The sequence below is a fragment of the Rhodoferax sp. genome, from assembly GCF_028714215.1.
Classification (GTDB): domain Bacteria; phylum Pseudomonadota; class Gammaproteobacteria; order Burkholderiales; family Burkholderiaceae_C; genus Rhodoferax.
Genome location: NZ_JAQTMS010000006.1, coordinates 1 through 57,671, shown reverse-complemented (window position 1 = coordinate 57,671; position 57,671 = coordinate 1). Strand labels below are relative to the sequence as shown.

The 57,671-nt window shown below is 59.7% G+C and carries 48 protein-coding genes and 1 pseudogene (1 of these 49 running past the window's edge); 31 read left to right on the top strand and 18 right to left on the bottom strand.

Going from position 1 to position 57,671, the window contains the following annotated elements; genetic code table 11:
• The 11 genes from epsI to PHS32_RS04305 all read left to right on the top strand — a co-directional run.
• A protein-coding gene (gene epsI, locus PHS32_RS04355; RefSeq protein ID WP_301077618.1) for an exosortase-associated protein EpsI, B-type crosses the window boundary here: on the top strand, positions 1–42 show its end. Its footprint begins 651 nt before the window's first position; only the last 42 of its 693 coding nucleotides appear in the window; its start codon lies beyond the left edge, outside the window; its stop codon occupies positions 40–42.
• A gap of 67 nt (positions 43–109) precedes the next feature.
• Positions 110–1,426: a flippase gene (locus tag PHS32_RS04350; protein ID WP_301077617.1), complete on the top strand. Its 1,317-nt coding sequence runs from the start codon at positions 110–112 to the stop codon at positions 1,424–1,426.
• Positions 1,413–2,084, top strand: coding sequence for a CatB-related O-acetyltransferase (locus PHS32_RS04345; protein WP_301077616.1), 672 nt, complete (start codon positions 1,413–1,415; stop codon positions 2,082–2,084). Before PHS32_RS04350 ends, PHS32_RS04345 begins: the two co-directional genes overlap by 14 nt.
• A gap of 16 nt (positions 2,085–2,100) precedes the next feature.
• Positions 2,101–2,991 (top strand): glycosyltransferase family 2 protein, encoded by an 891-nt coding sequence (locus tag PHS32_RS04340; RefSeq protein ID WP_301077615.1) that lies wholly within the window; start codon positions 2,101–2,103, stop codon positions 2,989–2,991.
• Positions 2,988–4,184 carry a glycosyltransferase family 4 protein gene (locus PHS32_RS04335; RefSeq protein ID WP_301077614.1) on the top strand — a complete coding sequence of 399 codons (1,197 nt, stop codon included), beginning with the start codon at positions 2,988–2,990 and terminating at the stop codon, positions 4,182–4,184. Before PHS32_RS04340 ends, PHS32_RS04335 begins: the two co-directional genes overlap by 4 nt.
• Before the next feature lie 101 nt (positions 4,185–4,285).
• Positions 4,286–5,464, top strand: coding sequence for an O-antigen ligase family protein (locus tag PHS32_RS04330; RefSeq protein WP_301077613.1), 1,179 nt, complete (start codon positions 4,286–4,288; stop codon positions 5,462–5,464).
• Positions 5,454–6,509 carry a cellulase family glycosylhydrolase gene (locus tag PHS32_RS04325; protein ID WP_301077612.1) on the top strand — a complete coding sequence of 352 codons (1,056 nt, stop codon included), beginning with the start codon at positions 5,454–5,456 and terminating at the stop codon, positions 6,507–6,509. Before PHS32_RS04330 ends, PHS32_RS04325 begins: the two co-directional genes overlap by 11 nt.
• A 109-nt stretch (positions 6,510–6,618) precedes the next feature.
• Positions 6,619–7,716 carry an acyltransferase gene (locus PHS32_RS04320; RefSeq protein WP_301077610.1) on the top strand — a complete coding sequence of 366 codons (1,098 nt, stop codon included), beginning with the start codon at positions 6,619–6,621 and terminating at the stop codon, positions 7,714–7,716.
• A 65-nt stretch (positions 7,717–7,781) separates the two neighbouring features.
• On the top strand, positions 7,782–8,168 hold the full coding sequence (gene tagD / locus PHS32_RS04315; protein WP_301077608.1) for a glycerol-3-phosphate cytidylyltransferase: 387 nt from the start codon (positions 7,782–7,784) through the stop codon (positions 8,166–8,168).
• Positions 8,165–8,956, top strand: a complete 792-nt coding sequence (locus PHS32_RS04310; RefSeq protein WP_301077607.1) for a CDP-alcohol phosphatidyltransferase family protein — start codon at positions 8,165–8,167, stop codon at positions 8,954–8,956. The genes tagD and PHS32_RS04310 overlap by 4 nt, the downstream gene beginning before the upstream one ends.
• Before the next feature lie 61 nt (positions 8,957–9,017).
• Positions 9,018–10,127, top strand: coding sequence for a DUF1972 domain-containing protein (locus tag PHS32_RS04305; RefSeq protein ID WP_301077606.1), 1,110 nt, complete (start codon positions 9,018–9,020; stop codon positions 10,125–10,127).
• A 9-nt stretch (positions 10,128–10,136) separates the two neighbouring features.
• Here PHS32_RS04305 and PHS32_RS04300 read toward each other — a convergent pair whose 3' ends face one another.
• The 3 genes from PHS32_RS04300 to PHS32_RS04290 all read right to left on the bottom strand — a co-directional run bounded on the left by PHS32_RS04300 (position 10,137) and on the right by PHS32_RS04290 (position 14,128).
• The gene (locus PHS32_RS04300) at positions 10,137–11,498 is read right to left on the bottom strand and encodes a hypothetical protein (RefSeq protein WP_301077605.1); all 1,362 of its coding nucleotides are present in this window, start codon (positions 11,496–11,498) and stop codon (positions 10,137–10,139) included.
• A gap of 75 nt (positions 11,499–11,573) precedes the next feature.
• Positions 11,574–12,281 (bottom strand): DUF4397 domain-containing protein, encoded by a 708-nt coding sequence (locus tag PHS32_RS04295; protein ID WP_301077603.1) that lies wholly within the window; start codon positions 12,279–12,281, stop codon positions 11,574–11,576.
• 50 nt (positions 12,282–12,331) lie between these two features.
• Complete coding sequence (locus PHS32_RS04290) at positions 12,332–14,128, bottom strand: polysaccharide deacetylase family protein (protein ID WP_301077602.1); 1,797 nt, start codon at positions 14,126–14,128, stop codon at positions 12,332–12,334.
• Between the two features lie 277 nt (positions 14,129–14,405).
• Here PHS32_RS04290 and PHS32_RS04285 point away from each other — a divergent pair, with 277 nt between their 5' ends.
• The 5 genes from PHS32_RS04285 (at position 14,406) to PHS32_RS04265 (ending at position 21,407) form a co-directional block, all read left to right on the top strand.
• Entirely contained in the window at positions 14,406–16,382 is a 1,977-nt protein-coding gene (locus PHS32_RS04285; protein WP_301077601.1) for a BcsE family c-di-GMP-binding protein, read from the top strand.
• Positions 16,383–16,419: 37 nt separating this feature from the next.
• Positions 16,420–17,922: a hypothetical protein gene (locus PHS32_RS04280; RefSeq protein WP_301077600.1), complete on the top strand. Its 1,503-nt coding sequence runs from the start codon at positions 16,420–16,422 to the stop codon at positions 17,920–17,922.
• Positions 17,913–19,280 carry a glycosyltransferase family 2 protein gene (locus PHS32_RS04275; protein ID WP_301077599.1) on the top strand — a complete coding sequence of 456 codons (1,368 nt, stop codon included), beginning with the start codon at positions 17,913–17,915 and terminating at the stop codon, positions 19,278–19,280. Before PHS32_RS04280 ends, PHS32_RS04275 begins: the two co-directional genes overlap by 10 nt.
• A gap of 1 nt (position 19,281) precedes the next feature.
• Positions 19,282–19,515: a hypothetical protein gene (locus PHS32_RS04270; RefSeq protein WP_301077598.1), complete on the top strand. Its 234-nt coding sequence runs from the start codon at positions 19,282–19,284 to the stop codon at positions 19,513–19,515.
• An 80-nt stretch (positions 19,516–19,595) separates the two neighbouring features.
• A complete protein-coding gene (locus PHS32_RS04265; RefSeq protein WP_301077597.1) occupies positions 19,596–21,407 on the top strand; it encodes a polysaccharide deacetylase family protein in 1,812 nt (603 codons plus the stop codon).
• A gap of 44 nt (positions 21,408–21,451) precedes the next feature.
• Here the strand turns inward: PHS32_RS04265 and bcsQ (PHS32_RS04260) are convergent, their stop codons facing one another.
• From bcsQ (PHS32_RS04260) to PHS32_RS04220, 9 genes are all read right to left on the bottom strand, one after another.
• Positions 21,452–22,201 carry a cellulose biosynthesis protein BcsQ gene (gene bcsQ / locus PHS32_RS04260; protein WP_301077596.1) on the bottom strand — a complete coding sequence of 250 codons (750 nt, stop codon included), beginning with the start codon at positions 22,199–22,201 and terminating at the stop codon, positions 21,452–21,454.
• A 55-nt stretch (positions 22,202–22,256) separates the two neighbouring features.
• Positions 22,257–26,237: a cellulose biosynthesis protein BcsC gene (locus PHS32_RS04255; protein WP_301077594.1), complete on the bottom strand. Its 3,981-nt coding sequence runs from the start codon at positions 26,235–26,237 to the stop codon at positions 22,257–22,259.
• A 41-nt stretch (positions 26,238–26,278) separates the two neighbouring features.
• Entirely contained in the window at positions 26,279–27,415 is a 1,137-nt protein-coding gene (gene bcsZ, locus PHS32_RS04250) for a cellulose synthase complex periplasmic endoglucanase BcsZ (RefSeq protein ID WP_301077593.1), read from the bottom strand.
• Positions 27,416–27,459: 44 nt separating this feature from the next.
• Positions 27,460–29,778, bottom strand: coding sequence for a cellulose biosynthesis cyclic di-GMP-binding regulatory protein BcsB (bcsB, locus tag PHS32_RS04245; RefSeq protein WP_301077592.1), 2,319 nt, complete (start codon positions 29,776–29,778; stop codon positions 27,460–27,462).
• Positions 29,775–32,003: a UDP-forming cellulose synthase catalytic subunit gene (gene bcsA / locus PHS32_RS04240; protein ID WP_301077591.1), complete on the bottom strand. Its 2,229-nt coding sequence runs from the start codon at positions 32,001–32,003 to the stop codon at positions 29,775–29,777. Before bcsA ends, bcsB begins: the two co-directional genes overlap by 4 nt.
• Positions 32,000–32,764, bottom strand: coding sequence for a cellulose biosynthesis protein BcsQ (gene bcsQ, locus PHS32_RS04235; RefSeq protein ID WP_301077590.1), 765 nt, complete (start codon positions 32,762–32,764; stop codon positions 32,000–32,002). Before bcsQ (PHS32_RS04235) ends, bcsA begins: the two co-directional genes overlap by 4 nt.
• 119 nt (positions 32,765–32,883) lie before the next feature.
• The gene (gene bcsR, locus PHS32_RS04230; RefSeq protein ID WP_366143459.1) at positions 32,884–33,345 is read right to left on the bottom strand and encodes a BcsR/BcsP family cellulose biosynthesis protein; all 462 of its coding nucleotides are present in this window, start codon (positions 33,343–33,345) and stop codon (positions 32,884–32,886) included.
• A gap of 168 nt (positions 33,346–33,513) precedes the next feature.
• Entirely contained in the window at positions 33,514–34,152 is a 639-nt protein-coding gene (locus PHS32_RS04225; RefSeq protein ID WP_301077588.1) for an MBL fold metallo-hydrolase, read from the bottom strand.
• A gap of 19 nt (positions 34,153–34,171) precedes the next feature.
• Positions 34,172–35,236: a DUF3108 domain-containing protein gene (locus PHS32_RS04220; RefSeq protein ID WP_301077587.1), complete on the bottom strand. Its 1,065-nt coding sequence runs from the start codon at positions 35,234–35,236 to the stop codon at positions 34,172–34,174.
• Between the two features lie 289 nt (positions 35,237–35,525).
• Between PHS32_RS04220 and PHS32_RS04215 the strand changes: the two genes are divergently transcribed.
• From PHS32_RS04215 to PHS32_RS04205, 3 genes are read left to right on the top strand one after another with little or no spacing between them, the layout of a single operon-like run.
• Positions 35,526–36,266, top strand: a complete 741-nt coding sequence (locus PHS32_RS04215; RefSeq protein WP_301077586.1) for a hypothetical protein — start codon at positions 35,526–35,528, stop codon at positions 36,264–36,266.
• A gap of 37 nt (positions 36,267–36,303) precedes the next feature.
• Positions 36,304–38,007, top strand: coding sequence for an adenylate/guanylate cyclase domain-containing protein (locus tag PHS32_RS04210; RefSeq protein WP_301077585.1), 1,704 nt, complete (start codon positions 36,304–36,306; stop codon positions 38,005–38,007).
• Entirely contained in the window at positions 37,967–39,703 is a 1,737-nt protein-coding gene (locus PHS32_RS04205) for a hypothetical protein (RefSeq protein WP_301077584.1), read from the top strand. The genes PHS32_RS04210 and PHS32_RS04205 overlap by 41 nt, the downstream gene beginning before the upstream one ends.
• Before the next feature lie 34 nt (positions 39,704–39,737).
• On the opposite strand, the gene PHS32_RS04200 is transcribed toward PHS32_RS04205, so the two are convergent.
• Positions 39,738–40,529 carry an exodeoxyribonuclease III gene (locus PHS32_RS04200; protein ID WP_301077583.1) on the bottom strand — a complete coding sequence of 264 codons (792 nt, stop codon included), beginning with the start codon at positions 40,527–40,529 and terminating at the stop codon, positions 39,738–39,740.
• A gap of 10 nt (positions 40,530–40,539) precedes the next feature.
• Here PHS32_RS04200 and pyrE point away from each other — a divergent pair, with 10 nt between their 5' ends.
• Positions 40,540–41,250: an orotate phosphoribosyltransferase gene (pyrE, locus tag PHS32_RS04195; RefSeq protein ID WP_301077582.1), complete on the top strand. Its 711-nt coding sequence runs from the start codon at positions 40,540–40,542 to the stop codon at positions 41,248–41,250.
• A gap of 2 nt (positions 41,251–41,252) precedes the next feature.
• Positions 41,253–41,951 (top strand): DUF4124 domain-containing protein, encoded by a 699-nt coding sequence (locus tag PHS32_RS04190; protein ID WP_301077581.1) that lies wholly within the window; start codon positions 41,253–41,255, stop codon positions 41,949–41,951.
• Positions 41,952–41,971: 20 nt separating this feature from the next.
• Here the strand turns inward: PHS32_RS04190 and gatB are convergent, their stop codons facing one another.
• From gatB to gatC, 3 genes are read right to left on the bottom strand one after another with little or no spacing between them, the layout of a single operon-like run.
• On the bottom strand, positions 41,972–43,459 hold the full coding sequence (gatB, locus tag PHS32_RS04185; RefSeq protein WP_301077579.1) for an Asp-tRNA(Asn)/Glu-tRNA(Gln) amidotransferase subunit GatB: 1,488 nt from the start codon (positions 43,457–43,459) through the stop codon (positions 41,972–41,974).
• Positions 43,460–43,461: 2 nt separating this feature from the next.
• Complete coding sequence (gatA, locus tag PHS32_RS04180) at positions 43,462–44,937, bottom strand: Asp-tRNA(Asn)/Glu-tRNA(Gln) amidotransferase subunit GatA (RefSeq protein WP_301077578.1); 1,476 nt, start codon at positions 44,935–44,937, stop codon at positions 43,462–43,464.
• Between the two features lie 2 nt (positions 44,938–44,939).
• Positions 44,940–45,239: an Asp-tRNA(Asn)/Glu-tRNA(Gln) amidotransferase subunit GatC gene (gatC, locus tag PHS32_RS04175; protein WP_301077577.1), complete on the bottom strand. Its 300-nt coding sequence runs from the start codon at positions 45,237–45,239 to the stop codon at positions 44,940–44,942.
• Between the two features lie 200 nt (positions 45,240–45,439).
• Here gatC and PHS32_RS04170 point away from each other — a divergent pair, with 200 nt between their 5' ends.
• From PHS32_RS04170 to mrdA, 4 genes are all read left to right on the top strand, one after another.
• The gene (locus PHS32_RS04170) at positions 45,440–46,483 is read left to right on the top strand and encodes a rod shape-determining protein (protein ID WP_301077576.1); all 1,044 of its coding nucleotides are present in this window, start codon (positions 45,440–45,442) and stop codon (positions 46,481–46,483) included.
• Between the two features lie 15 nt (positions 46,484–46,498).
• Complete coding sequence (mreC, locus tag PHS32_RS04165) at positions 46,499–47,419, top strand: rod shape-determining protein MreC (protein WP_301077575.1); 921 nt, start codon at positions 46,499–46,501, stop codon at positions 47,417–47,419.
• Complete coding sequence (gene mreD, locus PHS32_RS04160) at positions 47,416–47,946, top strand: rod shape-determining protein MreD (protein WP_301077574.1); 531 nt, start codon at positions 47,416–47,418, stop codon at positions 47,944–47,946. The genes mreC and mreD overlap by 4 nt, the downstream gene beginning before the upstream one ends.
• An 87-nt stretch (positions 47,947–48,033) precedes the next feature.
• A complete protein-coding gene (mrdA, locus tag PHS32_RS04155; RefSeq protein WP_301077573.1) occupies positions 48,034–49,983 on the top strand; it encodes a penicillin-binding protein 2 in 1,950 nt (649 codons plus the stop codon).
• Between the two features lie 177 nt (positions 49,984–50,160).
• Here mrdA and PHS32_RS04150 read toward each other — a convergent pair whose 3' ends face one another.
• Both PHS32_RS04150 and PHS32_RS04145 read right to left on the bottom strand, forming a co-directional pair.
• A complete protein-coding gene (locus PHS32_RS04150) occupies positions 50,161–51,873 on the bottom strand; it encodes a GMC family oxidoreductase N-terminal domain-containing protein (RefSeq protein ID WP_301077572.1) in 1,713 nt (570 codons plus the stop codon).
• A gap of 13 nt (positions 51,874–51,886) precedes the next feature.
• Positions 51,887–52,675 (bottom strand): enoyl-CoA hydratase/isomerase family protein, encoded by a 789-nt coding sequence (locus PHS32_RS04145; RefSeq protein WP_301077571.1) that lies wholly within the window; start codon positions 52,673–52,675, stop codon positions 51,887–51,889.
• 111 nt (positions 52,676–52,786) lie between these two features.
• Between PHS32_RS04145 and PHS32_RS04140 the strand changes: the two genes are divergently transcribed.
• The 6 genes and pseudogenes from PHS32_RS04140 to PHS32_RS04115 form a co-directional block, all read left to right on the top strand.
• Positions 52,787–53,917, top strand: coding sequence for an ABC transporter permease (locus PHS32_RS04140; RefSeq protein ID WP_301077570.1), 1,131 nt, complete (start codon positions 52,787–52,789; stop codon positions 53,915–53,917).
• A complete protein-coding gene (locus PHS32_RS04135) occupies positions 53,914–54,708 on the top strand; it encodes an ATP-binding cassette domain-containing protein (RefSeq protein WP_301077569.1) in 795 nt (264 codons plus the stop codon). Before PHS32_RS04140 ends, PHS32_RS04135 begins: the two co-directional genes overlap by 4 nt.
• A gap of 19 nt (positions 54,709–54,727) precedes the next feature.
• On the top strand, positions 54,728–55,693 hold the full coding sequence (locus tag PHS32_RS04130) for an MlaD family protein (RefSeq protein ID WP_301077568.1): 966 nt from the start codon (positions 54,728–54,730) through the stop codon (positions 55,691–55,693).
• Between the two features lie 8 nt (positions 55,694–55,701).
• Complete coding sequence (locus tag PHS32_RS04125) at positions 55,702–56,352, top strand: ABC-type transport auxiliary lipoprotein family protein (protein ID WP_301077567.1); 651 nt, start codon at positions 55,702–55,704, stop codon at positions 56,350–56,352.
• 200 nt (positions 56,353–56,552) lie between these two features.
• Entirely contained in the window at positions 56,553–56,894 is a 342-nt protein-coding gene (locus tag PHS32_RS04120; protein WP_301077566.1) for a c-type cytochrome, read from the top strand.
• A gap of 130 nt (positions 56,895–57,024) precedes the next feature.
• A pseudogene (locus PHS32_RS04115) lies at positions 57,025–57,671 on the top strand (cytochrome C); the annotation flags it as partial.

Sequence of the window (57,671 nt, the reverse complement as noted above, 5' to 3'; positions counted from 1 at the left end):
CCCTCACTCCTTGGTACTGACCGCCCCCTCGCCAATCCATGAAACGAGTCGCTCCTATTGCCGCCACATTGGGTACCGTCCAGACGCCCGCTTCAATCGAGGGCGCTGCATGAAAGTCGGAGCCCGCGAGGTTGCCTCCAGCAGTGTGGTGCTACTCGCCGAAAACCTGGTCCGGCTGACCGCAGTTGCGGCCGTGTCGTTCTGGATTGCCCGGCAATTGGGGCCGGAGCAGTTCGGCATCCTGAACGCTGCCTCGGCCCTGGTGGCCATACTGATGACGGTAGCCACCATGGGCCTGGATACGCCCGTCATCCTGCGTCTCACGCAGACGCAACAGGCGGGCGAGGTACTCGGTGCAGCGCTGGTATTGCGGACCGTTTTCGGCCTGATGGTTTTTGCGCTTGCCGTCGTGCTGGCCTATGTCCTGGAGAACGATGACCCGGTGGCGCTGTCAGTCACGCTGGTTGTCAGCCTGAGCATTCTGCTCAGCCCAGTAAACATTTTTGATTACTGGTTCAAAGCCAAAACTTTGCCCGTACGCCCGGCTGCGGCGCGCATCACGGGTACCTTGCTTGCCGCCATCGCCAAGGTCGCCTGCCTCCTTCTTGGTTTCGGCGTCATGGCATTGGCCTGGACCGTGAGCTTAGAAGCCCTGGTGACAAGCATTGGTCTCGTCCTGGCCTATCTGAGCGTGTCCCCCGTTCATCGCAGGGCTGTAGACCGTCAACTGATCGTTGCGTTGGTGCGCGAGAGTTGGCCCTACCTGCTGAGCACAACCGCCATCATCATTTACATGAAGATCGATGTAGTGATGCTGGGCTACCTGTCGACCAATATCGAAACCGGCATCTACAGCCTAGCGCAAAAACTATCTGAAGTGATCTACATGGTGCCGGTCGTTCTCGTAGATTCGGCGTATCCAGTGTTAGCGAGACGGTTTCTCGACGCCAACCAGACAACCGATAGTCAGCATGGGCAAATGCTGTTTGATTTGGCGGTCGGCGGTTCACTGGTCGTAACGCTGTTGGCGCTGATATTGGCCGGGCCAGTGATCAATGCAGTGTTTGGGGCGGGCTACGAACGCTCGGTAAATATCTTCTATATTCATGCTTGGAGTTGCGTGGCTATTGCCATGAATACAGCACGCCACCGCTGGCTGGCTGCCGTCGGGCTGCAGCGCTACGCGCCCACTGTTACAGTGATTGGGTTGGTTATCAACGTTATGATGAACCTCGTTCTGATACCGTTTTTTGGAGCCATTGGGGCGGCGATCGCGACTGTCATCTCTTATTTTCTCTCCGGATATTTTTCATCGTTCCTGTTCCCAGCACTACGTGAAATTGGTCAAATGCAGACTCGCGCTTTATGGCCATGGGCTCGGCTCTACTTTAGTTACAAATCTGGAGAACCAAATGATTCCAGATAGCATGCGCTGGAGCTTCTTTCGCAGAAGAAACTACAGCAAGACCTTGGTTGGGTTCAAGGCGCATTTTTTAACTTACGCTACCGCCGACTGCGAATTCAATGAATATGTAAGTCTGCAGCGTGATTCGAAACTGTTTTCGTGTCAGCTAGGGCGCGCGACATACATAGCCGGAGCGAGTCTTTCGAATGTCTCTACGGGAAAGTTCTGTAGTATTGGGCAGGGAGTCCGGATCGGTTTAGGGCGTCATCCTACTAATTTCCTGTCGACACATCCCGCGTTCTATTCCACCGGCTCGCAAACGCTACTCCAGATCGCAAAATTTCCCAACTTTGAGGAGGCTATTCCTGTCGTACTCGGTAATGATGTTTGGATTGGCGCAAATAGCCTAGTCATGGGTGGCATTTCGATTGGCGATGGCGCAATCATTGGCGCCGGTTCAATCGTTACAAAAGATATCCCCCCTTACGCAATAGCTGTTGGCAATCCAGCAAAAGTGATTCGCTACAGATTTGACGAACAAACAATAAGTAACCTGTTAAGGCTTCAATGGTGGAATAGATCTGATCGAGATATCGAGCGCATGACCCGCCTGATCTCGCCAAGCGGCCTGATCGACCCTCTCGAACTCGATCATTGGATGAAGACGCAATTGGTATAAGAGAACAGACAACAACATGACCAGCGTCCGCTTTTCCATCGCCACCCCGACGCGCAACTCGCTGGACAAGCTGAAGCGCTGCGTCGGCTCGGTACGCGGGCAGAGCGGCGTAACGCTGGAACATCTGGTGCAGGACGCCCAATCCTCGGATGGGACACCCGCGTGGCTGTCGGAGCAGTCTGAGCTGCAGGCCGTGAGTGAAAAAGACACCGGCATGTACGACGCCATCAACCGCGCCTGGGCCCGATCCAGAGGCGAGTTTCTCTCGTGGCTGAATTCGGATGAACAATACTTGCCCGGTACCTTGGCCAGGGTACAGACATTTTTCGATATGCACCCCGAGGTGGATGTGGTATTCGGCAACTACATCGTCGCCGATTTACTGGGCCGTCCGGTGGCGTTGCGCCGGGAGATTCCGTTCCGTCGTGCCTATGTGGTCAATGGTTTTCTCAACATGCAGTCGGCAACCATTTTTTACCGCAGGCACCTGTGGGATAGCGGCTTGCTTCGCCTGGACAGCCAATACCGCTATGCGGCCGACAAGGATCTGATTTTGCGCGTCGCCGCGGCCGGGACGGTGATCAAACACATTCCGGAATATTTGTCCGTGTTTGGCATAGACGGAAGCAATCTCAGCACACACCCGGAGATGGCGAAAGAAGTCGAAAAAATCCGCCGGCAATTTGGTGCCTTTCGCAGCAAGTCGCTGCGGCAGCTCATCATGCTCGGGCGTCGTATCGAGCGCCTGTTCAGCGGCGGCTATCGCTCGGAGACAATTTGCTATCGCTATGCGGTGGACGAAACACCCCGCTATGTCGAAGTCGTGGCGACCAGGCTGGGCGGGCGCTACAGCCTCGCAGATCTGGAAGGACGAGCCGATGAAGTCCACTCGGTGGAGCCATCGTGAACACGCGCAGTTTGCCTCTGCAAGGCAAGTTGATTGCCTTTTTTCACCAGTCCTCGGACATGTATGGTTCCGACAAGATCCTGTTGTATCTGGCCGAAGGAGTAAAGAAGCTGGGCGGCCAGTCAGTTGTATTGCTGCCGGACACTGGCCTGCTTACGCAGGAACTTGAGCAACGCGGAATCGAGTTCCATGTACTTCCGATGCTCAAGGTGACCCGCGCAAGATTCAGTTTCAAAGGCGTGCTGGAACTGGTGCGCGAAAAACGGGCTGCGTTGCCCGCCTATGACCGGGTATTGCGCGGGCGCAAGGTGGATCTTGTGCACTCCAATACGATAGCCGTGCTAGGTGGCGCGCTATGGGCTCACAAGCGTCGCCTGCCCCACCTCTGGCATGTGCACGAGATCATTGAACACCCGTGGGTTGCGGCACGCATCTTCCCCTTGCTGCTGCAATTTTTCGCGGACCATGTTGTGTGCAACTCCCAGGCTACTTACCAATGGCTCGCTGGTGCGCAAGCCAGCCTGAAGAAGAAAATGAGCGTGATCTGGAATGGAGTGCACGCGCCGAGCCGGATCGATAAGAACCACATCGAGGAACTGCTTCGCAAGTTTCACCCTGGGGGCAGTCGACTGGCCATTGGCCTGGTCGGCCGCATCAACCGCTGGAAGGGTCACGGCTTGTTGCTGGACGCAGTAGAGATTTTGCACGGCAAGGGAATCAAGGATTTCTCCGTCGTATTCATCGGCAGCCCGCCGCCCGGGCAGGAGAATTTCGAGCTTCAGCTAAGTCAGCGGATCGCCCGATCACCGATGCGCGACCATATCGTGATGCAGGGTTTTTCCAATGACATCTGGCCAGCCTACGCGGCGCTTGACATCGTATGCGTACCCTCAACCGAACCAGAGCCTTTTGGCCTGGTGGCCGTGGAAGCCATGGCCATGGGCAAGCCGGTGGTTGCCGCACGTTTTGGCGGCCTGACTGAAATCGTTGTGGACGGCATTACCGGGCTGACATTTAACCCGCGCGATGCCGACGCACTGGCTGCGGTGCTTGAGACGCTGTTGTGTGACGATGCCATGCGCGCTCGCCTGGGGCAGGCAGGGAAGGTGCGATTTGATGCAGAGTTTTCGGTTGAAAGAATGCAGACCAAATTCCAAAAGCTTTTCTTATCAATGGTCTGCAATCATCCATAGACAACAGGTTATTAATTACATCAAATCAAATGGATAGTCCACCTCTTACAACAATTCATGATATGAGCGGTCCGGGCCGATTGAAAGAGTGTCAAAGGGTCATGTTTTCCGAATACCCACTCTGGATTGCCTTTTCATTCGCGCTATTCGTAACCATATCGGAAGCAATTTTCGGAATCCCGTTAAGAAATGCTTTGGTGCTGAAACATATTCCACTACTAGTATTTCTGCCCGCTTTTACGCTGTATATTGTTGGCAGAACTCTCGGGGGCGCACCTCGAATAGATTTCACCGGTTGGTTTTCGTGGCTTTGGCCATTTTTACTGCTTGGATCCTTTGCCACGATCGGCTCCCTCTACGCGCGATTTATACTTGATGTAAAGGAAACGTTCCTCGTCTTAGGCATCTACATGTTGCTGACTCCTCTATTCTATATCTGGGGTAGAGAAGTCGGCAACACCAAAAAAATCGTAAGGCCATTCCTCTTTCTGTGGGGAGTTTCATCGTGCGTCGCTGTTGCTGGCTCTATTATTTACTTTGGAAAAGTCGCGGTGTTGCATAGTATTGAGTTTCTGGTTCAACCCTTCTTTGTTTACTTGTTTTTTGTTCAAAAGAAAATAGTCGGGAAACTACTTGCACTCTTCCTGCTCGCGACTGCCACCATTTTAACCCAGAAACTTACGGGATACATCAACGGAATTTCTGCGATAAGTTACATCGGTTTGGTTTATGTAGATACTAGTGTATCCTCGAAGTGGCAAACCGCAATTCGTGTTGTAGGTATGATCGTACTTGTCGCTGTTGTCGGCTCGTCAATACTTGGTTTCATCTATTTTCGCGAGTATCTGCCATCTGGAAATATGGACGTTCGACTTCATCAATATGGAAATGTGTTTACAGCATTCCTTCAATCACCAATATGGGGGCAAGCCTATACTGCCGCATCTGGTGAGACGTACATTGAATACACGCGAAGTCTAAACATCCCGACCCATAGCGATATTCTGGATCTACTAAAAGAAGGTGGGGTGGTGGCTCTCGGGCTTTGGTTGATCGGAATCTTTGTATCTATTAGGCTATTCGTTCGCTGCGCCATGAAAAATTTGAAGACGGCCGCTTTCTTTCATGCGATGGCATTCCTAGCGATTTCCATCGCGGTTGACTGCGCTGTAAACCCGCTATTTTTGACACCTTCGTACGCTTTCATTATTTGGGGCAGCTTGGCGCTTACACTCGGAGTTGCAACTGATACGCGAAAGGGGCAGTTTAATGAATCGTAGTTGCTGGCGCATTGCTATTCGGCTTTGCTTAACGACACTGACACTCATCACATTTTTACCCGCCGTTGCCTATGAAATTACCGCCAACGATTTCCGAAATAGTCGTTTTCGTGGCTTCCACATAGAAGATGTGAGCAGTCAGCGCAGTTCTGCTGATCTTGATGCTCTCGCCAGCACTGGCGCAAATATGGTGCGGATAAGTGTTTTTTTGAAGCGATGCAATGAATGTGTATCTTACGATCTCCCACAAACAGATCTCAATAATCTTGATGCACTAATTCACGCGTTAGCAGCGCGGTCAATCTACGCCTTCGTAGTCTTGCGTCCGATGGGGGATGAACGTGGCCCTTTATGGACGTCGTCTTTACTTCAAAAATCTTTCATAATGCAGTGGAAACTGTTAGCAGTTCGTTATCGGAATCTCCAAAGCGTTGCGGGTTTTGACCTGCTCAATGAACCCGTGCCCCCGGGCCGAACTTACGAAGATCGACAGTCCATGTGGTTGGCTTATGCTGAGACCCTTGGTAAGGAGATTCGCTCTGTTGATCCGCGCCGGGTGCTAATCGTTGAGTCTGCCCCTGACGCCACGACCTCATCTTTCAATAACATGAAGACACTGCCAATCGACAATGTTGTATACAGTTTCCACTCGTACTCGCCTTTCGCGCTGACTCATCAAGGCGTATTGAAGGACTTGTCAAAACCACTTACCTATGGGACAACGCCAGCAATGAATGTAAATCGGGGGGAGCTATACAAACTACTGTCGATTGTTGATCTCTTCGCCACCAAGAATAACGTGCCAATCTTGGTGGGCGAGTTCAGTATTGCGAGGTGGGCTCCGCAGGGCAGCGCACCGCGATATATTTCAGACTCTGTGGACTATTTTGAGGCTAAGGGGTGGTCGTGGATGTACCACGATTTTCGTGGCTGGCCTGGCTGGGATTCCGAAATTGATTCAGAATCACCGGCAATAACAAAGCGCTCACCGCATGCGCCGGTGATGACAATTCTTCGCACCAAGATGAGAAATAGCAGCAAATGACATTACCGTGATAAATCATATAGGGCGAGTATTCAAAGATTTTTGCCTTTGTAAGCCACTTTGAAAGGGGGAATCTTAAGGTCACAACTGACTTAACTAGACGAATGAAATGGGGATTCTAAGAACCATCTTTGCGCTTGCCGTTGTCTTCGCACACTCACCATGGAACAGTGGCCTGGTGTTTGTCGGTCCGCGCAATGCCGTCCAGTTGTTTTATATTACTTCCGGCTTCCTGATTTCTTACGTCCTAACAGAGCGCGGTGGATACGGAAGAAAAGCAACTTTCTATTTAAGCCGTTTCTTGCGGCTTTATCCGCTTTACTTTGCAGTCGCCTCATTAACGCTAGTCATCTACCTGTTGGCCAACCCACAGTTTTTTGAGCTGTACAGGGATATGCCACTGTCTGCCGATATCTCGCTGGCTCTGACAAACGCTCTTCTTTTTGGTCAAGACTGGATTATGTTCTCCGCAGTCCGTTCTGATAATCTGGTTTTTGCCACTAACTTCAATAATTCAGACTTCGCCCTGTGGAAGGGACTGCTTATTCCGCAAGCTTGGTCACTCGGCGTGGAGTTGAGTTTCTATCTGATAGCACCGTTCGTTTTGCCAAGAAGAAAACTTTTACTCACATTGCTGGTTTGTTCGCTGCTATTGCGGGTCGTTTTGATAGTCAATGGTATTGGAAAAAATGACCCTTGGACTTATCGTTTCTTTCCCACTGAATTGGCATTTTTTCTTGTTGGTTCGTTATCGCATCAAATATTGCTTCCGCTTTATCGAAAGTTTTTTGGAGCAGCCCTGAAGAAAAGCTCCCTCATCGTCACCATCGTTCTTGCCGCCTTTTCTGTGCTGTATTTTGTTGTACCAGTTAGTGGCCTGTACAAAGCGCCAATATTATTCTCGTGTTTCATTCTCTTTCTGCCGCTTACCTTTGCATTTCAGAACCAGTACAAGTTTGACGGAAAAATTGGAGACCTTAGTTACCCAATCTACATTGGTCATTTTTTGGTGATCTTTGTGCTTGGACTTTTCTTCAAGCAACTCGATATCACGAACGAATTATTCATTTCTATTTCCAACGCGATCTTCTCTATTGTGTTTGCGGTCGCTCTCAATTGGACGATCGGTGATCGAATTGAATCTATTCGAGCTAAGGTGAAAATGCAGGCTGTAAAGCGAATCAGATATTTGTCCGAGGAGCCTTGATTTTTACTTTGAAGCTCATCGGCTAGAATTGGGTAACAAATTGATAATATATTGGAGAAACAGAAATGAAACGTGTCATTACCTACGGCACCTATGATTTGCTCCACCACGGGCACATCCGGTTACTGCAACGGGCTAAAGACCTTGGCGATTATCTTGTGGTAGCGCTTTCAACCGATCCATTCAATGCGATAAAACACAAATCCTCTCTGTATAAGTATAAAGAAAGGAAAATTATTGTTGAATCAATCCGCTACGTTGATCTCGTAATTCCTGAAAAAAATTGGAACCAGAAGATCAGCGACGTGAAAAAATACTCCATTGATATATTTGTGATGGGTAGTGACTGGACAGGCGAGTTTGACTTTTTGAAAGAATACTGCGAAGTAATTTATCTTCCCAGAACGCCGGAGATTTCCACTTCGGGAACAATAAGAAGACTTCGCAAATGAACTCAAGAAAAATTGACCTAGCAGAAATCAGAGCCATCACATCAAAAGGGTACACAGAACCCTACGTGACATCTTTGTATTTCATTCGCTATTTTTCTCCCATTTTTAGTGCCCTATTAGTTAGATGGCGTGTATCTGCAAATTTTGTTACCATTGTCAGCCTTATTTTTGCACTGGCAGGTTCTTTTCTACAGGCTTCCAATGATTTGTTTTTGCCGTTTTTAGGCGCCATTTTCCTTCTTGTTTACAACATTCTTGATCATATTGATGGCGAAGTCGCGAGAGCGAATTTTCATTTCTACGGGAAAACATCAGGCCTCGGTGGCTCCTATTTTGATGCGCTTGTTCATTATTTTTATACCCCTGTTCTCTTCCTCGGGATCGGTATTGCCGCTTTTTCCCAGACCGAAAATGAATTAGGTTTGTGGGCTGGCTTGGTTACTGGCATGTGGCTTAGTGCCTATGGGCAGTCGGCCTCTTTCAGAGTAATGATGGATAAAATTTTCAAAGATCAAGAAATCCCAACCGAGTTTTCCGGCATATATCAGCATGACAAGGTTAACTGGAAAGAAGCCCCTCGGAAGCAGAAGATTCGATTTCTTTTTCGAGAGATTTTTTCCAATCAAGGGCAGATCTTCATCTTGTTGGCCTGTACTGCTTTTGAACTGTGGGTATCTGCATCGTACAGTCTCAGGTTTATGTATTTGTATGCCATGGCGATAATTGGTTTGATTCAAATGTTCAGAGTCAGCTATAAATTTTATAAAGTACTTGAGAGGATCAAATAATTTTGCTGTTGTCGATTTCTGTTTTCCGGATCAATAACGTGACAATGCTGTTGGTTCATCCATGAGAATTCTGAGGATCCTTGGCACCCGCGGCATCCCCGCTGCTCACGGCGGTTTTGAAACCTTTGCCGAGCATTTGTCGCTCTATCTGGTTGCCAAGGGCTGGCGCGTCGTCGTCTACTGCCAGGACGACGGCCATGGTCCGATGTTTACCGACACTTGGCAAGGCGTGGAGCGGGTGCACATACCGGTGACGCAAGAGGGGCCCAAGGGCACGATCGTGTTCGACTGGCAAGCCACGGTGCATGCTTCAAAGCGCAAGGATTTGTGCCTGACATTGGGCTACAACACCGCTGTGTTTTGCGCGCTGCTGCGACTCAAGGGCATACCCAACCTGATCAACATGGACGGCATCGAGTGGTCACGCGCCAAATGGGGCTCCGCGGCCAAGACCTGGTTCTGGCTGAACGACTGGGCCGGCTGCTGGCTGGGCAACCATCTGGTAGCCGACCACCCACAGATCAAGCTGCATTTGCAGTCACGGGTAACGGGCAGCAAAATCACCACCATTCCGTATGGCGCCGATGCCATCACCGCCGCGTCCGTGCAGCCGGTTGAGTCGCTTGGTCTGGGGCTGGAACCGGGCCGCTTCTGGACGGTCATTGCAAGGGCAGAGCCGGAAAACTCCCTGCTTGAAATTGTGAAAGGGTACTCTGCCAAGCCGCGGGGCATGAAACTGGTGGTGCTGGGCAACTATGACCCTAACAACACCTATCACTGCGCGGTGAAAGCGGCCGCCAGCGCCGAGGTACGTTTTGTAGGTGCCATCTACGACAAAACAGTGGTGCAGTCGCTGCGGGTTCACTGCGCGGGCTACGTGCACGGCCATCAGGTGGGCGGCACCAACCCGTCGTTGGTGGAGGCACTGGGTGCGGGCAACGCCGTGGTCGCGCACGACAACCGGTTTAACCGCTGGGTGGCAGGACCGGAAGCCGCTGTCTATTTCAAAAGCGCGGAGGAATTCGCCTGCCGCATGGACGAACTGATCGCCAACCCGGACCGCTTGGCGACCTTGCGTCAGCATGCGCTGATTCGCTTTCAGGACGCCTTCACCTGGCCTGACGTGCTGAAGCAGTACGAAGAACTGCTGACCCAGTACCTGTCGGCCTGAATCAGGTCATTACTTGAGAAGATCCTCCGGCTGCCGGCACACCTGCAAACCTTGCAATGCAAAGCCATTGCTCTTACCCGGATAAATACGCACTTTGGTAAACCCTCCTGCATTCGAGGGTAGCGGCGTTTTAACGGCATGCGCCGCATCATCACCAGGCACATTCAAACTAAATCGGCGCGTTGCCACGCCCGGGCCAGAGCCCTCGAAGGTCAACGTTTTCGATCCAGCGGTAGTCACACGTGCAGCCAGGTAATCGAGCTTTTCAATCGGCTTATCGAATCCGATCTCGATGAAATCGTTGTCATTGGTCGGCCCGGTGACGAGTTCCGCGCCCTTCACATTGGCTGCATTGGCGGCAAGTCCGGCGTGCGCCAGCTTGGCCGTTATGGCCGACGGTTTGCAACTGGCCTGCACCAGGGCCGATACGCGCAACAGCCATTCGGTGTTGTTGCTGATGTAGCGGGTTTCACGAAATTTGTAGTCGGGCGGCGCGCGCATGTCCCGCTCCGGCATTTCCCAAATCAATAGCTTGGGCGCTTTGGTCTGGAAGGTGTCGTCACGCAAATAGCTCTCCATGCCGACCCAGGACCCCTGATCGGCACCCACCGCAACGCTCACGATATCGCGCTGCAGCTGATAGCGCAGGGCGTCGGTAAAACCAGTCCAGTCGCGCGAGTAGCTGCTGCCTACCGAGGCGATCGCCGGAATTGGCGCATTGCCCAGCAAATCTTCCTTGGGTGGTCGCGCACGATTGACGTTGACTCGAACAACTTGTTCAGGCGCAAAGGTCAGGGAATTTTGCGGCAGTTGTTCAATCAGGTCGCGACTGACGGAGGGCCGCTTGCGGCTGGCCAGGACCATCTTGAAACCCTCTTCAGGCGTCGCCTCCAACTCCTTCTGCAAGGCTGGATTGGCGCCAATTCCGGCCTTCACGGTTTCGGCCGCCAGTATGGCTCCCGTGGGTGTCCAGTGGGTGTCGAGCCGGAAGAACAGCGGCGTGTCGCTGGTGCGCAGGGGGCTGTTCAAAAACGCTGTATTGAGATCAATCACATTCACCCGGGTCGACTGCAGTGCCTGGCGCATACGCTCGTAGTTGCCAGCCATGAAGGCGTTGATCTTGATGTCGTCCGGCAGATGCTCGGCATAAATACGCATCTTCAAGGGGACCATGGCCACCACCATGCTGGTGCCATTGGCGGCAAGCAGTTTGTTCAAGCGCTGTATCAGGTCGAGTGAAGCGTCGGTCGCTGCCGCGTCATTGGCCTCTGTCATCTCGTAACGATAAAACAGCCAGTCGTTCTTGCCGACGATGCCCATTCCCGCATCGGCCGCATGAGCGACCGCCACGCCAAGCAGGCTGGTGAGCATTGCGGTATTTAGCCGTCTGATAACCGTGCGTCTTTTCATCGTTTCTCTTTTTCGCTAAGGGGTAAATTTTCAGGGCTACTTGCCGGTGTAGCGCTCTATTTTATTTTGCACGGCCCGCGCAACCAATTTGCCACCTTCACCAGGCAGCAACAAAATACTGTAGGTGCCGCCCGGTGTCATGGTTAGCGAGGCACTGGCCTGCGGCACCTTGTCGCCGCTCTTGGCGGCGCTCAACTCGACAGTGATCGGGTTCACCGCAATGGATTTGGAAGTGCCATAAGCGACGCCCGAAAACACCTTGGTATTGCCGTCCACGGTCAGCACATCAAGGGGTCCGGACTTGGCATCCAGATGGTAAACAGCCAATAACGCCTTGAGTTTATTGGCGTTGGTTTTATCCTCGAATACGATGGGCACGGAGTCCGCCCGCAGCGCCGTGAACGCCACCGTCATGGCCCGCCCCCGTACCACATCCAGCATGGTCGAAAGATGGGCCGCGGGTTTGCCTGCGGGATGGATCGCGATGCTGTGCTTCCCCGCCGGCAGTACCATGAATTCGCTGGCCTCGCCGGTCGCCAGTTTTTGAATGCGCGATCGACCGTCGACCCAGATGTCGACCGTTCCGTCACGGCTGGCAAGTATCACGCGCACGTAGGAAGAATCGGCCGGGGGTTCAGGGTCATACAGCAAACCGGTTGGCTGCGCCCTGACGCCAATGCCTGGACAAGCCAGCAGTGCCGCGAACACCAAATTGAAAAAGTTCGTTCCGATTCGAAATTGCATGTCAATCTTTCAATCCTGAAAATACCATTCACACCAACCGCCGGCGCGAGTCACTTGCCGGCGCTTGCTGTCGGGCGGCCAAAATACAGATACCACTGGTATTCTCCGGGAGCAAATCCGTCAAGTACAACGGCAGTCCGCCAGGCATCGACGCTGGCGATCTTTGGCGTCTTTGCATAGTTGCCAGCGGCTACCACCCGCAACACGCCCCCGGACTCCGGAAGATTGACCCAAACGGCTGCTGCCCGCCTTGACGGCCCGCCGCCCATGATCCTAACGATTAAAAGAGGTGCCACCGCACTGGACTCCAATCGGGCACTGACGCGCGCCCGCTCGCGCCACCAGTCAGCCACCTGCCCGCCCGTGGCCAACCACATCCTGTTGCTACGCGCCTTCAGATGGTTGAAAAATTCTGCCGTTTGCACTTTGTCGAGGGAACTTTGATTCGGCATTCTGACAACCGCCAAACCGGCCATTTGCTCAACCAGGTCAAGCTCACCGAAGAACTCCTGCAGCCCTTTGGCAGGGTCCCGTTCTTCATCTTCCGGACCACCTTGTGTTCTGGGTAATCCAACCATGGACCCCGCTGATTTGGTGCCCCCCGCGCCGACCGGGGGGAAGAAAGGCAAGCGCGCATCCGACCCGTCCATGAACGCGATGTAATGTCCGAATGAGCGCTCCGCCAGAAGTCTCTCCGTGTTCTTGTCGTACGACTCCATGGGGGCATGGAAGCCGGCTTCCGTCGCGATATCGATGCCAGCGTCTCTGACTTCCCTGCGCATGGTATCGAGTCGCTTTGCCTGCTCGGCCGAAGACTGGTCCTTGAAACCTTTGAAGCGGTCCCCCAGAAAGCCCAACTCATGCCCGTGCGCCTGAATTTTCCTCAGGATATCCGCAGATTTTTTGACGTTTTCACTCAGCACGTAGTAAGTGGCCCGCCCGCCGGCATCTTCGAATTGCTTGGCAAAGCTCAAGTCGGCTTCGGCAAAATCATCAGCCGAATCAACCGCCAGCACAAAAGCACTGGCATAAGGATCAGGCCAGGCCGCGACATAGGCATCGGGCTGACGCAACAACCACATCAAGGAATTGTGGGCAATCGCCTCCAGCAGCTTCGGATCAGCAGAAAGCCACAGCCGCTCGGGATAGCCCAGGACCACGGAGCGCGACAACCGGCCTGAAAACTGCACTCGCTCATCAAAAACGATGGTGCTACTTGGCTTGTCAGTGACCAACGTACGCGACCAGTCCATGATGTTGGCTGCGGGATGTCGCCCCACCATCCGGATGGGGTACCAGTTCTTGACACGTTCCAGCCAAATCCGCAAACCCGCAGGCAAGTTGTGCGTCACCGGGTTGTCGCCATGCGGCATCATGAAGATATCATTTTCATCGGCTTCGGTGTTGCCCACGACCCTGACATCCAAAGCCCTCTGCATGAAGTCCAGACCGCGCCATTCGCCGTTCTCGTTGCGTATGCCAGCCAGCCAGGTTGCCAGAACCCCGCCACCCTTGGCCCGGAAGTCCATCACGGCCTGTTTCTCGCGCTCGGACAGGGCCACTGCTGAAGGCAGTAAAAGTACCCCCGGCTGGGATTTTTCAAGTTGCTCCACCGACGGCAGTACCTGGAATGGAATCCTGTATTTGCGCAGGAATACTTCCCAGGTCCGAACGTTTTCCCCGGCATCAAAGCCGCCAGCGGCGAAAAAGGCACGGGTCGTGGGCGATGCGTAGAGCAGTACTCTGGGGGCCATCGGCGTTGCCGGCACAAAAGGCGCCGCCACCGCCGCCATGGGGCTGGCTGCCGCGTCTGGCGCGGCAGTTGCCTCTTTCGGATCAGCGGCCAACTTCTTGAAGAATCCGGCAGGTACAAAGAAGTCGGTGGACGGGCCGCCGGCGGGCCCCGAGGACACTTTGGACGGCAAGGGCTGGGCATCGGCACCCAGCGGCAACAACGCCAAGGCCAGGCACACCGAGCAAAAAGCACCCAGCCCTCGTTGCACCGACAACTTACGCCAGAAAAGCATATGCACACCCTCTATTTGACCGGTCAACAACAGCAAGATCGTTCATCTGGAAACATTCAAATCGATTATGATAAAAGTTACAAAATGAGACCTCGTTATGAATGACAAAGCCGCCCCCACACCGACCGTACCGGTCGTTCGGATCGGCATTCGTGGTCTGACCAATCTGACCAACAACATGATAGGCGGCGGTCTGTATGTCCTGATCGCGGAAACACCGTCAGCCCGCTTTCCAATGTTGGCCGGAAGCCTTGGCAGCGCCATCAAGGAGGGCTTGGCATGTACCGTCATTGTTCCTGCAAATCCAGAGCTGTTTGTTCAGAGAATTGAATCGTTCGACAACTCTATTACACCAGAGCTGATCAGCGCCAATCGTCTTCAGCTGTTTGTGATGCAGGACGATTTTTCCAAGACCATGTTCCGCTACGGCGCGGAAGGCTTTGTGCGGGAACTGGAGCATTTTGGCATTCCAGAAAATAGTTATCTTATTTTCGACCAGGCCGATGAACTGCTGAGCCTGCACGATATCTCCCTGGCGTTGGACCAGGTCGATGTTCTCAGGAAATGGCTGGAGCAAAGGCAAGTGACCATGCTGGCGGTTTTTTCGCGCGTCACGGAAGCGCACTCCGACACCATCAATGCCTTGATGGACAACTTGACCGGTATTGCCCGTCTGGGTGGGGACAAGGAAGGCCTGGAAATCACGTTCGATTACTGGCAGTCGCCGGAGGGCACCATCGCGGCCAGGAATTACCGCCTGACAACGCTCGATTCCGGACTCTACGAAGCCACCACCAAAGCCGCGCCCGTGGAGCAGATTGCGGGCGAAGACGCCAATCAACCGGTGGCAGAGGTCGAAGACGCGGAACCTCATTTCTTCTACATGGACCCCGACCTGAACAGTGTCGCCAAGCAGATGCCTGGAGTCTGGCAGCGCGTGGATACTCTGGTCGGAATGATGCACGCCACCCGCGTCACCCGCTCGGCGACATCCATTCTCAGATTTCAGCCGGACACCAGCCTGCGGCAACTCGCCGAGACGGTCCACACATTGCGACTCAACCTGGGCCGGCGCGCCCATATCGTGGTGCAGGAAAAAGGGGCTTCCCTGCGCTACCAGAACGAGGCCTTGCTGTTGCGCCTTGGCGTCAATCTGGTGGTCCACAAAGATGTGCCGACCAGCCGCCTGCCGCTGCTGCTGGAGTCGCTCAAAGGGCAACTTTTTAGCCGCGACGTCAACATCAATTTTGAAGCCGCGCTGGCCAGCGTGACCCCCACCAGGTTACGCGGCTACCTGCTTCCCTTGCGCTTTGCACGCGAGGTCGAGGTGATTCTTGATCGGGCCGAGACGCTGAACATTCCGTGCGCGATTGTCATCGGCAAGCCGGCCCCAAGCACGACCATGATCGACATCCTGGGGCATATCAATTTGTCGCGCTCCGGCGATCTGATCACAGCCGACACCAGCTACTGCTATCTTTTCCTGAACGCCTGCCCGCAAACAGTCCTGCTGGCGACTTTGGAAAGACTTCTGGGCATGCCGGTGGACGCCGCTTTCGACGGCGTCAGATTCCTGATTGCGCGCGCTGAGATCGATTCCGAATTGGCGGCCTTGTCTCACGTTGCCGAGCGCGGCGATCTGCCTGACTATTCGTCGCTGAGCGAGACTCCCCAGCCAGCGGAGTTGCCGGGCGCGGAGTCGTCCCCAGAAGCGCCGCAACCGCCTGCACCGACGCCAGCCCAGGCGCCAGCCGCTGCGGTCGCTCGAACCACGGAGACACCCAGCACCTTGGCAGTCAGCGCTGAAAAGACGCGCGACCAGCCTGACCAGGCGCTGTTTGCCAATGCTGCAAGACCACCCGTCGCGCCCCCAGTCAAGCGGGGATTGGCGACGGCCCCAATGGCCAGAGCGCCAGATAACCCGGCCGTGGTCCAGGGTTTTGGCTTCCACGGCACACCCCAGGCCCCGGTCTTTGGGAAGAAAGAGGTCCCTTGGGCAACTCGCGCCGCGCCGCCCGCGGCCTCGGCAAGTGAGCCCAAAGAGAAGCTTGCGCCCAAGGACCCAACCGATTGATTTAATGCCGGCCAGAGCGTCTCCGCGAGGAACTTCCATGCAACAATTACATCGAGTCATCAAAGGTCGCGCAAGCAACATGAAACCGATCCAGTTCCCCCTCACCGCTCGACCGATAACGGCCTGTCATGCCAAGTCATTGGGATGGAGACTGGTGGCCTTGCTGTTTTGTCAGGCCTTGCCTCTGCCAAGCCTGGCCGACACCACCGATTTTTCGCCCGGTGCCGCAGGTGGTCGCCAAAGTATCACGACACCTTCGGGCGACTTGCTGCCACTGGCACCTTTCAAATATATCCCACCGCCCGAAGCGGGCTCGGTGGAAAAAACCCAGCCAGTGGAATCAGCGCTGCCAAAACGCAGTCCGGATCAGCAGCGCATTGTCGACCTCAATGCGGCCGGCGATTACCAGGCCGCCGGCACTGAGGGATTGGCCCTGATTTCGAAGGAAAAGCCGGACGACGAGCTACAACTGATAGTCGCCAACAGCCTGGCCTGGACCGGTCGCCTGAAGGAGGCCATTCCAGCCTACCAGGGGCTGGCCAACGGCAGCTACGCCAACCAGGCTGCTGTCGGTTTGGCGAATGTGCATCGCTGGCGCGGGCGCGACGATCAGGCGCTGCCGCTTTATCGCAATGTCCTTTCAAGTGACCCCGGCAACACGGGCGCACTGGAAGGTCTTAACTTGGCGATGCGTGAAATCAGCCCACGCACCCTGCTCAGTTTCGGTCGTGGCAGCGATTCGACGGACGACCAGCGCCAATCGGTCACCCTCAATCACCGCTGGCGCGACAGCAGCGGTTCGACCATCATGGAAGTCGAAACCAGTGGCGTCAGGGACACCTTGCCAGGCATCGAAGCAAAGCAGCAAGACGTCACCCTCAGGTACCAGAGTTTGAACCTGGTACTCAAGCCCAGTCTTGAGTTGAGCATGCCGACGGCAGACGATCACAGCCTGTACGGCAGCGCTCGCATCAAGCTTTTTGACGACCAGCTCGCGCTCAGCGGCGGTCGGGTCAACTGGGGCCGGATGGCGACCAATCCGAATGCGCTGGCATCCCATTTGTCGGCCATTCATGCCGGCATCAACGCGGCCAAGGATTTTTCATTCGGTAATCTGTCGGGGCGGCTTGACTACTATGACATTTCCGACAACAACACCGTCATGACCGGCAACCTGCACCTTACCTCGGTCTGGCGGCCGCTTGGCAGTCACTTCAAACCCTTCCTTGGGATGGAGGCGCGCGGTGCCAAATTCAACACCTTGAGTTATTGGTCACCGGACCAAGGGTCTGGCACGGCCTACGCTGGTCTGTTGGGGGAATGGGGCGCCGCCGACTGGAATGTCTATGCTTCCGGCCAGGCCGGTCTGCGGCTTTTTGGCGATGCCGGGACCAGCTGGAGCCTGTCTGCCGGGGGTAAACGCTGGATCTCCAACGACCTGGCACTCAGTCTGAATTTGTGGTCCCTGAACAGTTGGCGCAACAATGCCGCCTACCGTGCGCAGTCTGCGACCGTAAATCTGGAAAAGCTTTGGAGATAAGGAAGGTTGCGCGCCGCGCCTGGCGCTATGCCTGGGCCGCACTCGCGGTGGGCGGCCTGATCCTGCTACTGGTCTACAGCTACGATGCGGTTCGCGACGCCAAGGGCTCGTTCGTCGTCTTGCTGCAAAACTATCTGCTTGCGGCAGTAACCTATTACCTGTTGTTTTTCCTGGTTCTTCTGGTTATTCGTTTCGCCGTGTTGATCCTGTATTCCTTCATGGATCATCTGGAGTCACTGTACAAAATACGCGACAAGCCCGCCATCCTGTACCGCGAAGACCGGTCCTTGCCCATGGTCTCGCTGGTGGTTCCGGCCTTTAACGAGGGGCCGGTCATCCAGGCCGCGATGCGCGCCCTGCTGGAGCTTGACTACCCCAACTTCGAGATCATCGTGGTCGACGACGGTTCGACCGATGACACCTATGAAAAAGCCATTGCCGTGGCACGGGAATCGCAGGATGTCGAAGTCCGGGTGGTGACCAAGCGCAACGGCGGCAAGGCCGACGCCCTCAACACCGGCATGACCCTGGCGCGCGGCGAGTTCGTCCTGAACATGGACGGCGACACCAAGCTCTCGCCCAATACCTTGCGGGTCTGCATTCGCCACTTCGAAAATCCGCTGGTTGGCGCGGTGGCGGGCAACGTCAAGGTGATCAACCGCGAGAACATGTGGACCCGCATCCAGGCGCTGGAGTATGTAGAAGGGCTGGCGATGGCACGCAAGGCGCAAAGCTTTGGGCACGTGGTCAACATCATCCCCGGACCGCTCGGCATGTTTCGCAAAACCGTCCTGCAGCAGGCCGGCGGCTACGACCGGGATACCTTTGCCGAGGATTGCGACCTGACGCTCAAGCTGCTGATGCGCGGCTGGCACATTGCCTATGAGCCGCGCGCCATTGCCTGGGTCGAAACACCCAGCAGCCTGCTTGACTTGCTCAAGCAACGCTACCGCTGGACTCGCGGCATCCTGCAAGCGACCATCAAGCACAGCCACGCACTGTGGCAGCCACGCAAGGCCGGGATCAACTGCTATATTCTTTGGTATATGCTGTTCGAAGGCATCATGTGGCCTTTTTCCAACCTGCTGGGCAACCTTTTTTTCGTCTTCGTCGGTCTTCAGTATGGTCTGGCCACCCTCCTCTTCTACTGGTGGCTGCAACTCACGGTGCTGGACGTGGTCGCCGCGGCGTACTGCGTCGTCATCGAAGAAGAAGAACCGTCGCTGATTTTTTATGCCATCATGTTCCGTCTTTTTTACATTAACATCATCGATGTTTCCAAGGTCTTTGCCACCATTGAGGAGTGGCGCGGTCACACCATGACCTGGGGAAAACTGGAGCGAGAAGGAAAACTCTGACATGGATCTCATTTCCATTCTGGCTACCGTCATCCTGATCACCACCATCGGCACCATGGTGGTGGGGGTTGGCGCCTACGCCGCCTTCAAGCTACGCGACAAACGCAAGCCGACCGGGTCCCGGTCCGATGAGACGATGAACATTGGCGGACCGCTGGAACCGGTGTTTCTCAAGCGCTACGTGCCGGAAGCCAGGACCGAGCCGACCACTGAGCCAACTTCAGATGAACAATGACAGGCACCTTGGTCATGCATTCCGCGGCAGTGAAGTTATCTGACACCGATAGACGTGAACGGCGTCCGGTTTTCAATCGGATGGGCACTTATCTGCCTGTCTTGATCATCTTGAGTCTGGCGATACCGACGCTGATTTACCTCTTGTTCATGAAATCCATGGGCTGGAACCTGCCCCTGCTGGGTGTCAACGGCGCACTTTCGTACAACGGTTCAACCGGTTCCGGCGTCTTTCTCTACGCCTCCTCCAATACCAAGACCTATCTCTCGGGAACCGGCGGCAATTACGAAGTGTTGCTGACGCCGTGGCGCAGCTACTTTACCAACCGCAAGATTGCTTTCAAGGAAATTCAGAACGCCTCCCAGTTGCGCAAACAAGACAGCGGCGTCCTGATACTGCCGTCCGCAGTCTCGCTGAGCGACGAAGAGCGAGCCGAGATATTGGCGTTCCGTGCCAAAGGCGGGGCTCTGCTCTCGACCTGGGCCACCGGCACCCGAAGTGGCAAAGGCGACTGGCAAGGCTGGCAATTCCTGGAAAATCTGGGCGCCAAGGTACTCGGCGAAATTCCGGCCAGCACGGACGCTCACAACCTGGTTTTCACTGGCGAGTCCCCGCTCTCCCACACCCAGGTCGCGGGGCAACGGATGGAGTTGAGCAAAACGTCTGAAGCCTTGTTGCGCTTGAAGGGCGAAATGGTGGCCGCACGCTTCATGAACTGGTCGCGCGTTACCGATGATGCACGACGCGGTGAGGGGGCTGTCGTTTTCACCGAGGCCGCCGAACAACTGGGCCGCGTCGCCTTTTTTGCCTTTGCCGAATCAGCCTGGGAAGCTCGTCCGCAGGGCACCTACAATCTGATCGACGACACGCTGCAATGGTTGCGCCGGGACCCGGCCATCGTTCGGGCCGCCTGGCCTAATGGCAAGCGCGCGGCCCAGGTGATTGAAATGGACACCGAAGAGGGTTTTGCCAACGCTGTCCCTTTTGCCGCCATGATGCGTTCCCTCGACTATCGCAGCACGTTTTACATACTCACCTCGGTCGGCAAGCAGTTCCCGGATATCCTGAGGCAATTGGGCCGCGATTTCGAGCTCGGCTACCATGGCGATGTGCATGTCAGTTTCAAGGGGCAACCGGCCAGCGTTCAGGAACAGCGGATGCAGACCATGCGAACCGAGATGGCGTCCGTGATTCCCGACATCAAGGGCATCACCGGCTTTCGGGCACCCACCGAGGGCTACGATGCAACCACCGAACAACTGCTGCAAAAGCTCGGTCTGCGCCACCATACGGCCGATCCCAATCGGACCGACGGCCGCCTGCCGTTGCTGACCAAGACCGAAGGCGTGGAGCCGGCCGATGCGCTGGTGGTGTTGCCCCGCACCCAGCGCGACGATATCAACCTGTATTGGGAAAAGCTGACGGCCGAGCAAACCACCAAAGCCTTGATCGACGATTTCGATTTGGCACTGGATACCGGTGCCTTGGGCCTGCTCAGCGTACACAGCCAGAATTTCAAGGCTGACAGCGTCCTGGCTGCCGCCATGCCGGGTTTTCTTGAGCACCTGAAACAGCGTCGCGAACCGCTGTGGCTGGCCTCGGCTGGGCAAGTGGCCGACTGGTGGCGCGATCGGGAACGCTTCAAACTTTCAGCCAGCAGCAGCGGCAAACGCATTGAGTTCAATATCACGATCACCGGAACAGAAACCGTCAAGGGTGCCAGCGTGATTGTCATGTTGCCGCAGAAGGGCGCTCGCTCAAGCGTCGAGGGGATGAAAATTGGGATGACGAAACCGACCGTGTTGAAAATCGATGAGTACCGCGCGGCCCTGGTTTTCGATTCCCTGGCACCTGGAAGTTATTCCTACCAGCTGACCTTTTCATCCCGGTGAGTGAGCGGCGGAAACCGTCTGGCGCGAGACTCTTCCCAAAGCGTTCACGGCTCGGTGTTTGTCAGCAACCAGTCGGCCAGGTATTGAATATCCTGGCTGGCTTTGCAGGCAGCGTCATATTTCAACACCGGTTGCTCGAAGGCCAGGGCCTCGGACACTGCTTGCGCATGGTGAATCGATATCGGAACGATCCGTTTGCCATAGTCCGCCCGCAACGCCAGACGCATCTGGTTGCCCAACTCGCTTTGCTCCGAGATTTGATTGACCAGCAATTTGAAACCTGCAAAATGCCGGTTCGCCTTGGTGTACTCTTCGACCAGCGAAAATAGTCGTGGCACCGTCGCAAACGACGCCGCATCTGCCAGCACAATGCCAAGTGCATGGTGCGCCGCCAACAGGGCTTGCTGGAGATAGACCGATGGACCCGGTGGCGTATCGAGCATGACAAAATCAAAAGCGCGCCGGTCAAGCGAAAAAATTCGATCACGAACCCAGTGCGGATCCTGCTTGAGCACCGCCTCGAATTCCTCCAGTTCATGTTTCAGGACGATACCGAACGGAATGAATTTGACGCCAAACGGGCTCTTGAATATCGATTTGGAGGAAATGCCCTCCCGCGCAATGCCCGCGATATCGCCCGGATCCATGCCCAGATGCAGGCGCAAGGCATTTTGCATATCCAGGTCAATCAGCAACACCCGCCTCTTTTTCTGAGCCAGCGCGATCGCCACGTTGGCCGCCAACGTGGTTTTCCCGACCCCTCCCTTGCCCGAAATGAAGGCGACTACCTGCATCGCTTCAGGCCGCCAAGACTATCGTGTTTGCATACCATGGGCTTCATGCGCAGACTCAAGGAGCAGGCGGCATCAGGGCGCGCGGTGGAAACGTGACGCGTTGCGCAAATCCGTCGAACGCATAGCGCAGATAAAGCATGCCGGTTTGCTGGGCATAGTTTCGGCTGTTCTCAAACCCCAGGCGTCCCCCCAGGACAAATTTTGACGTCAACTGGTACTCGAACGCACCATGCAGCTTGTAGCCGAGGCCGGAACCCGATTCGGCCTCATAGTAGGTGGGATAGGTGGCACCGGCTTTGGCCACCCAGGCATTCTGCAGACTTGGATCATTCGGGAAGTACGCCACCCGGTCCTGCGAGAATTTCTGAACCCCCAGTTCGCCACCTACCTGATAGGAAAGGGCGCCGCGCCGTCCGGCCATGTCCCACGGAACACCAAGACTGAAATACTGCTGCGGACTGAAGTAACCGCCATGTCCCAGCGTGAAAAACCCGAGGTTGTCGCGATAGGCCAGCGCCGTCAAATTCAGACCCAGGGTCAGCTTGCTGTCGGGGGTCTGGTAGACACGCCAGTAAGCGCCCAGAGCGGCTTCGAATTCGGTGTTGTCCTTGACCCGCTGCCCAGTCAGCGTCGCGCCGCCCAGGTCGGCATAGACACCACTCTCGTCGCCGCCGTAGGTGAAACCGAGTTGCCCGCCCGACTTGACGACACCACCCCAAACTTCCTGCGTCCGCGGGTCCCGCATGCCGGCGTAGGAAAGCATGCTGTCGGTTACGGCAGCGCGATTCAAGGTGCCTCTCAGGGTCAGGCTGTCAAGCTGGCTGGAAAAGCGCAGTCCGCCCACCACATGGCTGACCAGGAAACCGAGCGGCGTGGTACCGATATTGAGGGCCAGGTTTTCATCGCGATAGCCGACCGCAATGGCCAGGCCGCTGGCGTCCTGTTCCGGCACCAGATTGAGGTTGCTGACGAGCGGCCCGAGGGCGGCCGACCCGATCTTTGCCGTGGTGCCGGGATCCAGACCATTCAAGGCCCCGGGGCTCAGCAGGGTGGGCGTCAAGCGCAGCGTAAAGGTTCCGTTCTGGTCGATCGGAATAGTCAACTCGACCGGAATCTCGACCTGGTTCAAGCGCCCCAGCCCGGACTCGCCCGAGCGCGAGCGAAAAACGATGCCGCCGTCAATGGTGGTGGCAAGCCGCAACTTGATGGCGTCGATTTCCTCAGCCAACGCTGGCTCGCCGGCGTTGCCCTGTGTCGCCGCTGGCACTGCGGCTGGCGGCACCGGTCCGGTGGCCACCCGCCTCTGCGGGCCAACCCCGGCGGTGAGGGCCGCCGGTACCGGCAAATTGGCCGGCGGCAGCGCCAACTGCGGCGTCAGGATCAAGGAATCTCCGCTGCCCGCACTGGCGGCGATCTCCGGAACTGGCAGCAGGCCGGCCTGCGCATCCTTCGACGCCGCGGGATAGCTGCCCGGCGCCCCGCGTTCGACGCCCTGGCGCTTTCCGTCGAGTTTGAACCGGCCCGGCAAGGGCTGGTCCTTCCAGGCGTTGCTGCTCGCCAGCACTGCCGGCGAGGGCGCATCATTGAACGCCACAGCGCCGGCCCGCCCGGAAGGGGCCAGCGCGGCACGCTCGAGCGCTTGCGCTTTTTCAAAATACGCCAGGGCCTGGCGCGCGTTGCCACGTTCCCGCTCGGCCCGCCCGGCCGCCGCCAGGGCACGCGGGTTGCCGGGCGCAATTTTGAGCGCCGCTTCGGCATGGGCCAGCGCCTTGTCGGGTGCCTTGGCACCAAGCGCGACGCCGCTGGCAAACAGGCGATGCTCCAAATCATTCGGTTCCCGCGCAATCACACCCTCGGCCAGCAGCAGCGCCTTCTGCGGCTCGGCCGCGTCGTTGTAGAGCCGCGCCAGCGCCATCAGCAGGCGTGGATCGTCAGATTGCTCCAGTGCCGGGCGCAAGGTGTCGTAGGCTTGCGCCAATCGACCGGCCTGTCTGAGTCCATCGGCCTGGCGCAAGGTGTAGGCGAGGATGAGCTTGTTCAGGTCTTCCTGTTGCACCGCGGTCAGGCGCCGCGCTTTAGCCAAGTCGCGCAATACACCGGCCAGCGCAACATCCTGTTGCGTATCCAGCAGAATGCCGGCGTACTGAAGACGGGCGTCGATATTTTCCGGCGGCGCACTCTTGACGACTTCGCGCATCAAACGATAGGCCTCGCCGGCCTGCCCAAGTTTGGACCAACCGGCCGCCACCAGCACCAGAAGCGAAGCATCCTGACCCGCGCCCGCTTGCGCTTGTCGGATCGCCGCTTCAGCGGCTTGCCGATTGCCTTGTTCGAGCAACTGTTGCGCGCGCTGAAGTTGTGCGTTGACCGAGAAGCGGCGCTGATCCTCGACAATTTTCGCGCTCCGTGCCGCCACCGGAATACGTTCCAGCGTATTGAGACTGTCCGGCCAGCGTTTTTGCTCCGCGTACAGCAGGGCACGCGCATGCAATGCGTCCACCAATTCCGGCTTGGCTTGCAGCAGCGTATCGAGCGTGGCGTCGGCTCTGGCGCCGTCACCCTGGCGCTGGTACTGGCGCGCCAAAGCGAGCCTTACCCAGGGACTGGCGGGGTCCAGCGACAAGGCGGTTTCGAGTTTTCCGACAGCGCCCTGGTAGTCGGTCGCGCGCTCGTCGGCCTCGGCCAGCTTCAGCAGCGCGGCGGCCTTCAACTGATTGACCCCTCCCACCTTCGCCGCCGTCGCCTCATCCAGCGAGGAAATCATGGCCAGCGCCTCGCGCTCCCGTGCGCTCTGCATCAGCACTGAAATCAAACCCCGCCACGCACCGGGATCGGGGTCGGAGGTCTTGAGTACCGAACGGTAGATCGCTTCAGCCTTGGGCAACTGCCCCTTTTCCAGCCACAAATCGCCCAGCAGCACTTGACCCAAAACCTGCTTGTCGTCGAGTCGTGTCGCTTCCAGCAACTTGTCTTCGACTTCGAGCAATTGGCCGGCCTGCCGGGCCTTCAACACTTGCTGCAACAGGGTCCAATAGTGGGCGCTGTTGCGCGCCTGTTGCCAGCGCGCCGCGTGCCGTGGATCACTCTGCATGGCCTGGTCCAGCAGGCCCACAGCCGCAGCGAAGGCCTGTTGGCGCAAGCGAACCGTTCCGAGTCCGCCCAAGGCATCGGCGTCATGCGGGTGTTTCGCCAGGACCGCCTGGAAACGCTCCGCCGCCGCTTCGACCTGGCCCTGCGCCAACAGGCGAAAACCTACTTGATTGGGCAACTCCCGCGCCTTTTTGCCAGCCGTCGACGCGGGACGATCGAGCAACGCCAAGCGTTGCCGTATCTCCTCATCCTGCGGATAACGAGAGAGATAAGCCGTGAACATGGCACGGTCGCCGCGCCGTGCATTGAGCCATGCCAGGGCTTGGCGCAGGCTTTTCTGAATCTCCGGATCGGCCGGCTGCTGTTGGCTCAGGGCAGTCAGCCGGCGGATGCCTTCACGCCGCCCGGACTCCCGATAGGTCAGATGCTGCGCCAACGCCAGTTGATAGCGCTGATTACCGGGGTTGCCGCGCACCAACTCCTCCAGACCGCGACGCGCCTCTTCCCAGCCGCCGCGGGTGGCACCCAGAGTCTGGTAGTACTCCAGGCCCATTGGCCCGCTTGGCTTGCTGGTGCCCAGCGCACTGCGATAGCTGGTTACCGCTTCTTCCGCTTGACCGGCCTGCGCCTGCTTGCGTGCAGTGTCGATGACCGGCGCATTTTTCCCGGCCTTCAATGCGGTCTCCAGGTCGGCCAGTCCGGCCGGCGGCGACGGCAGTTGCGCCGCCCGCCGATAAAGCTCCCCGGCCTGCGCCGCATGCCCGGCGCGCGCCTCGATGATGCCGAGTCGAATCAAGGCCTCGGGGTGATTCGCATCGGCGCGCAGCAGTTTGCGCCAGGCGTCGGCCGCCAGATCGTCACGGGCGTTTTGTTGCCAATAACGCGCTTGCTCCACCAGTTGGCGTGCCGCCAGATCGTCGGCCGACCAGGCGGACTGAAGGACCAACCCAAACACCAGAAGCAAGCAGCTCCGCTTGCCAAACCCAGTCATTTTTTGCATGTCGCAGTCATTCCCCAATCAAGTCGGCCATCGGCTGCAAATCGAAACCGTTGCTCGATCCAACCCTGCGCAAAAAGACCCAGCGCCTGCTCATAATAGACCGATGGAATTCCGCCCATCGCCACAATTCGGAGCCGCTGCCGTTCAGCCGAGATTTTCGCACCCACGGCGTCCAGATACGGCAGCAACGCAACGGAAAAGCCGGCCGGACTGTTGCCCTGCGCCTGCCCGGAAAAAGCATCGACCCGGGCCGGTGGAACCAGCAGTTGATCGACCAGTGCCGCCATGCCCTTCATCCGCTCCAGCAAACGGGCGCGGTCCGGGTCCTGCCTGGACATCATGCCGGCCCACAGGTAAGTTCGGATCGCCTCATGCCCGCCCTCGAACCCCAGTTCGGCATCCAGCATGAAGCCCCGCTCCGGCCAGACCGCGACCCAGTCCGGTACCAGGCGCCGCGGCGTCACCGATTCGAACAGGGTCAGTGTCGTTTTGGCCAGGGAACTCCACGGCCCGGACGGCACTTCACTGGCCAGCCCGCGCAACACCGGCAACGGCAGATAGCTGGGATTGAGCTTCCAGCCGCCGGCTTTCAGCGCGAAACCCTGAGGCCCTGGCAACAGCACCGGGCCGACCCCGGCAACCTGTACCACCAGTTCTTTTTCGATCCGGGCCTGCATCAGCTCGGCCATGGCGCGCAGGCTCTTGTCGTGCCAGCGCCGCGCCGCCTGAAACAGCACATAGGCGAGCCACAGATCGGCATCGCTGGCCGCATTGCGATCCATCACCCCCCAGTTGCCATCGGGCCGCTGGCCCCATTTCCAGGCCATCAGACGGCTGGAAAGATCGCCGCCCGCCAGGTTGGAGCGGGTCCATTCGAGCAAGCGCTCAAAAGTCGGTCTGTCGTTGGCGACCAGGGCGAAAAACAGGGCGTAAGCCTGGCCTTCCGAGGTCGACTGCCCATCGGCTGAAAAATCTATGACACGCCCATCGGCTTGGATGAACTTGTCCCTGAAAGCGTTCCAGCCAGACCATTCGTTGCAGGCGTTTGGCTGTGCGGCGCCGACCGCGCTCGGCAGGCCGGCCAGCGCCGCGACCGATGAAATGAAATGTCGACGCGAATACATGCAACCCGATCATCGACCGGCCGGCTGTGGCAACCGGGCCTGGTTCAAGCTTTCTTCCCCAAGCGCTGGGCGGCGATGCGGCGCAGGGTCCGATAGGCAATGGTCGCCAGCAACACTGCAATCAGAATCCCCAGCAAGCTGGCCAGCAGCGGGTGCTTGGAAAATATCCAGCGCAAATGCAGGGTCAAGGGTAAGGACCCTACATAGTAGGTCTTGCCCACCTTGGCATGGCTATCGCCTTTCTCGTCCGCCACCACGAAGTCGCCTTGCACGTTCTTCACGCGCTCGGAGTCAAACATGGCATCGGCGATTTTCGCCAGGTCGGCCGACTTGTCGGCATACAGCAAGACGACGCTGCGCCTTGACAGCAGCGGCGACTCGAACGCCATCAAACTTGCCAGATCCCCACCGCCCTTCAATTTCAAGCTACCTTCGGGGAAGGGCGTCAGTTGCACATCTTCCTCCTCCCAGCGATAGACCGCGCGCCGGAAGATGTCCGGCTCGCGCAATCGGTGTTCACCATCGACTTGCAGCAACGGCAACTGGTCGGCCCATTTCGTCATCAGGCTTTGGTCCTGCGCCGAACCGATGACCAGCAGATCGCGGTTGGCGACTTTCTCCACCTCCGCAGCCGAGACCAGCGCATGCCGCAATACCGGGTAAGCGGTGGCTTCGCCCATGCGTCCCATCAACACCAGGTAAGCACCGATTTCATCCGCATTGGGTTGCTCCGGTAGCACGACGGCGGTCTCGGACAAATCCGCCAGGCGGGTGAAGGGAAACCCGATCCTGCTGAAAGTGGCCAGATCGGGCAAGGCGCTGTAATGCGGAAAGCCGCTGAAATCCAGCGTCGACTCGGGGTTGATGGCACCTTGCAGGTTGTCCGGCAGCGAGTCGCGGCACTCGCCTTCCTTGACCAGTTCAAAGTAGTAGTGAAACTGCAGCTGGTTGCGGCCACCGACCTGGTACGGCGGGACGAACAGCACGTCTTCGCGCAAGGCCAGATTCTTGTCCAGCAGCGGCAAGCGCAGCAAATCCTTGCCCTCCAGCTTCTTGCCCGACTCGTCGAGCGCCAGGGCCCGCACAAAGTCGCCGTTGATGTTGACATTCAGGCTGGAGCTCTTATTGAACGGCAAGGCGGTGAAGCGGTATTTCAATTCGAGCGGCACGCCCGGGCTGCGCCAGGTGAAGAGATCCGGGGTAACGCGGAAATTTACCCGTATCACGTCCGGGAAAAAACCCTGCACTTGCAGTTCTTCCTGTGGCACCAATTCGGCAAAACGCACCGGCCTGTCAGTGGGCACCCAGGCCGGCGCATCGTAGGGTTTGCGCACCGGTGGTTCGACATCCTGCGTCACGGTGACGCGCTGGCCACCGAGGATCCCGTTGCCCAGGACAATGGAACGCGCCGCGCGCATCATCTCCTCATCGTTGTCGCCCGTGATCAGCAGCAGCTTGGCGCCTGGATTGGTGGGGTGCGGTTCGATCGAAACGGTTGCCCCCGCAGCCCCATGCAGACCGCTTATCTTCTCGCCGCCCTGAAGAAACACCACGGCGTTGCCCTCCGGCAAGGTGTTCAGCAGGGTCGGAAAGCGCGCCCCCCGATAACTCGCCAGGCCACCGAACCAGGAAGCCAGGACGCCGGCCGCCCTGAGTGTGCCGAAGGAAGGCGCGGCGCCGAATACAAACGGCAATTTCAGCGTGGCATTGTCGCGTCTGTCAAAAAATGGCAGCGGCAGGTATTTCAGATCGTTGGCCAGGGCCAGCGGCGCCAAGGTCAGTTCGAGTTGGCCCAGATTGCTGAGTTCCAGCCACAGCGAGGTATGCAGCGGGTCTTCACATTTGTAGGTGTAGTGCCCGATCAGGCGAAACTGAAGCTTGTTGTAATCGGTGAAAAGGCGCGGATCAAGATCGATTTCACGCGTGTTGGCGAGACCTTTCTCACGCGGCAAAGCGATCACCGACGACACCTCCCCGTTCAGCATGACATTGAGATGGCTTAGTTCGGCCAGCAGGGACGGCGAATAGGAATAGCCAAGCTTGAGCTTGGCGGCGGTTACCACCTCGTCCGATCGGATCGAAAACGGCAGCGACGCGGCGCCCTCGACACCGCGCAAGCGGATCGGCGTCACGGCCCCCAATTGCTTGAAGGTAAACGACACCACGCGCTGTTTTGGGCCGGCGCCGACCACCGACGCCGGGTCAGCAGGCGCGCTTGGCCGCTCGGCACTGGCGGTCGCCTTACGCGATTTCGCCTCGCTCGGCAGGGTCGAAAAAACGCTCACTACCAGCAACGCCAGAGTGACCAGAACCGGCCTCAGGCACCGCCGGCGCAAGACCCCGAAGCCTCCGTCAATTTTCATTTCTTCCATGTCTCCAATCCCCTCCACCGAGCAGTCATGCCGGCTTTCCTAATGAAACGGCGAATGCCATCAAGACCCACGAACAGAACTTCCCGCAAACCCTTCAAAGGTCGGTCGATGTCGCGCTCGGGCAACCAGCTCTGCCAGGCATCGGCACGCGAAAATGTGGCCGCGACCAGGGACCGGTAGTCCTCCATCGTCATGTGCTCGAACCGTGTCCGCAATACCAGGCCCTGATTGAACACCACCTCCGCCGGCAGGGTGAATTCCCGATCACCCCGGAACAGCGAGATTCTGACCATGCTCCCCTTGTCGATGGCCATCTCGATCGGAAGTTTGAGCGCCAGACCGCCCTCGGAAAAATCTTCCGTTTCGCAAGCGACGGTGCGCCCGGTCGGCAGCTTGATCATCGCCGGCAACGTCAGTTGCACTCGCCAGTGGCGTCTGATCTGCCGCGATTCCAGCGCCACCGACAGCGTCGCCGCCAGAATTGTCAGGTTGTAGACGGTCCACAGGATGTTGAACAAAACCGTTCCGAACTCGTGGCTGTTCCACCAGAACAAGCGGCCGATGCCGATCAGCAGCCCGATCACGTTGAGCACCAGGATGACGACGTAAGGGAGCGAAATCTTCCAGTCGAAATATTCTCGCTCGACCCGGCCACCCTTGGCGGTGACGTTGAATTGACCGAATTTCGGACTGATCAGGGCCAACGTGGTGGGCACCATGATGTACCAGGCCAGCGCCGTCTCGTAGACCTCGGCCCAGAATGTGTGCCGGTATTTTCCCTGCATCCGGGAGTTTGCAATATTCGCCTGGATCAGGTGCGGCAAGGCATAAACCGCGATCAAGTCGGCCGACGCCTGGATCACGTGCGCCTCGAAAAACAGATAGGAGAGCGGCGCCGTCAAAAAAACAATGCGCGGAAAACCATAGAAGAAGTGCAGCATGGCGTTCAGGTAGCACAGACGCTGCGGCCAACGCAAACCCTTGCCCAGCACCGGATTGTCGACCCGGAAAATCTGCGCCATGCCGCGCGCCCAGCGGATTCGCTGGCCGACGTGCGCCGACAGGCTTTCGGTCGCCAGCCCAGCAGCCTGGATCACGCCAAGGTAAGCCGTGTTGTAGCCCAGGCGATGCAACTTGAGCGCGGTATGCGCATCCTCGGTCACGGTTTCGACCGCGACACCGCCCACCTCCAGCAACATGGTGCGCCGAAGCACCGCGCATGAGCCGCAAAAGAAGGAGGCGTTCCAAAGGTCGTTGCCATCCTGAACCAGTCCGTAAAACAACTCGCCTTCATTGGGCATGCGCCGGAACAGGTCAAGATTGCGCTCAAACGGATCGGGTGACAAAAAGTGATGCGGGGTCTGCACCATGGCCAGCTTTTTGTCGGCCAGAAACCAGCCCACGGTGGCCTGCAAGAAGGTCCGGGTAGGAATGTGATCGCAGTCGAAAATGGCGATCAATTCGCCATCCGTCTGGGGCAGGGCGGCATTGATGTTGCCTGCCTTGGCGTGCAAATTGTTCGGGCGGGTCACGTGGGTCACGCCGACCGAAGCGGCAAACTCCTTGAAATCCTGCCGCCGTCCATCGTCCAGCAGGTACACCTTCATCTTGTCGCGCGGCCAATCCAGGGCCAGCGCGGCGATCACCGTCGGCATGACCACCGACAGCGGTTCGTTGTAGGACGGAATGAAAATATCCACGGTCGGCCATTGGGATAAATCGTCGGGCAGCGGCACCGGCTTGCGTTTCAACGGCCAGATGGTCTGAAAAAATCCAATGATCAAAATGGTCCAGGCATAGAACTCGGCAGCCAGCAGCCCCAGGCCCAGCAGCAAATCGGCACCCAGATCGATCTGCATGCTGGTACTGAAGCGCCAGTACAGGTAGCGGGTCGAGGCCAGTACCGACAAGCCGATCAGAATCAGCGTCACCAGTGTCCCAACGTAACGGCGTATGTACAGGGAAACGGCCAGGATGACCAAGGAAAAAACAAGTTGCTCGTCGCGCGAGAAAGGAATCGCGATCAGCAGGATGAACAGCACAACACTGCCGCACAAGGTTGCCACCAGCACCCCCGGGGTTGACCAGGCCGACCAGTCCACCAGCCGATTGCCGGACTCATTGAGAAGGCCGTACAGGTAGCGCGGATTGAGCCGGGAACGCTTGCCCAGGCCCCAGTTCTCGCGCCAGCGCAACAGCAACGAGCGTGCGCTCATGGTGCTGTGGACTCCAGCAAACAGGCTGCCAAGCGCTGGAAATCGTCGCTCGCCTGGCAGCGCGGGTCGTAGAACAAAACCGGCTGTAGAAATGCCAGGGCTTCGCTCACTGCTTCATCGCGGTGAATCCCGATCGGCAACAAGCGCGCTCCGAGACGCCGCCGCAGAACCGCCCCCAGGTCGCGGCTCAAGGGCACCGCCTCGTCCACCTGATTCAACAGATACACGCTTTCGAGACCCGGGCGCTGAAGGGTGGCTTCATTGATCCATGACTCCATCGCAATAATTGTAGAGTAGGACCCGGCATCCGCCAGCAGCACGACGAGGACCAGGTCGGCGCAGGCAAAGCCCTGATCCAAATAGACGGAAGGTCCGGGCGGCAGATCAATCAAGACCACATGGTCGTCGCCCAATCCGGCATGCGCCAACTGCCTTTGGACCCAATCCGGCTCGCTCGCCAGCAGGTTTTCGAACGCCCCGCGCTCGCCCTCACTGACGCTGCCGTAGGGCAGGCAACTGACGCCGAACGGGCTGGTGAATGCGACGTCGCGCCAATACCGGTGCTGCAAGGACTGCCGGCAAACGCCTTCGCGCTGAAGCGCTTCGAAGCCAAGATGCAAATGCAGGGCATTCTGCGGGTCCAGGTCAAGCGCCGCCACCTGCCCCTCGCCAAGCCTGGCCGCCATGGCGGCAGCCAGATTCGCCGTAACGGAGGTCTTCCCGACGCCCCCCTTCATGGAAACAACGGCGATAACACTCATAGACTTCCAGGCAGGATGCCACCGTCCGTGTCCGGGAAAGAACCCTTGCCAGCGGTCCGGATTTCCTTGCCGTCAGGGGTCGGCGTCAGGCATTGCAAATGGTCCATGGCAAGCGTCTGTTACCAGGTAGCGCTGCGATGGGTGCGACCGGGCAAACGATCGAACAGGGATTTCAGGCTATCGTCCGCGGCCCGGCCGCCTGAATCACCCTCAAGGCGCTGGAACACATCGTGCAAGCCATCCTGGCTGGCAAAGGTTTGAGTCCCGCAATGGTCTGCGTTGCTGCCGCGCGGACCGCCGGCGTCGGTTGCTCCAGCTTCGGCGTAGCCTGACTGCGTCGGGCGCGAAAAGGCCAGCGCTTGCGGCTCTGCCGACGGCTTCGGGCGATCCATCCATACCTGTTTTTGCCGCATCGACAGCGGCGGCAGCGTAATGCGCTGGCCAAGCGGCATCGATCTGATCAGGGGCCATCGATTTTCGGCATCTCCCGCAGCCGCGTCCCGGTTCAACTCCCGAAAACCGCCGGCGGTGGGCCCAAAGGACCGAAATAATGCGTCGGCATCATCGATACGCTTGGACATCTTCACGTTCCTATTCTTATCCGCTTCATGCACCGGTGTGAAGCAATGGGGCATTATCGGGCAATCCCGGCATAAGACAGCCTGCAAAACCCGGCCCGTGTGTCGTGGCTTGGGGTCGGGGCAACACACGCCCGAGGCGGACCCCGCCGGGTCCGGCTAAGAACTTGTCTAAGTCCCACCTACATACGGATTGCTGGCGCGCTCCCGGCCAAACGTGCTCTCCGGTCCGTGGCCAGGAATGAACACCGTGGCATCCCCCATGGGCCACAGGCGTTCGACGATGCTGGCGATCAGCGTCGCGTGGTCGCCCTGTGGCAAATCGGTACGGCCGATGGAGCCGGCAAACAGCACGTCACCGACGAACGCACGCCCGGCCTCGGCCGAATAAAAAACCACGTGCCCCGGCGTGTGACCGGGGCAGTGCCGCACCTGCAAGGTGCAGCGGCCAAGCGTCAGCGTGTCGGCGTCAAACAGCCAGCGCGTCGGTGTGAAAGTGGCGGCCGGCGCAAAGCCGAACATCTTGCTCTGCCCCGGCAAGCCATCGATCCAGAACTGGTCCGCCGGGTGCGGACCGATGATGGGCAGATCGAGCCGCGCCGCCAGCTCCGCCGCGCCCCCGGCGTGGTCGATATGGGCGTGCGTCAGCCAGATCTGCGTGAGCGTCAGTTGCCGCTGCTTTACTTCTGCCAGCAGCAGCTCGATATCGCCTCCAGGATCGACGATGGCCGCCTGCAGTGTCTCGTCGCACCAGACGATGGAGCAGTTTTGTTGAAACGGGGTAACGGGAATGGTTTTGTAGCGCAGCATCTGCACCGCATTTTAGGCATTAGGGCTGGACGCGCTGCTCGCCTTCTGGTGCGGCGGGCCTGGCGCCCTGTTCGATGCGCTCCACCAGCAAGTCCACGAAGTTGTCCGCGCCAAGCGAGATGCGCACCCGCACCGGCAAATATTGCAGCGCCGGCGCAAACCACAGTTCGGCGGTGATCACGCCGGTCGGGTTGGCAATCGGTCTGGGCCGCAGGTGAAACGCCGGCACCGGCCCGAGTTGCGGGAGTTCAAGCGTCTCTTCCCCGATCACGTCGTAAGTCCACCAGGCCATGCCCTGCGGCCGGGCCAGCCACAGGCTGATCTGGGAACCCACTTTCAATTCATCCCGTCCGCTTGAAAATCGATGACTGAGTTCAACGAATTGACTGGCCGTGTCCTGTACCGCGGACGGCTGCGGCAGTTGGGTGCCGTCGTGCAACCGGACATAGTCGCCGTCAAACGCCAGGCGCCGCAGACTCCAGGGAAACTGCTCCTCATAAGCGCTTGGCAGTAGACCGGCAGCGCTGGTCTGGCCCTGGCTGATCATGGAAACCCGCAACACCAGCGCCATGCTCAAGTCGACCCGAACCTGGTAACGGCTTTGCTCGCGCTGCCATTGCACGCGAGCACTGCCCGACAGATCGCCGCGGTAGTAGCCCTTCAGTTGGTAGGACAGCCGGGTGTCGACGGGCCAATCGTCAGAAGCGGGAGCGGCCGGAGCCGGAACCGCGGGTCCGGATTCGAGCGCTGGCGCCTCCCGTTCGCCTGGTTCAACTTCCAGCGGGCGTGGCACCGCCACCTCGGGCTGCGGCGTCTCACTTGGCAATTCCAGCCCAGACTGATCTACAGCCGTGGCGACCGCCGAGGGGGCCTCGCTGACCGGGGTCTGGGCATCCTTGGGCGGCATACCTGGGCGCCGCAGTCTGGGGCCGGGCGGCCGTACCGGCACCGCCGCAGGCACCGCCTCAATGATCCGCGTAAATAGCGGATCGGGCATGGCAAGCAAGGGCTTGAAGTCCTGCAACTGCCGCTGTAACCAGGACAGGCCGACCCCATGGCCCAGCAGCACCAACAGCAAAAACAAAAATAGCCTTGGCCGCATGCCCGTCACCACTGTCTCCAGCCTCGCACCTTTGAAAGGAAGATTGCCAAGAATTTGTCCGTCGTAAATAGGTCCGATCTTAGGCAGTCGGACCGGGACCTGCCTCCAAGGGGAGGCAAACAGCGCCTTTTCCCAAGCCGCTCACGGTGCGATACTTGCTACAAAAGGTCGATTTCCCCGCTGCCCGTGAATCGACCTGATTCGACAGACAAAGCAAGGCGGCAGGCAAGTTCAGTGACGTGAGGTCAATCAATTTTTTGAATGGACTGCGATGATCATCTCCCTGATAAACCACTCCGAAAGCGTCGCCGACGAACAAGTCCAGCAAGTCGTTCGAGTGATCAACCGCCAGCTCAAGGACGACTTCGAACCGTATTGGAGTTTTGGCGCAACCCTGCGCTTGGAAGGCCCCATCGGCAAACAGCCCAGCACGACCCTGAGTGACATGCGGGGTGACGCCGTGTTGTACCTGGTCGACGGCAGCAATGCCTTGGGGGCCATGGGCTGGCATCTGGCGAATTACAAGGACATCCCCTACGGCTTTGTTTTTTTGGGCCTGTGTGAACAAATGAAAGAGGCCTGGTCGATTACCCTGTCCCACGAGGCATTGGAGCTGGTGGGGGACCCGCTGGCCAATTTGCTGGTCGAGGGCAATCATCCCATGGACCGGCGCCGGCGCGTCTTTCACCTGTTCGAAATGTGCGACGCCGTGCAGGCCGAGAGCTACTCGATCGACGGGGTGCAGGTGTCCAACTTTGTCTTGCCGAGCTACTTCAGCCTGGGCGAACAGGTCGGCCGGCGCAATGATTTTCTGGGGCGCGCGCAGGCTGGCAAAACCCTCGAATCGTTCGGCATGAGTCCGGGTGGCTACCTGAATATTTTCGATCCCAAGACCGGTCGCTGGGAACAACCCGCCGGCCCGAGCGACCCGGTGGCCGCGCTGCGCAAGAAATTGAAGAACCGGCTGAAAGCCGGTCGCGGCTATCGGCGCTCGCATCCGGGGCACTGCTGATTCAGGCACGGTCGCAACGCTGGCCCGGCAGTTCATCATGTCGATCGAACAGCAACAGCTGGCCACCGCCATTCAGGCGCTTGAAGGGCAACGCGCCGCGCTGGGCAATGCCGTGGTGGATGCTGCGCTGGGGCCTCTGCGGGCTCGGCTGGCCGCGCTGGACGCCGCGCCCGACGCCAGCCCCCCGTCGGCTGCAAATCAGGCGCTGAAACAGGTCACGGTTCTGTTCCTCGACGTGGTCAACTCGACCACCCTGAGCCAGCACCTCGACCCGGAAGAGGTTCATGCCGTCATGAATGGGGCTCTGGCCCGCTGGACCGCCATCGTCGAGGCGCATCGGGGCAAGGTGCTGAACTACGCGGGTGACAGCCTGTTGGCCGTATTTGGCGCCGACGAAGTGCATGAAGACGACCCCGAACGCGCCGTCATGGCCGGCCTGGCCCTGCTTGAGGAGGGCAAGCGGCAGGCCGAACTGGTGCGACAGGGCTATGGGCAGGCCGGCTTCAATATCCGCATCGGCCTGCATACCGGCGCCGTGCTGCTGGGTGGCGGCATGGATGCCGAAACCAGCATACGCGGCTTTACCGTCAACGTTGCAGCACGCATGGAGCAAACTGCACCGGCGGGCACATTGCGCATCAGCCACGACACCTACCGCCATGTCCGCGGCGTGTTCGACCTGCTGGCGCAGCCACCGATGGCGGTCAAGGGCGTGGACGCTCCCATGCTCAGCTATCTGGTGCAACGGCGCCAGCCACGCGCGTTTCGCGTCAGCACGCGGGGTGTCGAAGGGGTCGAGACCCGGATGGTCGGGCGCGACGCAGAAATGCAGCAGTTGCAAGGTGCCTTCAAGCAGTTGTACAGCCGGGGCAAGCTCGCCGTGGTGACCGTGGTTGCCGATGCCGGAGTTGGCAAGAGTCGCCTGCTGTACGAGTTCAGAAACCGGCTTCAGACACAGGCTCCCACATACCACCTGTTTCAGGGCCGCGCCGACCCGCTGACCCAGACCCAACCCTACGGACTGCTGCGCGACATCCTGGCTTGGCACCTGCAGATTGCCGACAGCGACAGCCTGGAACTTGCCAAGCAAAAAATCGAGCTGGGTCTGGTCCCGCTGTTCCTGGCAGATGACGGCGAAGATATGGCACAGGCTCAGGCCCATCTGCTGGGCCATTTGATTGGGCTGGACTTTTCCGCCAGCAAACACATCAAGGGCATTCAGGACGATGCCAGGCAAATCCGCCACCGCGGCTTTCATGCGGCGGCGCAAATGTTCCGCCGCGTCGCGCTGCGGGACCGGACACCGGTGCTTCTGCTGCTCGACGATCTGAACTGGGCCGACGATGGTTCACTGGATTTCCTGGACTATCTCGTGCAAGTCAATCGCGATCTGCCCATGCTGCTGCTGACCCTGACGCGTCCAACGCTGTTCGAGCGGCGCGTCGACTGGCCCGGCCTGCCCGATAGCCGGCGCATCGTCCTGCATCCGCTCGACCCAAACGCCAGTCACCAACTGGTCAACGAGTTGTTGCAGAAACTGCCCGAGATCCCCGCCCCGCTGCGCCAGTTGATCACCGACGGCGCCGCCGGCAACCCCTTCTACATGGAGGAACTGGTCAAGATGCTGGTCGACGAGGGCGCTCTTGTCACTGGCGACCAGCACTGGCGCATAAACCCCCGAGAAGCTGCGCGCCACGCACGTGCCGCAAACCCTCACCGGCGTGTTGCAGGCCCGCCTTGACGGTTTGAAGCCGACCGAGAAACTGGCACTGCAACAAGCCAGCGTCATCGGTTTCGTGTTCTGGGATCAGGCCCTGGCCGCCCTGGACGCCAGGTCGCCCCTGGCCCTGCCTTCGCTGGTGCAGCGAGAGTTGACCGTGCCGCACCGCGATACGGCGCTGGACGATGCCATTGCTGACGTCCGTGAATATGCTTTTTCGCACCAACTGCTGCATCAGGTCACCTACGACACCTTGCTCAAACGCCAGCGCCGCGCCCACCATGCGCAGGCCGCACAATGGCTGGCCAGCCAAACCGGTGCCCGCGCCAACGATTTCCTGGGGGCCACTGCCGAGCACTTCGTGAAGGCCGGCGACGCGGCCCAAGGTTGCGAGTTCTTCGCTCGCGCCGCCGAACACGCGGCCGGGCGTTACGCGCACCAGACCGTCATCAGCCATGTGGCCAGCGCCCTCGCGCTGCTGCAGCGCCCACCCAATTCGGCCTCGAACAATGGCCCAATCGCTGACGCTCAGGCGCAGTTGCGCTGGCGCTTGTTCAATGTGCGTGAGCGGACACTGGACCTGCAGGGCAAGCGGGCCGAGCAACTGGCTGACATCGACATCCTGCAGGAACTTGCCGACACGCTGGACGACGACCGCCGGCGCTGTGAAGTGGCCTGGCGGCGCAGCACCCTGGCCATGCGCACCGGCGATTACCGCACCATGGAGCGCACCGCGCGCCAAAGCATGGCGCTGGCCGAACGCGCCGCGGACGCGCTGCTGGGGCTGCGCGGACAGCATCGTCTGGCGCTGGCCTTGGCCTATCTGGGCGACGGCCAGAGCGCTCGCGCGCTGGCGAACCAGGGACTGGCCAGCGCGCGCGCACTGGGCGCGCGGCCGATCGAAGCCCTGTTTCTGAATGCCCTGTCTGTCATCGCCGACAGTCAGGTCGATCAGTTGGCGTCGCTGGAAATGGACCTGCAGGACTTGCTGATCAACCGCGAGCTTGGCAACCGGCGCAATGAGGCCATCGCCCTGGGCAATTTGGGCAACGGCTGGCTGCGCATGGGCGGCCACGCGCAGGCACAAGGCTATCTGGACGAGGGCTTGCAACTGGCGCGTGCCGTGGGCGACCGCGCCACCGAACCCAATACGCTGACCAACTTGTCGGTACTGGCACTGCGCCGCGGTGACGATGCGCTGGCCTTGCTGCATGCGCAGGCGGCACTGGACATCGCAATGGAGGTCCAGAGTCCGGTCTTCGAGGCCATCGCACTATGCTCCCTTGGCAACGCCGAGCTGGCGCTGGGGCGCCACGCGCCAGCGCAGACGGCCTTTGCACGGGCCCAGTCGGTAGCCATGGAACTCAACAATGCGACCCGGCACGACGCGGCGGCCGGTCTGGCGCGCGTGGCGCTGGCACAAGGCGATATCGCCGCCGCCCTGCGAACCGTGGAGGGTCTGCTGCCGCAGCTGGCCGGGGATGGCGCGCTGGAGAGCACGGAAGCACCTTACCTGATCCGCCTGACCTGCTACCAAGTGCTGGCCCGTGGCAACGACCCGCGAGCCGCACAACTGCTTGGCAGCGCCTACGCCGACCTGCTGGGCGTGGCTGCCGGCATCGCCGATGACGAGCTACGCCACGGCTTTTTGCACAACATCCCGGAACACCGCGCGATCATGGCCGCCTGGGCTGCCAACCCGGTCGGCCGATTCTGAAACCCGGCACTCTTGCCGCGGCTGCAACCTGGCTTCAAACCTTCCAGTCGTACTCGACCGTCAAGGGCGCATGGTCCGAGAAGCGCTGCGCCTTGTAGATGGCGACCGAATGGGCACCGGCCGCCAATTCGGCCGTCGCCAAATGGTAGTCAAGTCGCCAGCCAACGTTCTTGGCGTAGGCCTGGCCGCGATTGCTCCACCAGGTGTAGGCCTCGTCGGTGGTGGCCGGATGCAAATGCCGGTAGACATCCACCAGGCCCATCTCTGAAAGCAACTTCGTCACCCAGGCCCGCTCTTCCGGCAGAAAACCGGAGTTCTTCCGGTTGCCCTTCCAGTTCTTCAGGTCGATTTCCTGATGCGCGATGTTGACGTCACCGCACAGGACAAACTGGCGCTGGCCCTTGAGCTGCCTCAGATGCGCATAGAACTCTTCCAGAAAACGAAACTTCGCCTGCTGGCGTTCCTCTCCCGAGGTGCCGCTGGGGAAATAGCAGCTGATGATGGAGCGCTTGCTGGCGGCCGTATCAAAGCGCAACTCGACATAACGGCCTTCGGTGTCAAACTCGGCCGAGCCATAGCCCACCACGACTTCGCTGGGCTCATGCCGGGTGTAGACGGCGACGCCGGAATAGCCTTTCTTTTCGGCAAAGTGAAAATGGCCCCGCAGACCGGCCAGTTGTTCAAACCGGTCCTGCACATCAGGCGCCTGCGCCTTCACTTCCTGCACGCAAATACAATCGGGCTTGACTTCGGCCAGCCAGGCTTCAAGGCCTTTGCTGCTGGCAGAGCGGATGCCATTGAGGTTCAGGCTGGTCAATTTAAACAAGGAATTCCCCATGTCAGAAGGTGTTGCAACAGAAACCGGACAAAGCGCGCCGCAGGATGCGTTGGCCCAGGATTTTGTGCAGTTTGTACTCGATTGTGGCGTGTTGCGTTTCGGCGAGTTTAAAACCAAGGCGGGCCGCATCAGCCCCTATTTTTTCAACGCCGGCCAATTTGACGACGGCGCCAAATTGGGGCGCTTGGCGCAATTTTATGCGCAGCGCCTGCTCGCCAGTGGCATCCAGTTCGACATGATTTTTGGCCCGGCCTACAAGGGCATTCCGCTCGGCGCGGCAGTGGCGGTCGAACTGGCGCGCCTGGGGCGCAACGTGCCTTTTGCCTACAACCGCAAGGAAGCCAAGGACCATGGCGAAGGCGGCACCCTGGTCGGTGCCCCGCTGAGCGGACGCGTGCTGATAGTCGATGACGTGATCTCGGCCGGCACCGCAACGCGCGAATCGATTGCCATCATCCGCGGCGCCGGGGCCACGCCGCACGCGGTCGTGATTGCGCTGGACCGCCAGGAGAAGGCCACCGAAGACGGCCGGGACGTCGCCTACAGCGCCGTTCAGTACGTGCGCCAACAGCTTGGACTACAGGTTTGCGCGATTGCGAAGCTGGCGGATTTGATGCAGTATCTTGACCGGCACAGTGCCGATGCGCTGGCCGCCGACCGGCAGCGTGTCATGGCCTACCGGCAGCGCTACGGCGTAGGAGAAAATTAGCCATGTTCAAATCAAACAAAACCGCTTTGCGGCAGCTGTGCCGGGGCTTGTCGAGTGGCTTCCTGCTGGCCGCACTGTCCTCTTGGACTGTGGCGCAGGCGCAGCAAGGCGCGACCCAGGGCATCTATACCTGCGTCGACGCCAAGGGCCGCAACCTGACCTCCGACCGGCCGATTGCCGAGTGTGCCGACCGCGAGCAGAAAGTGCTCAATCCCAGCGGCACGGTCAAGGCCAGGGTTGGCCCCAACCTGACCGCGCAGGAACGCACCGCGCTCGAAGCCAAGGAGAAAGCCGCGCAGGAAGAGCTGGCGCGCATCAACGAGGAAAAACGGCGCGACCGGGCGCTGCTGGTGCGCTACCCCAGCAAGGCGGTACACGACAAGGAGCGTGCCGTGGCGCTGGCCCAGATCGGGGTCGTGAGACAGGCGGCAGTAACCCGGGTTGAAGAATTGCAGCGGCAGCGCGCTGCCGTGATGGACGAGATGGAGTTCTACAAGAAGGACCCCAGCAAAGCACCGCCCCTGGTACGCCGCCAGGTTGAGGATGTGACGCACAGCCTGTCCGTGCAAGCGCGTTTCATTGCCGATCAGGACGCTGAAATCAAGCGTGTCAACGCCCGTTTTGACGAGGAACTGGTGCGGCTGAAACAGCTTTGGGCGATGCAGTCACCGGTTGCCCCGGCCGCCAGCAAAACACGCTGACGCACAGGGGCGGCACAGCCTTACCCGATTTTTTTTCGCAGCAGGTCGTTCACCTGCTGCGGATTCGCCTTGCCCTTGCTGCCCTTCATGATCTGGCCCACCAGGGCGTTCAGCGCCTTGCTGTTGCCAGAGCGGTACTGTTCGACGTTTTTCGGATTCCCGGCCAACACCGCATCAACGATTTTTTCCAGCTCGCCGGCGTCGTTCATCTGCCTGAGACCCTTGGTTTCGATCACCGCATCGACATCGCGATGGGCCTCACTCCATAGTGCGTCCAGCACCTGTTTGGCCGCATTGTTGGAAATCGTGCCATCCGCAATCCGGCCGATCAACTGAGCCAGTTGCGTCGCGCTGACCGGCGTTTGCGCGATCTCCAGCTCGAGCGCATTGAGGCGCCGAGACACCTCGCCCATGATCCAGTTGCTAACCAACTTCGGCTGGCCACAAGCTTGCGCAGCCACTTCAAAATAGCTTGCCATGGCACGACTCTGCGTCAAGACGGTGGCGTCATATTCGGAAAGCCCGTAGCCGGCCACAAAACGCTGTGCCATGACACGTGGCAACTCGGTCATGGAAGATCGCACACGCTGCACCCACTCCTGCGCAATCACCAGCGGCGGCAAATCCGGGTCCGGGAAATAGCGGTAGTCGGCCGCATCTTCCTTGCTGCGCATGGCGCGGGTCTCGCCGCTATCGGGGTTGAACAGCACGGTCGCCTGCTCAATCGCGTGGCCCTCCTCAAGCTGCTCGATCTGCCAGCGCACTTCATAGTCGATGGCTTGCTGCATGAACTTGAAGCTGTTCAGATTCTTGATTTCGCGCCGCGTGCCCAACGGTGCGCCGGGCTTGCGCACCGACACGTTGGCGTCGCAGCGAAAGCTGCCTTCCTGCATGTTGCCGTCGCAGATACCGATCCAGGTCACGATCTTGTGCAGTTCCTTGGCATAGGCCACCGCCTCGGCACTGGAGCGCATATCGGGCTCGGTCACGATCTCCAGCAGCGGCGTGCCGGCGCGGTTCAGGTCGATGCCGGTTTGGCCGACGAAGTCTTCGTGCAGCGATTTACCGGCGTCTTCTTCCAGGTGGGCGCGCACCAGGCGCACCGCTTTTTTTTCCTGGCCCAGATAGAACTCGACCGCGCCGCCCTGCACCACCGGAATCTCGAACTGGCTGATCTGGTAGCCCTTGGGCAAGTCGGGGTAAAAATAATTCTTGCGCGCAAAAATGCTGCGCGGCGCAATGTGCGAGCCGACCGCCAGACCGAACTCGATGGCGCGCTCCACTGCCCCGATGTTCATCACCGGCAAGGTGCCGGGCAAGGCCAGATCCACCGCGCAGGCCTGGGTGTTGGGCTCGGCGCCGAAAGCGGTCGGGGCACGGCTGAAAATCTTCGACTGGGTGGAGAGTTGGGCATGGGTCTCGAAGCCGATCACGACCTCATAACCCCGCACCAGCGACGACTGGACCGGCGCACCCGGGGCTGACTCTTTTTCAACAACTGTATTCATGTTCAAAATCCCTCCGGCTTGGCCACATGCCAATCGGTTGCCTGCTGGAAGCGGTGCGCCACGTTAAGCAGCTTGCCTTCCTGCAAATAGTTGCAGATCAATTGCAGGCCGACCGGCAGATGGCCCTCGCCAAAGCCCACCGGAATGCTCATGCCCGGCAGCCCCGCCAGCGAGGCCGGCAGCGTGTAGATGTCGGCCAGGTAATCGGCCAGCGGATCGTTGCCGTGGCCGCCCAGCTTCCAGGCCACGGTCGGCGCCACCGGCCCGGCGATCACATCGCATAGCTGGAACGCTTGCTGGAAGTCGTCGGCGATCATGCGCCGGATCTTTTGCGCTTGCAGATAGTAGGCGTCGTAATAGCCGTGCGACAGCACGTAGGTGCCTATCATGATGCGGCGCTTGACCTCGTCGCCAAAACCCTCGGCACGGGTCTTCTTGTACATATCGGTCAAGTCCGCGTACTTTTCGGCACGGTGACCGAACTTGACGCCGTCAAAGCGGCTCAGGTTGCTAGAGGCCTCGGCCGGCGCGATGACGTAGTAAACGGGAATCGACAGCTCGGTGCGCGGCAGCGTGATCTCGACCAGTTTTGCACCAAGCTTTTCAAATTCCTGCAGGGCCGCCGTCACGGCGGCGCGTACGTCGGGTGCCAGACCTTCGCTAAAAAATTCCTTCGGAATGCCAATGCGCAGGCCCTCCAGTGAATTGTTCAGCGAGCGGGTGAAATCCTCCGCCGCAACGTCCAGCGAGGTCGAGTCGCGGTCCGGGTCCGGTCCGCACATGGCCGACAGCAGCAAGGCGCAGTCCTCGGCGCTGCGCGCCAGCGGCCCGGCCTGGTCCAGGCTGGAGGCGAACGCCACCATGCCGTAGCGGGAGGCGCGACCGTAAGTCGGTTTGATCCCGGTGACACCACAAAACGAGGCCGGTTGACGAATCGAGCCACCGGTGTCGGTGCCGCTGGCCGCCGGCACCAGCCGCGCCGCCACGGCCGCTGCACTGCCACCGGAGGAGCCCCCCGGGGTACGGCTGCTATCCCACGGATTTTTGACATTGCCGAAAGCCGAGTTCTCGTTGGCCGAGCCCATGGCGAATTCATCGCAATTGAGTTTGCCCAAGGTCACCACGCCCTGCTGGGCCAGCCTGGCCACCACCGTGGCATCAAAGGGCGAACGGTAACCGGCCAGCATCCTGGAGCCGGCCGTTGTCACGAAGTCCCTGGTGACAAAAATATCCTTGTGTGCCATCGGCACACCCAGCAGGGCGGCGTCGGCAGCGCCCGCGGCCAGCGCGGCATCGGCGGCGCGCGCCTGCGCCAGCGTCACTTCGTCGTTGACATCGAGAAAAGCGCCCAACGTGGCGTGCTGGCGCAAGCGCGCCAAAAAATGCTGTGCCGTCTCGACGGCCGAGACTTTGCGCGTGCGCAGTTGGGCCGCCAGTTGGGCCACCGTGAGGTCATGCAGGGAGGAGGAGTTGTTCATTTTTATTCGATCACCTTGGGCACCAGAAACAGTCCATGTTCCACCGCCGGGGCACTGCGCTGGTTGGCCTCGCGCTGATTGGGCTCGCTCACGCGGTCCTCGCGCAGGCGCAAGGCAATGTCTTGCAGGGTGGCCACCGGATGCGCCAGCGGTTGCAGACCGCTGGTGTCGACGGCACGCATTTTTTCGACCAGGTCGAAAAAACCATTGATTTGAGTCAGCATGCGCTCACTCTCAAGCGGTTTCAGTTCCAGTCTGGCCAGATTGGCAATACGGGCGATGTCGGCAGAAGTCAGGGACATAAGAAATTGGCGCTCGAAACCGGATGTAAAACACCGGGCAAACGGCTTCGTCGGTTAAAGTTTTTACAGGGGATGGAGTATTATCCTGCCTTTGGCCCGAAGCCTGCGGCGACGCGGCTTTTTGCCGAAAAATACGCTATCTACACAGTCAATGTGGTGATGGCGGGCCGAAGCGCCCGCCGTGCCCGAGAGGATTTTTAATGTTTGGAGCATTCCGTCAGTACTTCTCCACTGACCTGGCGATCGACCTGGGTACCGCCAACACCCTGATTTATGTGCGCGACAAAGGCATTGTGCTGGACGAACCCTCGGTGGTTGCCATCCGTCACGAAGGCGGCCCGCAAGGCAAGAAGACGATTCAGGCGGTCGGCAAGGAAGCCAAGGCGATGCTGGGCAAAGTACCCGGCAATATCGAGGCCATCCGGCCCATGAAGGACGGCGTGATCGCCGACTTCACGGTCACTGAGCAGATGCTCAAGCAGTTCATCAAGATGGTGCACCCGCGCTCCATCTTTCGCCCCAGTCCGCGCATCATCATTTGCGTGCCCTGCGGCTCGACCCAGGTCGAGCGCCGCGCCATTCGCGAATCGGCGCTCGGCGCGGGCGCCCGCGACGTCTACCTGATTGAAGAGCCGATGGCGGCCGCCATCGGCGCCGGTCTGCCGATCAGCGAAGCCAGCGGCTCGATGGTGGTGGACATTGGCGGCGGCACCACCGAGGTCGGCGTCATCTCGCTGGGCGGCATGGTCTACAAAGGCAGTGTGCGGGTCGGCGGCGACAAGTTCGACGAAGCCATCATCAACTACATCCGGCGCAACTACGGCATGCTGATCGGGGAACCGACGGCCGAGTCGATAAAGAAGAAGATCGGTTCCGCCTTCCCCGGCAGCGAGGTGCGCGAGATGGAAGTGCGTGGCCGCAATCTGTCCGAAGGCGTGCCGCGCAGTTTCACCATCTCCAGCAACGAAATTCTGGAGGCCCTGACCGACCCGATCAACAACATTGTGTCGGCGGTCAAAAATGCGCTGGAGCAAACCCCACCCGAGTTGGGCGCCGACATCGCCGATCGCGGCATGATGCTCACCGGCGGTGGCGCACTGCTGCGCGACCTGGACCGCCTGTTGGCCGAAGAGACCGGCCTGCCGGTCCTGGTAGCCGAAGATCCACTGACCTGCGTGGTGCGGGGCTGCGGCATTGCGCTGGAGCGGATGGAGCGTCTGGGCTCCATTTTCACCAGCGAATAATTTTCGGGTGCAGCGATGCCACTTGGTACGCTGGACGCAACGCCTCCCCCCTTCTTCCGGCAGGGCCCCTCGGCCCTGTCCAAACTGACGTTCTTCAGTGCCCTGGCCCTGTTCCTGATGGTGGCCGACGCACGCTTTGAGCTGGTCAAGCCCTTGCGGGTGGTGCTGGCAACCGTGCTGTACCCGGCACAATGGCTGGCACTGCGACCGGTGTTGTGGACCCAGGATGGCGCCAAGTATTTCGAGTCTCTCAAGGTCGCTCAGGCGGAGCAGGAAGCGGCGCACCGAAAACTCGAATTGCAGTCGCTGCGCGCCAACCAGGTGGAACAACTGACGCTTGAAAATTCGCGGCTGCGCCAGTTGCTGGGTCTGCGCGAAAAACTGACGACGCCTTCGCAGACCGCCCAGGTGCTGTACGACGCCGCCGACCCCTATACCCGCAAAGTCATCATCGACCGTGGCCTGCTGGACGGCGTGCTGGCGGGCTCGCCGGTGCTCGACGAGAACGGCGTGCTGGGTCAGGTGACCCGGGTCTACCCGATGCTCAGCGAAGTGACGCTGGTGACCGACCGTGACCAGGCGATTCCGGTGCTCAATACCCGCACCGGTGCGCGCGGCGTGGCCTTTGGCGACCCGACCTTGCGTGCCAATGCGCTGGAGCTGCGCTTCATGGCCGCCAACGCGGATGTGCAGACCGGCGACCTGCTGACCACCAGCGGTGTCGACGGCGTCTACCCGGCCGGCCTACCGGTGGCCCGCGTGGGCAAGGTGGAACGCCGCGTCGACTCGGCCTTCGCCCGCATCAGCTGTCTGCCGCTGGCCCTGGTCTCGGGGGTCGAACATGTGCTGGTGCTGAAACCGGTCAACACCCAGGTTGCACCCCGCCCGACCGTGGAAGCCGCGCCCGGTCCACTCAAGAAAGGGCCTAAAAAATGATCATGCGCCCGGGCCATCAACTGCTGTTGCCGGCCAATCCTTTCTTCATCCTGGGCAGCTTGCTGGCGGCACTGGGCCTGAACATGGTGCTGAACATGGGTCCGTCGGGGCGTGCCGCCTGGACACCGGATTTGCTGGCCCTGGTGCTGGTGTTCTGGACCATTCACCAACCCTTGCGCGTGGGCATTGGTTTTGCCTTTGTCTTTGGCCTATTCGTTGACGTGCACCAGGGCGCGCTATTGGGACAGCACGCCCTGAGCTACACGGTGCTGAGTTTTTTCGCCATCGCCATTCACCGCCGCCTGCTGTGGTTCAATGTGCCGTCGCAAGCCTTTCAGGTTTTCCCGCTGTTTGCGGCGGCCCACGCCATTGAGTTGAGCGTTCGCCTGCTGGCCGGTGGTGCCTTCCCCGGCTTCCTGATCCTGCTGTCACCGGTCTTCGAGTCCTTGCTGTGGCCGGTCATGAGCGTGATTTTGCTGTTGCCGCAAAGAAGGACGCCCGATCCGGATGCGCACCGGCCGCTTTGATATGGCCCCCACGCTTGTCACTTCGTGTACTGCGCTGCCCCTCGAAGGGGCTTGCCTTGCTTGGGGCGGCCCGGCGCGGCGGCGATCATGACCGAACTGCGCAATATTGAAGCCGACCTGTCGCGCTTTCGGACGCGGGTGCTGGTTGCCAGTGTCGCGGTACTGGTCTGCTTTTTGCTGGTGGCGTCGCGCCTGGCGTACCTTCAGATCGTGCGCCACGAGGATCTGCTGGAGCAGGCCGAAAACAACCGTACGGCCATTGTTCCGGTGGTGCCGAACCGGGGGCTCATCCTGGACCGCAATGGCATTGTGCTGGCCAGCAACTACTCGGCCTACACCCTGGAAGTCACGCCCTCCAGGATCGCCAACCTGGAGCAGACGATTGAAGAATTGTCCCAGGTGATGGAAATCACGGCGCGCGACCGGCGTCGCTTCAAAAAGTTGCTGGAAGAGTCCAAGAGCTTCGAGTCACTGCCGCTGCGCACCCGTCTCAGCGACGAAGAGGTGGCGAAATTTGCCGCGCAACGCTTTCGCTTTCCAGGCGTCGACATCAAGGCCAGACTGTTTCGCAGCTACCCCTATGGGGAACTGGCCAGCCACGTCATCGGCTACATCGGGCGCATCAACCCGGCCGAGAAAGAGAAACTCGACGATTCCGACGACCAGGCGAACTACCGCGGCACCGAGTACATCGGCAAACTGGGCGTCGAGCAGAGTTTCGAGACCCAGTTGCACGGTGTCACCGGCGTCGACTCGGTGGAAACATCGGCTGGCGGACGGGCCATGCGCAAGTTGGCCAGCAGCCCGGCGACGCCTGGCAACACGGTCAAGCTGTCGATTGACATCAAGCTGCAACATCTGATCGAGGAGTTGTTTGGCGAGCGCCGCGGCGCGCTGGTGGCAATGGACCCGAAGACCGGTGAAATACTGGCCTTCGTCAGCAAACCGACCTTTGATCCCAACCTGTTTGTCGAAGGCATCGACAGCGACAACTGGCAAACGCTCAACGAATCACCCGACAAACCACTGCTCAACCGCGCGCTGCGCGGCACCTACCCGCCGGGTTCCACCTACAAACCCTTCATGGCCTTGGCGGCGCTGGAAACCGGAACCCGCACTCCGGAGCAATCGATTTCCGACCCCGGCTTTTTCATGTTCGGCAACCACCGCTTCCGGGACGACAAGGAAGGCGGGCATGGCCGGGTCAATATGTACCAATCGATCGTGCAGTCGTGCGACACCTACTACTACATGCTGGCCAACGACCTGGGGGTGGACACCATTCATGAGCAGATGCAGCGCTTCGGTTTCGGCGAGCTGACCGGTATCGATATATTTGGCGAGGTGCGCGGCCTGCTGCCCTCCACCGAGTGGAAACGCAAAGCCTATAAACGTGCCGACCAACAAAAATGGTACGCCGGTGAAACCATCTCGCTGGGCATTGGCCAGGGCTACAACAACTTCACCATGCTGCAACTCGCGTCGGCCACGGCGACACTGGCCAACAACGGCATCAAGATGAAGCCGCATCTGGTGAAGGAAGTGGTCGACGTCCTGACGCATACCCCCACCAGCACGACGCGGGAGGCGATGGGCCAAGCGATTGCCAAAGCCGAGCATATCGCGGTCATCAAGAATGCGCTGATGGGCGTCAATATCGAGGGCACATCGGCCGCCGCCTTCCGTGGCGCCGGCTACACCAGTGGCGGCAAGACCGGCACGGCGCAGGTGGTGCAAATCAAGCAAAACGAAAAGTACATAGCGTCCAGAGTCGATGAACGCTTGCGCGACCATGCGCTATTTACCGCCTTTGCACCGGCTGAAGAGCCGCAGATCGCACTCGCCATGGTGGTTGAAAACGCCGGTTTCGGCTCCCAGAATGCAGCCCCCATTGCACGCCGGATCTTCGATTATTGGCTGCTCAAGCAGTACCCCAGCGTGGAGGACATCGCGGCCGTGCAAAAAGCCCAGGCCACCGCACCGATTGGCACGCCGCGCGCCCTGACCGAAATACCGTGGCCGCCAGTCAGCCCTTGATTTGACGCCGCCCATGAAAAAAAGGCACCGGGGTTGCCGATGCCTTTCTTCGTTTGTGCGTGTTTTAAGGAGCGTCTCCAGGGGTCTTCTCGATCAACCGACCTGCGGCCGATTGACGATTGGCACCAATGTACACGTCAAAACCGGTTGCCACATCGGGGCTTACCCTTGTCTGATTTACCCTCTCCCTGACGCAGCTGCGTCCTGTGCAATCCACTGCGCCGCCTTCTCCGCGATCATTAGCGCCGGCGAATTGGTGTTGCCGCTGGTGATCAGGGGCATGACACCGGCATCGACCACGCGCAAGCCGGCAACGCCGCGCACCCGCAAGCGCGAATCCAGCACGGCATAAGGGTCGTCCGGCGAGCCCATCCTGGTGGTGCCTACCGGGTGAAAGATGGTGGTTGCAATGTCGCCCGCCAGCCTGGCCAACTCCTCATCGGTCTGAAACTGGGTGCCGGGCTTCCACTCCACCGGCTGGTACCTGGCCAGGGCCGCCTGGGACACGATGTTGCGCGTGACGCGCAGTGAATCGGCCGCCACCTTGCGGTCTGCCTCGGTGCTCAGGTAATTCGGTGCGATCGCCGGCGCTTCCTGAAAATTGGGACTTTTGATGTGGACCGTGCCGCGACTGGTGGGATTGAGGTTGCAGACGCTGGCCGTGAAGGCATTGAAGCTGTGCAGCGGTTCGCCAAAAGCCTCCAGACTGAGCGGTTGCACGTGGTACTCGATGTTGGGGTAGGGCTGAGCCGGGTCGCTGCGCGTGAAGGCGCCCAACTGCGAGGGTGCCATGCTCATCGGCCCGCTGCGCTTGAAGGCGTACTCGAGGCCGATCATGGCTTTACCCCACAGCGAATTGGCCTGCGTGTTCAGGGTTTTCGCGCCCTGCACCTTGAAGACCGAGCGAATCTGCAGGTGGTCCTGCAAGTTGGCGCCCACCCCCGGCGCGTCCTTCAGCACGGCAATGCCCTTGCTTTGCAGCAAGTCCGCCGGGCCGATGCCCGATAGCTGCAAAATCTGCGGCGAGCCGATGCTGCCGGCACTCAGAATGACCTCCGTGCTGGCGCTGGCCACCACCATCTCGGAGCTGGCCCAGACCTGCACCCCGGTGCAACTCAGGCTGCCATCCGGCTGTTTTTCCAGCTGCAAGCTGGCGACCTGGGCCGAGGTCCACATCTCGAAATTCGGCCGCGCATAGCAAGTGGGCCTTAGAAAGGCTTTGGCGGTATTCCAGCGCCAGCCGTTCCTTTGATTCACCTCGAAGTAGCCGACACCCTCGTTGTTGCCCCGGTTGAAGTCGTCGGTGGCCGGGATGCCGGCCTGCTGCGCGGCCTGCGCAAACGCGTCCAGGATGTCCCAGCGCAAGCGCTGCTTTTCGACCCGCCACTCGCCACCGGCGTTGCGATGCCGCAATACCTTGCGGTAAGGGGTGCCGGCGTCGCCCAGCAGCTCCGACGCCACGCCACGCGCGCCGTGCGAAGCATTGGCGCCCTTGTAGTGGTCTTCATGCAACTTGTAATACGGCAGCACATTGTCCCAACGCCAGGCGTCGTCGCCCGTCAGTCTGGCCCACTGGTCGTAATCGCGTGCCTGGCCGCGCATGTAAATCATGCCGTTGATGCTGCTGCAGCCGCCCAGTGTCTTGCCGCGTGGGTAGCGCAGCACGCGACCGTTCAGCCCGGCGTCCGGTTCGGTGTTGTAGAGCCAGTCGGTACGCGGGTTGCCGATGCAGTAGAGGTAGCCCACCGGAATGTGAATCCAGTGGTAGTCGTCGCGGCGTCCGGCTTCAATCAGCAAAACGCGCTTGCTGGCGTCGGCCGAAAGCCGATTCGCCAGCAGACAGCCGGCGCTGCCGGCGCCGATGATGATGTAGTCAAAGCTAGTACTCATGTGTGCCTTGTGTTCAATGTCCGACCCAATTCGGCTTGCGTTTTTCCTGAAATGCTTTCTGTCCCTCCTTGGCATCCTCGGACAGGGTGAACAGCGCAATCTGACTCTCGGTGAACGAGACCGCTTCTTCAAACGCCATGCTTTCCACCTTCTTGAGCGTATACAAGCCACGGCGGATGGCGGCCGGAGATTTGTCCAGCAGACGCTCCAGCAACCACTGCAGCTTGAGGTCAAGGTCATCATCGACATGGTTCACCAGCCCCAGCTCCAGTGCTTGCGCCGCACTGATGGGTTCGCCCGTCAGGCACATCTCGTTGAGTGCACGCCGCGGTATCAAGTGCTGCAACACGCTCAGCACCTGGGCCGGAAAGACGCCCACCTTGACTTCCGGCAGGCCAAACAGCGCATGGCGCGCCGCCACCGCCATGTCGCACATGGCCAGCAAGCCCATGCCGCCCGCCATGCAGGCGCCATTGACGCGGGCAATCAGCGGCACATAGCTGGCCCGTGCCACGCGCAACAACTGCGCCAGATGGCCATGGGGTTCCGAATAGTCGGTGGTAAAAGCCTGGGCCGACTGCAAATCGGCGCCGGCGCAGAAGGCCTTGCTACCGGCGCCGGTGATGACGATGGCGCGGATGTCGCGCTGGCCCTGCGCCGCGGAAATAGCTTGCGTCAGGCCGGCCAGCACCGCATGGCTCATGGCGTTGCGCCGCTCCTCGCGGTTGATGGTCAGCCACAGCACCGGTCCGCGTTGCGCCACGTCCAACTCGGGCGTCGACGAAAAAACAGGCTTGCTCATAGTGTCTCCAGTTTGGGCTATTCTGCCGCAACGCCGGCACAGCCACTGAACGGTTGACTACACTGCGTTACCAACTACATTTCAGTCACCATTTTGATCGAGCGAGCCGCCATGGCGGAAGACAGCCCCCGCATCACACAGCAAACCACACCCGAGGGATCGCGTGTGCAGCTGTCTGGCTGCTGGACGGCGGCGCGCCTGGCCGAGCCGGCGATCTGGCCCCGGATTGAATCCGAGCTGGCCCGTTGCGACGGCGTAGCAACCGAACCAGCGACCTGGGATTTGCGCACGCTGCAACGACTCGACCATACCGGGGCCCAAGTGTTGTGGAACGCCTGGGGCCATCGCTGGCCCGCCAGCCTGTTGCTGCTGGAGGCACAGCGCACCATGCTGACAAGGGTGGCACAGTACGTCACAACAGCCCCGCTGCCGGTCCGCAACTCGGCCTGGCGGCTGTTCCTGCGCCTGGGCGCCAAAGTGTGGGTTTTGTTGGAGCACATCAAGTACTGGATACGCCTGACCGGTCAACTGCTACTCGACTGCCTGAAACTGGCAGCGGCGCCTGGTCGAGGTCCGTGGCGCGACGTGTCCGGCCATCTGTACCGCATTGGCGCCACTGCGCTGCCGATTACAGCCCTGGTCGGGTTTCTGATTGGCGTGGTGCTGGCTTACCTGATGTCGCAGCAACTGCGCCAGTTTGGCGCCGATGCCTTCATCGTCAACATTCTGGGTATCGCCCTGATCCGCGAACTCGGACCGGTACTGGCGGCGATCCTGATCGCCGGGCGCTCCGGCTCGGCCATCACGGCCCAAATCGGCGTCATGCGGGTGACCGAGGAATTGGACGCCATGCGCGTGCTGGGCATTGCCAAAGGCTACCGGCTGGTGCTGCCGCGCGCCATCGCGCTGGCCATCGCCATGCCGTTGCTGACGGTCTGGACCACGCTGGCGGCGCTGTTGGGCGGCATGCTGGCGTCGGACCTGGTCATGGGCGTGACGCCGGCGTATTTCTTTGAAACACTGCCACGCGCGGTGCAGGTGTCGAATTTGACACTGGCGGTCGGCAAGTCGGTGGTATTTGGCCTGCTGATTGCGTTGATCGGCTGTCACTATGGGTTGCGCGTCAAACCCAACACCGAAAGTCTGGGTCAGGGTACGACCGCCTCGGTGGTGACCTCCATCACCATGGTGATACTGGTGGACGCGCTGTTTGCGGTGATCTTCAAGAACATTGGCATATGAACCCGACGCCGGCCCCCATCGTCGAGATCGACAAGCTCTGGTCGGTGTTTCGCAGTGCCGGGCAGGAGTCGGTGATTCACAAAGACCTGGACCTGCGCATTGAGTCGGGTGTGCTGCTGTCCATCGTGGGCGGCTCCGGCAGCGGCAAGACCGTGTTGCTGCGCCAGATCTTGGGACTGGAGACGCCCAGCCGCGGGCGTGTCACGGTGGCCGGTCAACCGGCCTCGCAAATGGGCTCCGAGGGTGCCGCCAGCCGCGTCGGCATGCTATTCCAGCACGGCGCCCTGTTCTCCGCCTTCACTGTGTTGGAGAACATCGCTTTCCCGCTACGCGAACTCCGCACCCTGCCGCGTGCGCTGATTCGGGACGTCGCCATGGTCAAACTGCAAATGGTCGGACTGGAGCCGTCGCAGGCGCACAAGATGCCGGCCGATTTGTCCGGCGGCATGGTCAAGCGTGTGGCCCTGGCACGCGCCCTGGTGATGGATCCGCCGCTGCTGTTGCTCGACGAGCCAACTGCCGGGCTGGACCCCGACAGTGCCGACGCCTTTTGCGTGCTGTTACGCTCCCTGCACCGCGAGCTCGGCTTGACCGTGGTGATGGTGACACACGATCTGGACACCTTATTTGAACTCAGCACCCGCATCGCCGTGGTGGCCGACAAGCACATCGTCGTCAGCGGGACGCCGATGGAGGTGATGGCCCATCCCCATCCCTTTGTGCATGATTTCTTCCAGGGCGCCCGCGGACGGCGCGCTGCTTCCATGTTGCAGCAGCCTCTGGTGGTGTAGAAAGAGAGTCTGACGGAAAATGGAAAACAAATCCCACGCCTTGGCAGCTGGTACTTTTTTGCTGCTGTTGCTGGCCTTGCTGGTCGCGTTGGCAGTCTGGTTGACGCGCGATACGCGCCAGTTGCGGGTCTTTGAGCTGACCAGCGCAGACCCGGTGACCGGTCTGCAGCCGCAGGCTTCGGTGCGCTTCAAAGGGGTCGCTGTCGGCAAGGTCACCCACATTGGCCTGGACCCCCAGGCCGGCGGTCAGGTGCTGATTCGGATCGCCATAGACGAGCAGGCGCCGATCACCCGGTCGACCTTTGCCACGCTGGGCTTTCAGGGTGTCACCGGTCTGGCTTTTGTGCAACTCGACGACAGCGGCGAATCGAAGGTGATGATCGATTACAACCAGCAGCCGCTGCCCCGCATTCCGCTGCGACCCGGCCTCATCGCCAAACTGTCGGATCGGGGCAGCAGCATTCTGTTGCAGTTGGAAGAAACCACGCGCCGCGTCAACCTGCTGCTGGCGCCGGCCAATCAGCAAAGCCTGCTGACGGCGCTTGCCAGTTTGGACCAGGCCGCCGCCAGCATCAAGCAGTTGTCCGCCGAAGCTAGCCAGTTGCTACCGCAACTGGCGCAGCAAGCCAGCACCACACTCAACACCGTGAAGGACAGCTCGCTGCGGGTCGGCGCGAGTGCCGACGAGGCGCGGCAATCGGCGCGCGCCTTCAGAACGGTCACCGAGCGCATGAATGCAAAAGACGGTACGCTGGACCAACTGGCGGTCGGCGCCGCCACGCTGGTCGCCACCGGGCAACGGCTGAATTCGACCACCCTGCCACGCGTCAACCGGGTGGCCGAAGACGCCAGCCGCAGTGCGCGCCAGCTAAACCGAACCGCCGACATGGTCAGTGACAACCCGCAGTCGCTGCTCTTTGGCACCGCACCGATCACGCCCGGCCCGGGCGAGCCGGGCTTTTCCGCGAGCCCTGGCAAACCATGAAAGACACCATGAATTCAGCCGCTATCGATGCTTGTTTCAGGCGCGCCAAAGGTCTTTTCATTCTGCTGTTTTTGACACTGAGCGGCTGTGCCCTACCCAATCAAGCGGCGCGCCCGGCGCTCTACGACTTCGGTCCGGGGTCGCTGACGGCGACGCCGGCCGAAGCTGAACCCAGACTGCCGGCCCTGGCGCTGGACCTGGTTGAAGCCAGTCCGGCGCTTGACAGCACCGCTGTCCTCTATCGCCTGGCCTACGCCGACAAGCAGCAACTGCGGCCCTACGCCCTGGCGCGCTGGAGCATGACGCCGGCCCAGTTGCTGCGCCAGCGCCTGCGCCAACACCTGAGCCAGCGGCGCGCCCTGCTCAGCCCCGGTGACATCAGCGACGGCGACACAGCAAGCCCGGTATTGCTGCGCATTGAGCTTGAAGAGTTCAGCCAACTGTTCGAGGCGCCCGACCAAAGTACCGGCCTGCTGCGCTTGCGTGCCAGCTTGACGCAACCCGGACCGAAAGGTGAAAAATGGCTGGCACAACGCAGCCTGACGGTGCAGCGCAGGGCGCCCACCGCGGACGCCCCGGGCGGTGTCCGGGCTCTGACGGTCGCCACCGACGCAGCGCTGCAGGAACTTGATCAGTGGTTGCAAGCGCTTGGCCGCTAGCTAGCCGGCAGGCAAAAATGCAACACCCGGCATTGAAACCTTAAAAATCATTTGATCTAAATCAACCGGAACCGCTAGCATCGGAGCCTGCCGGACTGCAAAAACCAGCTGGGGGTTTATCCTCTGGTCTAAGGTAAACCTTAAGTAAACTCTTAAGGTAATCTTAAATCGGATGAAACAGTAACCTGAAAGGATTTGAAATGAAATTGACACAAATCGTGCTGCCCTTGGCGGTCGCCGCACTGGCTGGTTTTTCGACCCAAACCATGGCGGCGGTGGATGCCGACGCGGCGCAGGCCTTGTTCAAAAAGAATGATTGCAGCAAATGCCATGCCGTCGACAAGACAAAAAAGGGGCCATCTCTCAAGAAAATTGCCGCCAAATACAAAGGCAAGGCTGACGGTCAGGCCAGTATCATCAAGAACATTACCACCGGCCCCAAGGTCAAGCTTGACGACGGTAGCCAGGAAGACCACAAGATCATTGACACCAAGGATCAGGCCGCACAGAAGAATCTGGCCGACTGGGTACTGGCGCAGTAGCAACTGGGCTGCCCCGCGGGACGCAGAATGGTTCACTGTCAGGAATGAATTGCATAGAGATAACGGTATCGCGCTAACCGCTTTGGGCAGTTCGTGGCGTGTCGTTTAACCGGAAAACGACGGAGAAAAAATGAAACATTCATTGGCCCGATGGGGCATGTTGGGCATCTTGGCGGTTGCTGTGGCGGGTTGCGGCGGCGGCGGTGGCAATGGGCAACCGGCGCCGGTGCCCCCGGTACCGGTTGTTGCCACCAATAGCGCTATCGCGGCGGCCAGTGTGTTGCCGGTCAATGACACGGCGACCAACTCCGCCGCCCCCTTCACGGTGGTGCAAAGTGCCGGCTTGTCGGCCGTCAGCGTGAACGGCGCGCCCAAGGTCAACTTCGCGGTGTTTTCGGACGGCGCCGTCAAGGCCGATCTGAAGATCGCCAATGTCAGCTTCGCCATCGCCAAGCTGGTTCCGGGCAGCAATGGCGACCCGGACCAGTGGGTCAACTACATCTACCGCAAGGAAACAGCGACAACGGGTGTCGGCCCGGGCGGCGCCAAAGTGCCCGCGGCGACGGCCATGCAAGCCACTACCGATGGCAAACAGACCGACCCCGCGCTGCTGGCGGCGCAACTGGTCTACAACGCCGACGGTTATTACACCTATACCTTCAAGACCGATATCACCAACCCGGCCCAGACCAACGGCGTGGTCTTCGAGCCCGGCCGGACGCATCGCGTCGCGATCCAGCTGAGCTACCAAAATGCCGCCGGTGCCACCGTGTTGGT

Bases quoted from the DNA above. Each gene is read 5' to 3' on its own strand.
- PHS32_RS04350 (WP_301077617.1), top strand. From the start codon at position 110: ATGAAAGTCGGAGCCCGCGAGGTTGCCTCCAGCAGTGTGGTGCTACTC.
- PHS32_RS04345 (WP_301077616.1), top strand. From the start codon at position 1,413: ATGATTCCAGATAGCATGCGCTGGAGCTTCTTTCGCAGAAGAAACTAC.
- PHS32_RS04340 (WP_301077615.1), top strand. From the start codon at position 2,101: ATGACCAGCGTCCGCTTTTCCATCGCCACCCCGACGCGCAACTCGCTG.
- PHS32_RS04330 (WP_301077613.1), top strand. From the start codon at position 4,286: ATGTTTTCCGAATACCCACTCTGGATTGCCTTTTCATTCGCGCTATTC.
- PHS32_RS04325 (WP_301077612.1), top strand. From the start codon at position 5,454: ATGAATCGTAGTTGCTGGCGCATTGCTATTCGGCTTTGCTTAACGACA.
- PHS32_RS04320 (WP_301077610.1), top strand. From the start codon at position 6,619: ATGGGGATTCTAAGAACCATCTTTGCGCTTGCCGTTGTCTTCGCACAC.
- tagD (WP_301077608.1), top strand. From the start codon at position 7,782: ATGAAACGTGTCATTACCTACGGCACCTATGATTTGCTCCACCACGGG.
- PHS32_RS04310 (WP_301077607.1), top strand. From the start codon at position 8,165: ATGAACTCAAGAAAAATTGACCTAGCAGAAATCAGAGCCATCACATCA.
- PHS32_RS04305 (WP_301077606.1), top strand. From the start codon at position 9,018: ATGAGAATTCTGAGGATCCTTGGCACCCGCGGCATCCCCGCTGCTCAC.
- PHS32_RS04300 (WP_301077605.1), bottom strand. From the start codon at position 11,498: ATGCTCACCAGCCTGCTTGGCGTGGCGGTCGCTCATGCGGCCGATGCG.
- PHS32_RS04295 (WP_301077603.1), bottom strand. From the start codon at position 12,281: ATGCAATTTCGAATCGGAACGAACTTTTTCAATTTGGTGTTCGCGGCA.
- PHS32_RS04285 (WP_301077601.1), top strand. From the start codon at position 14,406: ATGAATGACAAAGCCGCCCCCACACCGACCGTACCGGTCGTTCGGATC.
- PHS32_RS04280 (WP_301077600.1), top strand. From the start codon at position 16,420: ATGCAACAATTACATCGAGTCATCAAAGGTCGCGCAAGCAACATGAAA.
- PHS32_RS04270 (WP_301077598.1), top strand. From the start codon at position 19,282: ATGGATCTCATTTCCATTCTGGCTACCGTCATCCTGATCACCACCATC.
- PHS32_RS04265 (WP_301077597.1), top strand. From the start codon at position 19,596: ATGGGCACTTATCTGCCTGTCTTGATCATCTTGAGTCTGGCGATACCG.
- bcsQ (WP_301077596.1), bottom strand. From the start codon at position 22,201: ATGCAGGTAGTCGCCTTCATTTCGGGCAAGGGAGGGGTCGGGAAAACC.
- bcsZ (WP_301077593.1), bottom strand. From the start codon at position 27,415: ATGTATTCGCGTCGACATTTCATTTCATCGGTCGCGGCGCTGGCCGGC.
- bcsB (WP_301077592.1), bottom strand. From the start codon at position 29,778: ATGAAAATTGACGGAGGCTTCGGGGTCTTGCGCCGGCGGTGCCTGAGG.
- bcsA (WP_301077591.1), bottom strand. From the start codon at position 32,003: ATGAGCGCACGCTCGTTGCTGTTGCGCTGGCGCGAGAACTGGGGCCTG.
- bcsQ (WP_301077590.1), bottom strand. From the start codon at position 32,764: ATGAGTGTTATCGCCGTTGTTTCCATGAAGGGGGGCGTCGGGAAGACC.
- bcsR (WP_366143459.1), bottom strand. From the start codon at position 33,345: ATGTCCAAGCGTATCGATGATGCCGACGCATTATTTCGGTCCTTTGGG.
- PHS32_RS04225 (WP_301077588.1), bottom strand. From the start codon at position 34,152: ATGCTGCGCTACAAAACCATTCCCGTTACCCCGTTTCAACAAAACTGC.
- PHS32_RS04215 (WP_301077586.1), top strand. From the start codon at position 35,526: ATGATCATCTCCCTGATAAACCACTCCGAAAGCGTCGCCGACGAACAA.
- PHS32_RS04210 (WP_301077585.1), top strand. From the start codon at position 36,304: ATGTCGATCGAACAGCAACAGCTGGCCACCGCCATTCAGGCGCTTGAA.
- pyrE (WP_301077582.1), top strand. From the start codon at position 40,540: ATGTCAGAAGGTGTTGCAACAGAAACCGGACAAAGCGCGCCGCAGGAT.
- PHS32_RS04190 (WP_301077581.1), top strand. From the start codon at position 41,253: ATGTTCAAATCAAACAAAACCGCTTTGCGGCAGCTGTGCCGGGGCTTG.
- gatB (WP_301077579.1), bottom strand. From the start codon at position 43,459: ATGAATACAGTTGTTGAAAAAGAGTCAGCCCCGGGTGCGCCGGTCCAG.
- gatA (WP_301077578.1), bottom strand. From the start codon at position 44,937: ATGAACAACTCCTCCTCCCTGCATGACCTCACGGTGGCCCAACTGGCG.
- gatC (WP_301077577.1), bottom strand. From the start codon at position 45,239: ATGTCCCTGACTTCTGCCGACATCGCCCGTATTGCCAATCTGGCCAGA.
- PHS32_RS04170 (WP_301077576.1), top strand. From the start codon at position 45,440: ATGTTTGGAGCATTCCGTCAGTACTTCTCCACTGACCTGGCGATCGAC.
- mreC (WP_301077575.1), top strand. From the start codon at position 46,499: ATGCCACTTGGTACGCTGGACGCAACGCCTCCCCCCTTCTTCCGGCAG.
- mreD (WP_301077574.1), top strand. From the start codon at position 47,416: ATGATCATGCGCCCGGGCCATCAACTGCTGTTGCCGGCCAATCCTTTC.
- mrdA (WP_301077573.1), top strand. From the start codon at position 48,034: ATGACCGAACTGCGCAATATTGAAGCCGACCTGTCGCGCTTTCGGACG.
- PHS32_RS04150 (WP_301077572.1), bottom strand. From the start codon at position 51,873: ATGAGTACTAGCTTTGACTACATCATCATCGGCGCCGGCAGCGCCGGC.
- PHS32_RS04145 (WP_301077571.1), bottom strand. From the start codon at position 52,675: ATGAGCAAGCCTGTTTTTTCGTCGACGCCCGAGTTGGACGTGGCGCAA.
- PHS32_RS04140 (WP_301077570.1), top strand. From the start codon at position 52,787: ATGGCGGAAGACAGCCCCCGCATCACACAGCAAACCACACCCGAGGGA.
- PHS32_RS04135 (WP_301077569.1), top strand. From the start codon at position 53,914: ATGAACCCGACGCCGGCCCCCATCGTCGAGATCGACAAGCTCTGGTCG.
- PHS32_RS04130 (WP_301077568.1), top strand. From the start codon at position 54,728: ATGGAAAACAAATCCCACGCCTTGGCAGCTGGTACTTTTTTGCTGCTG.
- PHS32_RS04125 (WP_301077567.1), top strand. From the start codon at position 55,702: ATGAATTCAGCCGCTATCGATGCTTGTTTCAGGCGCGCCAAAGGTCTT.
- PHS32_RS04120 (WP_301077566.1), top strand. From the start codon at position 56,553: ATGAAATTGACACAAATCGTGCTGCCCTTGGCGGTCGCCGCACTGGCT.